Genomic DNA, 55,967 nt, shown 5'->3' with positions numbered 1-55,967 from the left:
AATCGGCGGCCGGGACCAACGCCCCGGGGACGGCGATCGCCGTGGACCGCCCGGTGCAGGTCTTCGCCGCCGAGCACTTCCTCCGGCCGGTCCAGCGGTGGACCTGTGCGGCGGCGCCGTTGCACGACCCGCACACCGGACGGGTCCTGGGGGCGGTGGACATCACCGGCGGGGACCGGCTCGCGCATCCGCACAGCCTGGCGTTCGTGCAGGCGGTGGCACGCGCCGCCGAGACGCAGCTCGCGCTGCTCGCCCCGGCAGCGCCCTGCGGGACGATGCGGCTCAGCGCACTCGGCCGGGACGAGGCGCTGCTGGTGGCGGGGGGCCACAGAATACGGCTCAGCAGGCGGCACAGCGAGATCGTGGCGACACTGGCCCGCCATCCCGAGGGGCTCGGCGGCGACGAACTCCTCGTCGAACTGTACGAGGACGAGTCGGTGACCCCGGTGACCCTGCGGGCCGAACTCTCCAGGCTGCGGCGGCTGCTCGGCCCCGAGCTCCTCCTCTCCCGCCCCTACCGCCTCTCCGCCCCGGTCGACGCGGATTTCGACACGGTGGCGCGCCGGCTGGCTTCGGGCGCGGTGACGGCGGCGCTGGGTGCCTATTCGGGGCCGCTGCTCCCGGCCTCGCAGGCACCGTCCGTCAGCCGCCTCCGGCGCCGCCTCGAAGAGCAGTTGCGGGCGGCGCTCATCGCACGCGGTGACCCGGGGCTGCTGGCCGACTGGGCCTACAGCCCCTGGGGCGAGGACGACCTCCCGGTGTGGGAGGCTCTCGCGGCGGCCGTTCCCGCCGGTCAGCGCCCGGCGCTGCTCGCCAGGGTCCGGTCCCTGGACGCCGAGCAGCGGTAGCCGCGCCCTGTGCAACGGGGTTGCAACGTGCCGTCGCCTACCTTCGCGCCGAGGGCCGTCCAACGGCGGGCGGCACCGGATCCGGGAGGCCACAGAGATGACCCGTTACGCCGCGCCGGGTGCCGAGGGCGCCATCGTCTCGTACGAGTCCCGCTACGACCACTGGATCGGCGGCGCGTACGTAGCGCCCGTCCGTGGCCGCTATTTCGAGAACCCGAGCCCCGTCAACGGCCGCCCCTTCACCGAGATCGCCCGCGGTACGGCCGAGGACGTCGAACTCGCCCTGGACGCCGCGCACGCCGCCGCGCCCGCCTGGGGAGCCACGGCGGCGGGCGAACGCGCGGGGATCCTCAACCGGATCGCCGACCGGATGGAGGCCCATCTGGAGGAACTCGCGGTCGCCGAGAGCTGGGACAACGGCAAACCGGTACGCGAGACCCTGGCGGCCGACATTCCGCTGGCCATCGACCACTTCCGCTACTTCGCCGGGGCGTTGCGCGCCCAGGAGGGCTCGCTCGGCGAGATCGACGACGACACGGTCGCGTACCACTTCCATGAGCCGCTCGGTGTCGTCGCGCAGATCATCCCGTGGAACTTCCCGATCCTGATGGCGACGTGGAAGCTGGCCCCGGCGCTCGCGGCGGGCAACACGGTGGTCCTCAAACCGGCCGAACAGACCCCGGCCTCCATCCACGTGTGGCTGAAGCTGGTCGCCGATCTGCTGCCGCCGGGCGTCGTCAACGTCGTGAACGGCTTCGGGGCGGAGGCGGGCAAGCCCCTCGCCTCCAGCCCGCGGGTCGCGAAGATCGCCTTCACCGGTGAGACGACGACGGGCCGGCTGATCATGCAGTACGCCTCCGAGAACATCAAGCCGGTGACCCTGGAACTCGGCGGCAAGTCGCCCAACATCTTCTTCGACGACGTGTGGAACGCGGACGACGACTTCCGCGACAAGGCGCTAGAAGGCTTCACCATGTTCGCCCTCAACCAGGGCGAGGTCTGCACCTGCCCGTCGCGGGCACTCATCCAGCGCGGGGTGTACAACGCATTCCTGGAGGCGGGCATCGCCCGTACCGAACGGATCGTGCCGGGGCATCCGCTGGACACGGACACGATGATCGGCGCCCAGGCCTCCAACGACCAGTTGGAGAAGATCCTTTCGTACCTGGACATCGGCCGGCAGGAAGGCGCGAAGGTCCTCACGGGCGGAGAGCGGATCGAGTACGACGGAGAGCTGGCGGGCGGCTACTACGTCCAGCCCACCATCTTCGAGGGCGACAACCGGATGCGGGTCTTCCAGGAGGAGATCTTCGGACCGGTCGTGGCGGTCACGTCCTTCTCCGACTTCGACGACGCGATCAGGACCGCGAACGACACGCTGTACGGGCTCGGCGCCGGCGTATGGACGCGCGACATCAACACCGCGTACCGGGCGGGCCGCGCCATCCAGGCAGGCCGCGTCTGGACGAACTGCTACCACGCGTACCCTGCGCACGCGGCCTTCGGCGGCTACAAGCAGTCCGGGATCGGCCGGGAGAACCACAAGATGATGCTGGAGCACTACCAGCAGACCAAGAATCTTCTGGTGTCGTACTCGCCGAAGAAGCTGGGCTTCTTCTAGGCGCACGAGGAAAGGCGCCTGACCTGGGCCTTTACCCGTCAGGCGCCTTTCACTCAGCCCGCTCTCGACCGAGCCCGGCTTGCGCGCTAACTCCCATTTCCTCCCACTGCTGTACCCCTCCCGACCAGTGCTTCCGGACCAGTCACGGACCAAACCCCCGGTTCAACCCTCGGGTGCGTCGCCTTGGCTGACGCGCTGCCACTCGTTCATGGACTGCTCGATGAGGCGGTTCGCCTGCTCTCGAAGGCCGTCGAGGAACTTGGCGTAGTGGCGAAAGAGAACCTCGATGCTCTGACCGGCGCGGCGGGCGCATTCGGCCGGGTCCACTCCGGAGTAGAGCCAGAACAAGATCCCGGCGTGCCGGAGATCGTATGGTCGCTTGGCCAGGCGGGAAGTCCGCTCGGTACGAGTCAGGGCGCGCTCCCGGGCCCGCGCCCACGTGATGCCGTAGGCGGCAGCGTCGACGTAGTTGCCAGCCTGGTTCCGGAAGAGTCGACCGTCGGGTGCCACATCGAACCGTTTCACATGGGCACGCAGCATGCGTACGAATTGCGGCGGGATCGGAATAGGTCGCGTCGCGTTTGCCGCGCGACGCTTGAGCGAGTGCACCTCACCATCGTCGGTCCACTCCTTGCCAGACGTGACGACCCCGCCCGAGAGGTTGAGCATCCCCCATCCAGTCTTCGGCAAGTGACATTGATCGATCCGAAGATGGATGACCTCAGCTGGCCGCATTGCCGCGAAGTACTTGCAGCCGAAGAACGCCTCAAGATGTGGCCCCCGCCCCCGCTGGCGAGCAACGGACTCGAGCAGGCGAAGCACCTGGGCCGGATTGGGAACGGCGTCCGGATCCACCTCTTCATTGACTGCTGGCGCCTTCCACCGTAGACCGTTGAGGGGGTTCTCCGCGAAGTACCCTTTCTCCACAGCAGTGTTGAGAGCTTCGTTGAACGCAGCCCTCTCGCGTCGGGCTGTCTTGGCCGCGGCCGCCTTGCCGTCCAGTTTGCGGCACACCGCGTCGAGGGCCCGCCTCAGAACGTCGGCCTCCGCGAGGGCGCTGACCGGCAGCGAGTTCTGCTTCATCCAGTTCAGCGCGTGGAGCCACTCCTCGGTGGGTTCGCACTGCCAGGCTTTCTTTTTGAATGCCCACGAGTACAGGGCACGCCGTAGTACCCGCGGATCGGAAAACGTCGCGCCGGGGCGCACGAGGGCGGGCGTGACCGTGGCGAAGGCATCCGCCAGGGTGCGGCGGGTGTTTCCTGGCGTGCGCTCCCATCTTTGCTCGATGTATTCGTGAGCCAGGTCATACCACGTAGTTCGCTGCTTGATGGCCCGCAACTCAGATGCTGGCAGACCGGTGTGCTCATCAAACGGCTCACCCTCGCGCGCAGCTGTCATCAGCTTCGCGCGTCGGCTATCAGCAAGTGCGAACGTGATGAAGGACTCGGACTTCTCTCGCGCGTTAACCGTCCACCAAATCTGGAAAGACTAGCGCCGGTCTGGGCGCAAGCGCATCTCCCAGAAGCGGACGTTATAACTCATCGCCATACGGGCGTATCCCTTTCGCACGCCTTCCACCACGCGTCCAGATCGGCGCGGCGACAGCGCAGTTCACCGTTGGGCAGCTTGATCATTCGGGGTGCCTGACCGCGAGCGCGTAGGCGGTAGAAGGCCGACGGGATCATCCGGATTTCCGCTACTAGACGAACGCACGGACGCCTGCACCGAACGCAGCCCTCAGCCCGCTACCGCGAATCCGGTCCGATCCTCCTCGCACACATAACTACCGGGTGCGCGAAGAGTGATGGGCTCCAGCAGCCGGGACGTCCTGGCCGTCCTCCGTGTCGTCAAAGGATGGCGAGCTCAAACGGTCAGCGCATCACCGCTGTTCAGAAGGCCAGCGTAGACCTCTGCCGGAGTGCGGTAGCCGTGAGACTCGGCCCTGTGCTCCCGAAGCTGCCGCGAGGTGACAAGTAGCTCTCAGTAGCTGTATCTGATGCCCACCACGTCGGACGGGCCCCGGCTAATCGACCACGCCGGGAGGCGCTGTCGCTAAGATCCGCTCATGACGTCACGATGGGCAGATGCCGCGTAGACCGCCGCGCAAGGTTCGGGTCGTAGCTCCCGGCCCTACGAGCGATGGTGCCACCACCAGCACGTTGTTCGTCGGTCGCTGCTCCGGGGCGCCGGTTTGTACAGGTGTGCACACGTACCTCTTTGTCGATGGACTCGACATGATCGCGCGAAGCCACAGCGGGGCGGCCGGCCTGCATCCCCGACGACTCCTCCGCTCCGGCGGACCGCTCTATCCGACCGATGCAGTTCGAGACGTCAGCGTGGCTTCTGTGGTGCCCTCTGAGCCCAACGCGGGTGGGCTCGTCGTCCGTGTGCGCCTCCAGGGCGAGACCGTCGTCTGGACCGATCTGATGTACCCAGACCTCCAGGGCAGGCTCGTAGATGAAGTCCGGTTCGATCTCAGGCAGTATCTCGGCGAGATTGAGAGGGCCTATCGGGAGTGGGTGACCGCTGACGGCGAGGCCGGCCTGATGGGAGATGTCTGTCGAAACGCCCGTGGTCCAGTTGAATAGGCGCATGGGAAGCGCCCGGGGTCAGAGGCCCGCATCGCGGCGATGGCGCCCACGTGGTGGTGCAGCCGATTACGCGTACTCCGGCGCAGAGGCGAGAGCCCTGTTGGGCCACCGGCTTGACTGGGCGAGCCAGGAGACCTGGTTCGAGGATGAGCATGGCCAGCTGCTGGCGGTGGTCACCAACGGCACACGCGCGACGGTGATGTTGATGCACGGAGACGGGGATCCAGGTGAGCACCTGATCGACGCCCGTGGCGAGGGACACTCTGGTGGGTTTCTGCTGGCGAATGGACAGGTCGATACGTATGCCGACCAGGACACCGTCGTCTTCAGCGTCGCCGGCCGGGCCGTGGCGCATCTCATCGAGCATGGCGTGTGGCCTGATGACGTGACCGTTGAGGATGACCGCGGGACGTGAACGACGAGCTGCGGGCTCAGACAGCGCCAGGGCTGTGATCAGTCACTGTCGTGCCGCAGTTAACCACCGAACCCCGTGCCGTCGTCGCTGGCGGTCGTCATGTAGTCGTTGGTGCGCTGTCCGTTGCTTCGGGGACGTACCCGCAAACTTGCGGCGCGCATTCGGCCTTGTGGTCCCGGCCCCAGAGGTAGGTGTCGCGCTCGGTGGACCGGGTGCGGTGAGCGAGGCGAAGTTGTTGCCGCCGGGGCAGCGTCGTAGGCAGCGCCGTGAAGGCCTCCGGGAGAACGGCGACCATGCCGCTGACCTGTTCTCCGTTGCGCATCCGCAGCAGCACGAGCTCAGACTCGCGGCGCCTCATGCCGCTCCTCCTGTACGGCCGTGACCGGCGCGTTCGAGGACGCGGTATACGGTGGCGCGGCCTACGGAGAACACCTCCATCAGTTCGGCGATCGTGTAGTCGCCGGTGGCGTGGATGCGGACGAGTTCCGCTTGCTGGCGTGCTGACAGCTTGGGCTGGCGGCCCTTGAGTTTGCCGCGGGCGCGGGCTACGGCCATGCCCTCGCGGGTGCGCATTCTGAGCAGGTCGGCTTCGAATTCGGCGAAGACGGCCAGCATGTTGAAGAACATCTTGGACATCGGGTCGGCCGGGTCGTAGACGCTGCCGCCCAGGGAGAGGCGGACGCCGCGGGCGACGAGGGTGTCGCCGATGTCGCGGGCGTCGGGGACGGAGCGGGCGAGCCGGTCGAGCTTGGGCACGACCAGGGTGTCGCCGACGCGGACGGCGGCCAGGGCCTGGTCGAGGCCGGGCCGCGCGCGGCTGGTGCCGGTGAGTCCCTTGTCGAGGTAGATCCGGTCGTCGGGGACGCCGAGCGCGGTGAGGGTATCGCGCTGGGCGGTGAGGTCTTGTTCGACGGTCGAGCATCTGGCGTAGCCGATGAGTTCTCCCACCGGGCGAGCGTACCGTTTGAGCCCCCTTCACCGGACGATTTCGCGGACCACCTATGTGAGACGGCATGTGCGCAGGTCGGGCGGTGCAGGAAAAGCAGTCCCGGTCGTCCCGGTGAGGGTTTCTTAAACGGACACGACCAAGAGGCCGCGAAAGGACGGTTGGATCTTGCCCGGGGGGTTCCCTTGCATAGGATGTCGGCGAACGCGGCTTCCCACAAGGTGACGCCGCCCCTTGGAAGAAGCATCCATGGACGACATCGTCGCCCGCATCCGATCCAAACTGGCCGCTGCCTGTACGGAACCCGTCCCTCGCCCGCGGACCTTCGTGCGGGCGCCCGGCGGTCAACGCTTGGGCGCCCCCCTCAGCGAAGAACGAGTGGTCGCCTACGAGGCAACTCACGGCGTCCGTCTTCCCCGTAGCTATCGCACGTTCCTGCGCGAGATCGGCAACGGAGGCGTTGGACCCGACTACGGACTACTCCCTCTGACGCGTTGGTCCGCCCACGACATCCCCACCGCCAGTCAGCAACTTGGGCGCGTCTTCGCGCTGGAGCCGGCTGACTCCGTCGCCGCTGATTGGGCGCGGCTCCGCGACCTGCAGGACTACTCGTACGCCGGCACCCACACCGTCGTCGCACAAAACCCCTCCTCGAAGGTGTTCACCGCCGAGGCGACCAGCCGCGTCACCTTCGCAGGCGCCGGCGGCTCCAGACGGTCCTTGCGACACCGCGCGACCACCGCCTCAGCCAACCGTTCCCGGTTCAGCTCCACCGGGCACAGCTCAGCCGCCAACCACTGCGCGAGCTGGACCTGGTCCTCCTGCGTGCACTCGCGGAACCCGAACGCCGACCGGACCTCCATCCGGTGCCGCTTGATCGCCCGCCCGGACCAGTCGTAGGCGCCCCACTCCTCGGCCGGCACCCTCACCTGCTGGGCCACGTACAGCACCGCAGCCGCCGGGACCTCCGCCGCATCCTCCGGAAAACGCGTCCACCTCGAAGAACTTCAACAGCAGCGCGAAGCCCAGCCGGTTCGCCCCCGACTTGTTCCGAAGCCGCTCCTGGTCCTCCTCCAGCAGCGTCCAGACCTCGATCAAGTCTTCCGGTTCCCACTCCCGACGCACGCCCCACTCCTCTCCTCGATCACCACAACGCGACCAAGGTGACGCGAGCACAACAGAGCAGGGCCAGAACGCCGGAAACCGGGACAACAGGCTGTCAGATCGGCTACAGAGAGCTGCCTTTCACTTCGCGGCAGCTTCGGGAGTACAGGGCCACCATGCCCAGTTCGCTCTCGACACCGGGACGAAGGTGTTCTTCGCCGATCCGCACTCGCCCTGGCAGCGACCGACGAACGAGAACACGAACGGACTGCTGCGTCAGTACTTCCCGAAGGGCACCGATCTCTCCCGGTGGTCGTCCACGGACCTGGAAGCCGTCGCCATGGCGATCGACAACCGGCCCCGCAAGAAATTCGGTTGGCGGACGCCGGCCGAGGTCTTCGAGGAGCAGCTACGCTCACTACAACAGCCCGGTGTTGCAACGACCCATTGAACTCGCCCAGTACACCAGCCGAGCCTTCGCTGACGCCTGCCGCCTCGCCGACGTCCGCCAGAGCAGGAGCAGGGTTGGCAGCAGCGCGGACAACGCCGCCGCCGAACCGTTCAACGCGACCTTCAAAAGAGAGACGCTGAAGGGGCGAAGGGGCTGGCCAAGCGAACGTGAGGCCCGACTCGACGCCTTCCGATGGCTGTCCCGCTACAACACCCGACACAGGCATTCCCAGCTCGGCCAGCGCTCCCCGATCGCTGACGAAAACACCTTCCGCCCAACAGCAACCACCCTGACCAAAGCCGCATAGACGTGTTCAAGCTCCGGGGTCGAGGCCCGTGCGTAGAAGTACGCGATGTCGTTCCCGGTGTTTGTCTGCCCTGCGAGACTGGGTCCGCCAGGCTGAGGCCGACCAGGGCAGCCGGTCCGACTCGTTGCCTGCTGGAGACCGGCGCCGCTTCGGTCGGCGCTGTCGCCGATAGCTACGACCACGCCATGGCCGAGGCCCTCAACGGCACTTTCAAAGCCGAGTCGATCGAGCTCCACGGCCCCTGGCGCGACGCTGACCAGGTCGAACGGGCAGCCGCCCAGTGGGTCTGCTGGCACAACACCGAGCGACTGCACTCCGCCCTCGGCTACCTCCCACCCGAGGAATTCGAGGTCCGACACCACCGTTCCCAGGCGCCCTCGAAGACCGCCTGAAAACACGCAAACCGGCCGTCACCAAACTCGGGGCAGCTCACTGGGCTGTACGGGGCTTCGAGACCTACGGCACTACGACAGTCAGTGATGTGCCAGTCAGCTCAAAACCCAGCTTTTCGTAGACGCGGCGGGCTGGATTCGCATCGCTCACGACGAGCGAAATGTCGGCCAGCCCGTCGGCCGCAGCAGCGCTGAGCACCCGGCGCAGCAGATTGGCGCCAAGGCCCGCGTAGCGGGCTTCGGGCCAGCGGAACACGTCCGCGATCCACGGTAGTCCGTCACGGTCAGTGATAATCGCCCCAGCGACAACACGGTCCGTCTCGTCCACCACCAAGGCGCTGCACGGAAGGACCGGCCCGAGAACGGAGCCCGCCAGCATGGGTGCCAGGAGCTTGTTGAGCGCTTCTTCGTCGCTGCCGGAGTGGTGGTCGGGATGGTCGGCAGGAAAGGCGGCTCGCCATGCCGGGAACACCGCGTCGGCAGCGAGGTCACAAGGGACTGCCCGAAGTCCGTTTCCCAGGGCGCATGATGACCAGTCGGCCGGTGGCGGACACGCGACCAAGTCCCTCCGCATCTCATGGGCATGTCGCATCACCCGTGCGCCACGGCGCAGCAGTTGCTCACCGAGCTCCACGGCTCCCGAGACTGCCCATCCGGACATACCGGAGACGATGGTGTCCACGGGGTCGGGGCCGACCACTTCGGCCAGGTCCGCCCACGGGTGCCCCTCCCGAACACCCTGCAGATAGGTCAGGACTGGCACACCCTGCCCATTGGTCAGGGTGTGGCGCTGCTCGTCGTTCTCAGTCACTCTTCATCCTTGAAAGATCATGTGTACTCTGCGTGCGCATTCTGCGGTTCCGCATCCGGTGTCGCAACGGAATTTCTCCAATTTGTGAGGTGAACGATTCACCGGGCCCCATGAAGGTCGAGTGGGCCGTCCCGATCGTCGTGTCGGCGAGCTCGACCAGGAATCCGCCGTGCACCGTGCCCTGTTGGTTGCCGTGCAAGGCCGCGTCCACCTCGGCACGAACCGGGGTGGTTTCCTCGCCGGGCACTGTCACGTTGGCTGATCGGGTGAAATGACCTTCTGGTTGATCATGGTGGAGGGGGTTGTCCGTGGGCAATACGCCGCCGTTGTACAAGGGCACCGGTACCCGGTGGAGATCATCGCGCACTGTGTGTGGCTGTACTTCCGCTTCCCGTTCAGCTTCGGTGAGGTCGAGGAGCTTATGCTCGAGCGCGGTGTCATCGTGTCCCACGAGACCGTCCGCCGCTGGTGTGCGAAGTCCGGGCAGTCCTATGCCAACGCGCTGCGCCGCCGGCGTGTGCAGCTGGGTGACAAGTGGTACCTGGACGAGGTCTTCATCAAGATCGACGGAAAGCGGAAGTACCTGTGGCGGGTCGTCGACGCCGACGGCACCGTGCTCGACGTCCTGGTCCAGAACCGGCGGGACAAAGCCGCAGCCCGGCGTTTCTTCCGCCGCCTGCTGAAGACGACCTGCTCGGTGCCGCGGGTGATCGTCACCGACAAGCTCCGCTCCTACGCGCGGCCCACCGCGAGGTGATGCCCTCGGTCGAGCACCGCTCCCACAGGGGCCTCAACAACCGGGCCGAGAACAGCCATCAGCCAACCGGCAGCGCGAACGCGCCATGAAAGGCTTCCGCGGCGTCGGCGGAGCCCAGCGGTTCCCGGCCGCGTTCAGCGGCATCCCACCTCACTTCCGGCCCCTGCCGCCACCTGATGACCGCCCCCGGCTACCGCACCGAGACGACCACTCGCCTCGCCGTCTGGGACCAGATCACCGGCGTCGTCGGCCTGCCTGCCGCGGCCTGAGCACGGAGCCGAAACCCGCCCGCTCCACACCCGACACACCATCAGGCACTCACTCCCTCAACAACGTGACAGCACCCACGGAGTTGATGGCGTGGGAGCTGTGGTAGCGCGGGGCATGGCACCCAGCTGGTCAACGTCCTCGTCGGGTATGTCGAACATGATGGCGGGCGGCACGCTGGGTGAACGGCAGAGAGTACTCGGTGTGTAGGTCGGCGCTGCCGCCGCTGGCGGCAGGCCCCGGTTCGTGGTGTCTCAGCTCCCCCCGGTGGCGCGGTGGCCGTGGCGGAAGAGCGGGGCCGCCGTGTCGAAGGGGACGTCCTCGCGGGATGCGGCAACGGCGGCGTCCGAGGCGGGGAGGTCGAACGGGAGGGCGCCGGTCATCGGGGCGCGGCCGAGCGCGGCCAGGGCGACCACAGCCGCTGCGACCAGCTCTGCGTCACCATGAGGGCGCCGCAGACGTAACCGTCCCATCAGCGGTCGGCCGCCGCGCTGGCCGTCGGCTTCGGATCCGCCGGCGGCGTCGTGGCGGTGGACTCGCTCACCCCGAACACCTGCCCCCACAGCCACACGCCCGCCAGTAAGCCGGCCATCATCCACCCGCTCATGCGCTTGGCGCTCCCGGGCTTCGGATTGCGACGAATGTACCCGCGCACCCGGTGGAACCCGTCCGGCACCTGCGACAGGTTTCCCCCTCCAGCCGGTGGGCCGCAAAGCGCGGCTCATCCCAACAGAAGGGTGTAGCAGTGGGCACTGACAGCAGCTGATGGGTCATCATTGCGCTACGCCCCGGTCGAGTCGCCATCAGGCCAGGAGGGCCCACACTATTGAGCAATCACAGGGCAGCGAGCCTGCGGCAGCTCAGCTGGGTGAACACTCTTTTCAGCTCCCAAGCGGTTCACACGCCCCTCTCCGCCAGCCCTCGCGCGGCGCGTGACCGTCCGTCTGCCACCTGCGGAAACAGCCCCCGGTTACGCCAAGCGGAGCTCTGCCGACGAATGGCGAAAAGCAGCGGAAGCGCACTCACAGCCATGGTGCGCCGGAGCCGCCCCTTTGAACCGTGGTTCTGGGGCCATGGCCGGGGAGTGTCAGGACAGTCTTTTGCGGCCCGCCGTGGCCTCGCGAGCAACACTCATCATCACGAACCACTTCGATCCAAGATCCGCACCATACCCGGACCGGCCGTCCGCATCTTGTCGCGATCGAAGCCATTTTCGCTGGTCAAACTACATCTGAGCCGTGTACCACCAGCAGACCAAGAATCTTCTGGTGTCGTACTCGCCGAAGAAGCTGGGCTTCTTCCAGACACAGAGAAAGGGCGCCTGACGAGGCAAGATGCCCGTCAGGCGCCCTCCTCGGCGCACGGCTATGCGGTCAGTCGAGATGTGGCCTTACCGCCGGCCGGGGCTGGCGGCTGGTCGGTGGCGGCGTCCCGGCCGTAACCGGAACGCTCGATGCGAGGCAGCTTCATCAGTCGCCAACTGCTCCCGGGCCTATGCGATGTCCGCCTGTTCCGCCGTGGTCCGTGGCGACAGCGGTTATCCAGGTCAGAGGCTTGCCGGGCGGGTGCCTGTCCCTCGACGCACCGGGGCTGGACGGTGGTGAAGCGGGCTTGAGCGGATGGTGCCCGTCGACGGCGCGAGAGGTGCGATCCACGCATCCCGTTCACCCCGGCCCGTAACGAAACCGGTCACAACCGGGACAACTGACCGCCCGTCATCGCCTCGCGCACGCCTGAGAGTATGGGGAGCCACCGCTGCCCCACCTCCTGGAGTACGACATGCCCCGTCGCGATCTCATGCTCCTGGTCTCCCGCGCGTCGGACCGGGCAGCGCCGGGAGAGCCGTTCACCGGGGCCGCCGACGCGTCGGCGGCGGTCGCCGCCGCGTTCGCACGGCCGGCATGCCTTCCGCGGCCGACCGGGCCGGACGCGCTGCCTCACCGGACAGGTCCGCGCCCGGACCACTGACTCGGGATGTCGGACGACCCGCAGCACGCGGCCCGTCGCGCACGCGGTCATCCGCTCGCCCGTTCCTCCCCTCCCCCGGTCGCCGAAACCCTGACGGCCCGCCACTCCCCACGATCCCGGAGACACCGCCATGCCACGCGTCCTCCTCGTCGAAGACGACCCCTCCGTGCGCGAGGGCGTCGAGATCGGGCTGTGCCAGCGCGGGCACGAGGTCCACGCCGCCGTGACCGGCGAGGCGGGCCTCGAGGCGCTGGACGCCTTTCGCCCCGACATCCTGCTGCTCGACCTGATGCTCCCCGCGATGAGCGGCGTCCAGGTGTGCTCCCGGGTACGCGAGACCAGCCAGTTACCGATCATCATGCTCACCGCGCGCGGCGACGACATCGACATCGTCGTCGGCCTGGAGGCCGGCGCGGACGACTACATCGTCAAGCCCGCCCGCACCGAGGTCATCGAGGCCCGCATACGTGCCGTGCTACGCCGCGCCGAGAGCCCGATCGACGCGAGGCCCGCCGTCGAGCACCACGGTGAACTCGACATCGACCGCGCCGGTCACACCGTCCTCAGGTCGGGCGACCCGGTCGCCCTCGCGCCCTCCGAACTGAAGCTGTTGCTGCACCTGTCCGCGGTACCGGAACAGGTCTACAGCCGGCAGAGGCTCCTGAAGGAGGTCTGGGATCACAGTTTCCACAGCGACATCCGCCTGGTGGACGCCTGTGTGCGCCGGCTGCGCGCCAAGATCGAGGATCCGTCCCGCGATCCTCGCTACATTCAGACCCTGCGGGGCTACGGCTACCGCTTCGGTCCGCTGTGAGGATGCCCGGCGCGGCCGCCGCGTTCGGGCTGCGCACCCGGCTGGTGATCGCGTTCCTGCTGGTGGCCGCTGTCAGCGCCGTCACGACCGCCGCGTTGACCTATCGGCAGGCGCGCAACGCGGTTCTCGTGCGTGCGCAGGACACGGCTGTCACCTCCTTCCGCGAGGAGGTCGAACAGTTCGTCCCCCGCCTGCCCCTGGATCCGGATACGCTGCGGTGGGACCTGTACGACATCGCGGCGCGCGCCAAACCACATCCGTGGATCGTCTTCGCCGAGTACGGTTCGCTGCGCGCCTCCTCGGGTGACCGGCCCGTCTCCGGTGTTCTCACCCCGGAACTGCGCCGCACCACGCTCACCTCGGCACACGGCAGCTTCGAGCGGGTCGTCAAGGACGGGAACGCGTATCTGGCCATCGGGATGCCGGTGATGACCCGGGTCGTCGCCGGTGGCGCCGCGGTGCCGAGCGGCCTGGTTCTCTTCGCTGTGATGCCCATGACGAACGAGGACGTGGACATCGACTCCCTGGTGACCGCTGCGCGCGACGGCGCCCTGCCGGGGCTGGCCGTGGCCCTGGTGCCCGCACTGCTCGCGGCGCGCAGCGTGCTGCGCCCCGTCCGTGAACTGCGGCGTGCCGCACACTCCATGGGCGGCGGGCAGCTCGACACACGTATCACCGTACGCGGCCGGGACGAGATGGCCGACCTGGCCAGGACGTTCAACGAGTCGGCGGCCCGCCTCGAACGCTCCGTGGAGGAGTTGCGGGAAGCCGGAGCACGGGCCCGGCGCTTCGCCTCGGACGTCTCGCACGAGTTGCGCACCCCGCTCGCCGGTATGCTCGCCGTCACGGACGTGGTGGACGAGGAGGCAGGGACGCTCGCCCCGAACACCGCTCGGGCGGTGCGCCTGATCAGCGCCGAGACCGGCAAACTCGCTGTGCTGGTGGAGGATCTGATGGAGATCTCCCGTTTCGACGCCCGCGTGGCGGAACTCAACACCGATGAGGTGGACGCGGCGGAGGCCGTGCGCAACACCCTGTCCGGCAGGCAGTGGCTCGGCCGGGTCCGCGCCGAGGTCCCCGACGGCCTGCGTATCCGCCTCGACACGCGCCGCTTCGACGTCATCGTGGCCAACCTGGTCGGCAACGCCCTGCGCCATGGTGCCGAACCGGTCACCGTGCGGCTTTCGGCACGCGGGGACACGTTGATCACCGAGGTGCACGACAGCGGCCCCGGGATCCCACCGGACGCTCTGCCGCACATCTTCGACCGCTTCTACAAGGCGGACGCCGCGCGTTCCCGCTCGTCGGGCAGCGGCCTCGGGCTCGCGATCACCAAGGAGAACGTGCACCTGCACGGCGGCACGATCCACGCGCGGAACGCGGCCGGCGGCGGCGCCCTGTTCACCGTGGAGCTGCCCTTCGACGGGCCCACGTCCGGGAGCGGCGCACCGGACGGCCCGTCACACGCGCACGGTGGCACGGGGCCGGCGGAGAGCCGCGACCGGGCGGAGACCATCGCGTGAAGAAGTCGCCGTTCCGTGGGCGCCGGACGGTCCGACTCGCCGCGTTGCTGATGCTCGCCGGGGGCCCGCTCGTGGGCTGCGGTATCCAGGAGACCGGCGTGATCGAGGCCGGCAGGCCGGTTGTCGCCGATCTGCTTCCTCCGCGCGAGGAACGGATGCTGTTGTTCTTCCTCTCCCCCGACGACGAACTGCTGCCCGTGCCACGAAACGTCGAAGCACCGTGGCAGAACGGAACCGCGGGCTCCGCCAGGTCGGATGACGCGTCGTCCCGTCCGGACAAGTCGCCCGGACGGGACGCCCTCGGCGGTTCGTCTCCGCCGGGCGCGGGGATGGGCGAGTCCCCCTCGCCACTCGCGGCCGTCACCGCCCTGCTCGCCGGACCGGAGAAGGCCGAACGGCGGGCCGGGCTGCACAATGCCGCTTCGCTGACTCGCGCGGCGTCCGCCGCGAACCGGATCGTCATGGGTGACCGCACCGTCGAGGTCATGCTGCGTCTGCGGGTGAAAGGGCTGACCGCCGCCGCCCGCGGCCAGATCGTCTGCACGGCCGCGTTCGCGGCGCAGGCGCAGGGGGCTGTGTCCGTGACCCTGGTCGGGCAGGACGGGCGCCTCGCCTCGGCCGACTGCCCGGTTCGACCGGTCCGGGTGCCGACACGCTGAGCCGTGGCGGCGGGCGGGCGCCTGGCCCGGCACCGGTCGAGGAGCCGGCCTCCGTATCGTGCGGACGAATCGACGTCGTTCCCCGCACCGGCCCCGGGTGGCGGCGGGCACGGGAAGGAGCGGCCCGCCGGAACATCGGTTCCGGCGGGCCGCTCGTCCGGGCTCACCCGGGGCCGTGCTCCGCCCGTCGGACTCCCATCCGGTTGCACGGCACCCCTGGTCGTCGGCCCGGTCTCACCTCACCTGCCGAAGAAGGCGTTGTGGATGGTGACCGTCGACTCGTTGTCGTCCTTGTCGGTGACGACGGCCTTCAGCGAGATCGCCTTGCCCTTCGCCGGAGCCGTCACCGTGACCTTGCCCACCGTGACCGGGACGGGCAGCCACGTGGTGTCGTCGTAGGACACCAGGACCCGCAGGGTCTTCAGATTGGCGCCGGCCGCCGCACCTTGCACCTCGACGGGGACGGTCTGCTTGCCGCCTGCCGGAACGGTGGAGTCCAGCGCGAGCCGCGGCAGGAAGCGGACCGTGGAGACCGGGAGCATGGTCGGGCTCTCGGTGCGGGCCGAGTCGAAGGTCCACGAGGCGTCGATCCGGGTCCCGGTACGGTTGATCTCCGGGTCCCGGTGGATCGTGGTCGACACCGTGTACCTGGCGGGTTCCGACGGCAGCGCGAAGGGCTCCTGGTCGATGGCGACGTCCTTCTTCGCCAACAGCTCACCGTTGCGGTGGACGGTGGTGCTCGCGCCCGAGTACCGGGCGATCCCGAAATGGCCCGCCCCGTCACTGACCAGCGGCAGCGAACCGAAGATGGTGTCGCCGTCGCGCACGATCCCCTCGTTCGCGTTCATCCGCGGCCCCGGTGCACCGACGTTGTAGGTCTCGGTGTACGTCTTCCCCGCCTCGTACCGCCGCGGCTCGTCGAGGCCGTAGAGCGCGTCGAAGTCCCGCTGGCCCGAGGGATCCGCCCCGCCCAGTACTCCCGCGACGATGTTCCAGGCGGCCCCGCCGGCCGTGGACAGGTACACGTTGCGCGTTCCCGGTGCCGGCTGCACGGTGTAGGGGGCGTCGACGCCGCCTCCGTAGTCCAGTATGCCGTGCGCCGCGAGGGCGCCGTCGAGGCCCGGTACGGACGATCCGACCTTCGCCTTCACCAGGGCCATGTCCCCGGGCTTGTAGGTCTTGCTGTATCCGGTGGCCAGTTCCTTGACCGGGCCGCCGGTGAGGACGTTGTACTCGTTGCTGCCCCGCTGCCAGTGCGCGGACCACTGCTGGGCGAGGACGCCGTCGTCCATCTCGGGTCCCTGGTACGCGGTGCGCAGATGGTCGAAGCTGCCGAACTCGCCCCCCTCGATGATGAAGGTCTCGGGTGTGCTCACGGTGTACATCATTCCGGCGCGCGTATAGCGTGCGGCCGCGTCCGGCACCTTGATGTCGACGGGCCGGGTGGTCCGGGCGTCGAGGGTGACCGTGGTGGGACCGGTCACCGAGAACCGCGGGTTGTTGATCAGGTCGATGCCCTTGCCCGGGGCAGCGGGGTCGACCAGCATGTCGGCAGCGAGACTGTAGGTACCTCGCGGCAGTCGGACCGTGGTGGAGCCGGACGAGAGGTCCGGGAAGAACCGACGGCCCGTGGCGGACCCGTCGTAGCCCTTCAGGTCGGCCTGCCAGTTGGTACTGGCCGCACCGTCCCGTCCGACGGTGTTGAACGTGACGTCGTACGACTCGGCCTCACGCTCCACCGATGCCGCGGTGCGCACGCTCCGGCCGCCTCCGGACGCGACGACCGTGACCGAGTACGAGCCGTCGACCGTACCGCCGAGCCGGGTGTCGGCCGTCAGGTCCACGGTGGCGGTACCGCCGGCCGGGACCGTGATCCGCTGTGCCCCGAGGGTGAAGAACCCACCCGGGGCGGGCTTCTCGTCCCCGCCGGTGGGCGCCTCCAGCGACAGGTCCAGCGTCACGTCGGTGGTGCCGCTGTTGCGGTACCTCACCTGCTTGGCGACGGGTGTGTCGTCGGTGTGGGGCCACTGCTGGCTACCCAGGGCGACCGAGGCCGGTTCGGAGACGACCGTCTGGTCGATCGCCTTGTCGACGGCGAGCCGGCCCGCCCCCTGCTGGAAGACCGAGTGGGTGCCGCCCTTGGCCGAGCCCGTCAGGGCCGCCTTGATCTGTGCGCCCGTCCAGGTGGGGTTCTCCTGCTTGAGGATCGCCGCGGCGCCCGCGACGTGCGGGGTCGCCATCGACGTGCCGCTCTTGCTGACGTATCCGGGAGGGTTCTGGTCCGGGGTGCCGCTCGCCGCCGCCGCCGTGATGTTTACGCCGGGTGCGGTGATGTCGGGCTTGACGGCGCCGTCCCCGATGCGGGGCCCGACGCTGGAGAAGTCGGCGATCAGGTCGTCGTCATCGACGGCACCGACCGTCAGCGCCGCGTCGGCGCTGCCGGGGGATGCGACCGTGCCCCGGCCCGGCCCGTTGTTGCCCGCGGCCACCGCGAACAGGACGCCCTTCTCGGCGGAGAGCTTGTCGACCTGGGCTTCCAGCGGGTCGATCCCCGGGGTGTCGGGGCTGCCCAGACTCATATTGATGATGTCGGCCCCCTGGGCGACGGCCCAGTCGACCCCCGCCAGGACGCTGGAGTCGTCACCGTTGCCCTGATCGTCCAGCACCTTGGCGTTGATCAGTCGGGCCCCGGGCGCCACGCCCTTGAACCGGGCGTCCTTGGCCCCCGTACCGGCGGCGATGGAGGCCACGTGCGTGCCGTGTCCAACCCGGTCCCGGGCGTCCGGGGAACCGCTGAAGTTCCGTTCCGCCACCACCCGGCCCGTCAGGTCCGGGTGGGTGGCGTCGATTCCGGTGTCCACGACGGCGATCTTCACACCGGTGCCGTCGTAGGAGCGGGCCCAGGCCGCCGGAGCACCGATCTGGCCGGTGCTGCGGTCGAGCGACGCCTTCCGTACGCCGTCCAGCCAGATTCGCCCGATGCCGGAGGTCGTGGCCGCCGAACCGTCGCCCCGCCGACGAGTCAGCGCGTCCCACAGGGAACCCGCGCTGTCGGCGGTGCTGGTGACGGCGTCGGCATCGAGGGCCGACAGGGTCCGGCGGACGGTGGTGCCGTCGGAGGAACGCACCTCGGCGCGGGCGGACCCGGCCGCCGACCCCCGGTAGCCGACGATCACCTTGAGGCCGGCCCGGTTGGCCTTGAGGCTCGCGGGTTCGGCGAGTCCGGTGATGTCGAACAGCCGCTGGTCCAGCGTGCCGTCGGCGATCAGCCGCCGGGCGTCACGCGGCATCACATAGGTACGGCCGTCGTAGGTACGGGTGAAGAAGGGAATGTCCTGTCTGCCCTTCGCCCGCTGGATACCGCCGACCCTGCCACGGGAGTCCACGAGGACCCGGTCACCGGTGATCAGAGTGACGGTGCGCACGGCCTTGCCGACCGTCCCCGTGCCCTTGGCGACGGCCGGGGATGCCGGGTCCGGGCCGCTGGTCCTCGCCGATGCCGGGCCGGTCATGCCCGCCGTCAGGACGACGGCGGCCGCGGCCACGACGGCATACGCCTGTTTTGATCTTTTACGCAAGATTGCCCCTGCTCAGGAGTGAATCGGGCGGGCGAGGGCCCGTCCCGCATGGGGCGCTCTCGAATACTCGTGCGGCCCCGTGGACTTGAAGTATTCCGGGGGCGCTCGGAGGCACTCAATGATCGTTGTGTAACAACGCCTCACTGGGTGGGGCCCGGCCGGGCCCCATGTGGTGACGACCCGTCACATCCTTCGCGGGCAGCATTCCCTGCGCGGACACATGGGTCGTCCGCGGCCCCGGCGGCGCCCGCTGCGGGCTGTCGGCGTCGGCTTTCACCACGTCATGCGCCGACGCGAGCGGTAGTGCGGTGGTCGGGGCCGTGATGGTGCGTGCCATGGCGTGGCGCGGGGCTTCCTGCCGGTCGGCGGACGCGGCCCGGCCCTGCGCGGCGGTGCGATGGCTGCGCGACGCGTGGTCCGGGAGGTGGTTCTTCGCTGGTCGGGGTGGGCGCCGACAGGCTCGGCGAGTGATCAATATGGCGGTACGTGGTGACAGCGGGGACATCGTGGCTCGCGCCAAAGCCGGAGTGGAGTGGACCGCCGCCTTCGCGGACCTGGACCCGGCGGACTTCCCGATGCTGCGGGCCCTGACTCCGTATGGGGACGCAATGTTCAACCAGCGACAGCTGCCGCTGCTGCTGGTTGAACTCGACCGGCTTCCCGCCACCCGTGGTGGCGCCTGGGTCGTACAGGCCCGCGAGTTGTGCCAGGTCGTCGAGCACGGGTCGCACCTGCACCTGTGGTTCATCGGTGACTGACCCCGATCGGCCGGTCTTCAACTGCCCTGGGACTGCGGCCTACTGACCCACGGCCTGATCGACGCTGTCGGAGCCCATGACCGTGGCGAGCTCGACGGCACGGGCCGTCTTGGCGCGGATACGGACCGCGCCGGCAGGTCCGGCCTTCTTGAGCCAACGCCCGGCTCCCGGACCGATACCCACGAACGCGATCTCCGCTTCCGAGCGCGGCTGCGGTCTCGGCCGGTGAACGCCGCGGCCGCCGGGGTGGTCGGGGCTCTCCAGCCGCGGACGCCGCCGACAATCACAGCGTCCAGACCATCGACCGGGCGTACACGCTGAAGCAGGGCGCACGCCGAAGGTCCCCGGAACCGGGGCCGTCGCCTCCCGCTCACCGCGGGGGATGGCGGCCCCGCTGTCCCGCACAGAAGACAACCGCACATTAGCTCGCATACAGAGCTAAAATGGGCAGATGGCGGCGGGTGATCTACCTGATGAACTCGCCGGACTTCTGCCCCGTATCCAGAGGCTCGCCCGGCGAAGGCTGTGGAGCGGCCAGCCGGCGCCCCGGCTGCGCGGAGCACACGCCGAACTCCTGCGGCTGGTGGCCGCCGAACCCGGCATCCGCGTCTCCACAGCCGCGCACAGCCTCTGTCTCGCACCCAACTCGGTCAGCACCCTGGTGAACCACCTCGTCGCCGAAGGACTGCTGCGACGGGAGAAGGACCCCGGAGACAGGAGGGCCGCGCTGCTGTATCCGACCCCAGCGGGGGTCGGGAAGTTGGGCGACTGGCGCGCCCGTCGCGAGGCGCTGTTCCGGGAACACCTGGCCGGACTCGACGCGGCCGACCGGGCGGCACTCACCGCCGCACTCCCGGCCCTGCACGGACTCGCCGCCTCACTGCGAAGCCAAGGGGATGAGACCGCGTGACCACGGAAACCGCCCCCGCCCTCAACTGCACCGGACTGAGCTACAGCTTCGGCGACTCGAAGGCCGTCGACGGCCTGGACCTGCTGGTCGACGAGGGAGAGGTGTTCGGCCTCCTGGGGCCCAACGGCGCGGGCAAGACCACCACGATGCGCGCGATCACCACGCTCCTGCCCGTGCCGCCCGGCGTCATCGAGGTGTTCGGCCATGACGCGGCCCGGCACAAGATGGCGGTGCGGCGCCTGCTCGGCTACGTACCGCAGCAGCTGTCGGCCGACGCGAGCCTCACCGGCCGGGAGAACGTCCAGCTCTTCGCCCGCGTGTTCGACGTCCCCCGCCGAGAGCGCGCCGCACGGGTCTCCCAGGCGCTGGACGCGGTCGGACTCGGCGATGTCGCGCACCGGCTCACCGCCACGTACTCCGGCGGCATGGTCCGCCGCCTCGAACTCGCGCAGGCACTGGTCAGCGCGCCCCGGCTGATGATCCTGGACGAACCGACCATCGGCCTGGACCCGATCGCGCGCGACAGCGTCTGGGACCGCATCACCGAGATACGGGTCGGCACCGGCATGACCGTGCTGGTCACCACCCACTCCATGGACGAGGCCGACCAGCGCTGCGACCGGCTCGCGCTGATGCACCTCGGCCGACTCCGCGCGCTCGGCACCCCCGCCCAGCTCAAGAGCGAACTCGTCGCCCACCGACGGGAATCGGGTGAGACGGGCCTTCCGCCACCGTCCCTGGAGGACGTCTTCCGCTACCACTCCGGAAGCGGACTGACGGACCCCGGTTCCGCCGCGGAGAACGAGGAGAGAGGAGCGTTCCAAGATGTCCGCCGTACCCGTCGCACCGCGTCCCGCCTCGGCTGAGTCCGGCCCGCCGGATCAGCGCTTCGCGCTGCTGCTGACCCCGCCACCGCCCCGCACCGGCTGGCGCGTCGTACCCGCGCGCGTCACCGCGATGTGTGTGGTCGAAATGCAGAAGCTGCGCCACGACCGCACCGAGATCTACACCCGCGCCGTACAGCCCGCGCTCTGGCTGCTGATCTTCGGCGTGACGTTCTCCCGTATCCACGCCATCCCCACCGGCGGCGTTCCCTATCTCGACTTCCTCGCGCCCGGCATCATCGCCCAGTCCGCCATGTTCATCGCGATCTTCTACGGAATCATGATCATCTGGGAGCGGGACTCCGGCGTCCTCACCAAACTCATGGTCACACCGACACCCCGGGCCGCCCTGGTGACCGGCAAGGCCTTCGCCGCCGGGGTGAAAGCAGTGATCCAGGCCGCGGTCGTCATCGTGATCGCCGCGCTGATCGGTGTCGGCATGACATGGAACCCGTTGCGGCTGCTCGGCGTCGTCGTGGTCGTCGTACTCGCCTCGGCGTTCTTCTCCTGCCTGTCGATGTCGATCGCCGGGATCGTCCTCACCCGCGACCGGCTGATGGGCATCGGCCAGGCCATCACGATGCCGCTCTTCTTCGCCTCCAACGCGCTCTACCCGGTCGCCCTGATGCCCGGCTGGCTCCAGACCGTCAGCAGGGTGAACCCGCTGAGCTACGAGGTCGACGCCCTGCGCGGGCTGCTCATCGGCACCCAGGCCCACCTCGGCCTCGACCTCGCGGTCCTCGCTTTCGCGGCACTGGTCGGCATCGTCGCCGCCGGTTCGCTGCTGGGCCGCCTGGCCCGCTGATCACTACGGTGAGTGCCCCGAAGGCACCGCAGGGCCCGATCAGGCGAGCGGCTGCTGGAGAGCTTCGACGAAGCTCTCGGGCTGATCACGGCGGCGCCGGACAGGGCAAACCTCGAAGGCCGCGCGTCTGCACGGTTTGTTCGGTTCCTGTAGGTCGCGCTTCATGGCCGTGCCGTACGGGCCCCGCAGCGACCGCGCAAGCCTCCGCAGGACCCCGATTGCCGGCCACCGGGGTCCTGCGGACACAGGCAGCCGCCCGGAGCAGGGCACGCTCACGGTACGGCCCGGCCGGGCCGTCGAGGACGAGATCGCCGCAGCCTCCCTGCATCCGAAGGCTGTCGCGCGCCTCAGAACCCCGGGGCGGGGAGGAGGCCCGGCCACCACGGGGGTACACCGCCGGGGCAGTCGTAGGTGGTGCCGCCCCAGAAGAGTGAGAGGGCGCACCAGGAAACGGCGAGGAGCGTCACCGCGAGGGCGAGGGCGTGGAGAAGGGGACGGTTCCCGAGGAGGGCGCCCATCGCCACCCAGTCCAGAAGCAGGACTGCCCAGAGGCCGGGGATGAAGAGCAGGAGCAGGAAGTTGCTGTTGGCCGCGTTGTTCACTCCCGTGTCGCAGGCGTTCCACGCCCTGCCCAGAAGCATGGCCGTGAGCACCGCGAGAGCCAGCCCCACCACCATGCCGAGACATCCATGCAGCCGTCGGTTTCCCATACCTCCCTCCGTTCGTCGTCCGCTCCGGAAAGCACCGGAGCCGCACCGCTCGTCACCGTATCCACCCGCTCCGCGAGCCCTGACCAGTGGAGACTGGCCCGTCCCTTGACGGATGGACCGGTCCCCGGCGGGAGGGTCCGTCGACGGCGGAACGCTGCCATTGTGCCCGGAGACCCTGAACAGCACCTTCTGCGTGGCAGCGTCGCTGCAGGCGGCCGCAAGCACGTCCTGTCAGGTGTTGTCCGTGGGGCTCAGGCACTCGTTCGCCCCCAGGTTCTGCAGGGTGGCGCCCGCCCAGCTCGAACCGGCCCTCCCGAGCCTGGCCGCCCACTGGACCGGCAAGGCCACGCCGACCGCCTGGCGTTGGGTCGACCCTGGTCACGCGCCCCGAGGAGTCGTGGCGCGCTTCTCGACGGTCGAGATCAGGGCCTCGACCGTGGCGTCGAAGATCTGCTCGTCCGTCACCTCGGCGAGTTCGCCACTGAGGCCGGTGATGTGGGGGAAGCGCTGCGGGTCGACCAGCCGGTACTCGCGGTTCCACGCGGAGTCGTCGGCCGCGCGGGCGTCCGCGTCGAACAGCAGGAAGGCGGCCTGCTGACCCACGTACGCGAGGAGCGTGTCCCCGATCATGCGGTAGTGGACGGCGGCCTCGGCCCCCTCCAGGCCGGCTTCCCGGACGGCACCGAGGATGAGTTCGACGACCCGGAACTCGTTGGAGCGGCGCGTGGTCCGGCTCGCCATGGCGGAGCCCACCACCGGGTACTTGAGGGCGACCGCGAGGGAGGCGCCGGCGAGTGCCCGGATGCGGGCCTTCCAGTCGAGGCCCTCGGGGATGGCGTCGAGCGCCTCACCGAGCATGTGGTCGGCGACCGACAGCAACAGCTCGTCCTTGTCGCGGAAGTGCCGGTAGATCGCGGTCGGATCCGCGCCGAGTTCCTCGCCCAGGCGCCGGACGGTGAAGGCGTCCTCGCTTCCGCGGGCGGCGATGCGCAGGCTCGCGTCGATGATCGCGCCGGGCGTGAGCTGACTGCCGGCGCGCTTGCTCCGAGCCTTGGCGGCGGGTGACTTCGGCATGGTACGGCCAGTGTATCGGTTCGGGATCCAGTGTGCGCAACGCTGTTGACAGCACTGTTGCGCTGTCGTTCACTCCTCCTCAACGAACACGTCGGGCGGCTCATTCCGCCCCGCTGGAGGTTGAATCGATGGCGCACAGCAGCGAACGGGCCGACACCGTCTTCGTCGGGGGCCGGGTCTTCACCGGAGCGGGCCCCGTCCCGGTGGACGCCGCCGTCGCCGTCGCGGGCGGCCGGATCATCGCCGTCGCCGACGTGGGTACGGTGCGCGCGCTGACCGGTGCCGGTACGGAGGTCGTCGACCTGGAAGGCGGCCTGCTCGTCCCCGGATTCCAGGACGCGCACATCCACCCCGTGATGGGTGGCACCCAGATGCTCGGCTGCGACCAGAGCGAGCAGACCACCGCCGAGGGCTGTCTCGACGTGGTGGCCCAGTACGCCGAGGACCACCCGGACGTGGCCTGGATCCGTGGCGGCGGCTGGTCGATGGACTGCTTCCCGGGCGGCACGCCCACGCGCTCCATGCTCGACGCGGTGGTACCCGACCGGCCCGTGCTGCTCGTGAACTGCGACGGCCACGGCGCCTGGGTCAACACCCGCGCGCTGGAGATCGCCGGTGTCGACCGGCACACCTCCGACCCGGCCGACGGCCGTATCGAGCGGGAGGCGGACGGCAGCCCGGCCGGCACCCTGCACGAGGGCGCGGTGGAACTGGTGGCCCGTCATGTTCCGGTCGCGACCGAGGACGAGACGTACGCCGGGCTGCTCGCCGCTCAGGAGTACCTGTTCTCACTCGGGGTGACCGGCTGGCAGGACGCCATGATCGGCTCCTTCCACGGCTACCCGGACAATTTGCCCGTCTACCTGCGTGCGGCCCGCGAAGGTTCGCTGCTCGCCCGGGTCGTCGGCGCCCTGTGGTGGGACCGGAACCGCGGAATGGAGCAGCTTCCGGAGCTGGAGGAGCGCCGCCGCATCGGGCGGGCAGGCCGTTTCGCGGCCACCAGCATCAAGATCATGCAGGACGGCGTCGCGGAGAACTTCACCGCAGGGATGCTGGAGCCCTATCTGGACGGCTGCGGCTGCTCGACCGGCAACTCCGGCCTGAGCTTCGTCGAGCCCGGCCTCCTGAAGGAAGCGGTGTGCGCGCTCGACCGCTCCGGCTTCCAGGTCCACTTCCACGCGCTCGGCGACCGTGCCGTGCGCGAGGCGCTCGACGCGCTCGGCGAGGCCCGTGCCGCCAACGGTGCCAACGACCACCGGCACCACCTGGCCCACCTCCAGGTCGTCCACCCCGATGACATCGCACGTTTCGCGGAACTGGGCGTCGCCGGGAACATCCAGCCGCTGTGGGCCGCCCACGAACCCCAGATGGACGAGCTGACCATCCCGTTCCTCGGGGCCGAACGCGCCGCCCAGCAGTACCCCTTCGGGGATCTGCGCCGTGCCGGCGCCCACCTCGCCGCCGGCAGCGACTGGTCGGTGAGCAGCCCCGACCCGCTGTGGGGCATCCATGTCGCGGTCAACCGTGCCGCCCCCGCCCAGGAACTCCCCGAGGGCGAGACGTATCCGCCGTTCTACCCCGAACAGGCACTGACCCTGGCCGAGGCGCTCACCGCGTACACCGCGGGCACCGCCTGGGTGAACCACCTCGACGACGTGACCGGCACGGTCGAGGTGGGCAAGTACGCGGACCTCGTCGTCCTCGACCGTGACCCGTTCACGCGCCCCGCCGACGAGATAGGCGACGCCCGGGTGCGCCGGACGTACGTGGAAGGCCGCCTCGTGTTCGACGCGGACACGACCACGCCCACCGCGTCGACCGACTGACGCCCCCCACGCACTTCATCGAGCCCACCCCGGACGGAGACAGACAGTGCCAACGCAGAGTGCAGGATCCAGACGGCCGACACGGATGCGGGCGGTGCGCCGCGTGGCGGGGACCCTCCTCGCGGCGAGCGCCGTGCTCATCACCAGTGCGTGCAGCGGCACGGCGAACCCGGACAAGGACGCCGACGCCGGCACGTCGTACAAACTGACCAAGCAGACGCCCGCCGCCGCGGGCGACATCGACTCCTTCACCTGGTCGATCTACGCCGAGCCCTCATCGCTCGACTACGCCTATGCCTACGACTACCCGCCGAACCAGATCCTCGCCAACGTCTGCGAGAGCCTGCTGCGCTGGAACCCGGACCTGACGACGTCGCCGAACCTGGCGTCCTCGTTCACCAATCCGACCCCCACCACCTGGGTCTACAAGATCCGTCCCGGCGTGCGCTTCCACGACGGGACCGTCCTCACCGCGAAGGACGTCGTCGCCTCGCTGCGCCGCCACATGGACCCCGCCGTGGGCAGCGCGTGGGAGAACACGTTCCGCAACGTGAAGTCGATCGACATGACCGGGCCGCTGGAAGTCACCGTCAAGCTGACGAAGCCGGACGCGGTCTTCAACCAGGAGATGGCCACCAGCTCGGGAACCATCGAGTCGGCCGCGACGCTCGCCAAGGCGGGCAAGGACTACGGCAGTCCCAAGGGCGGGGTGAACTGCACGGGCCCGTTCTCGTTCGGGTCCTGGGCCTCGGGCCAGTCGCTCACCCTGAAGAAGTTCGACGGCTACTGGAACACCGAGCTGAAGCCCAGGGCGGGCCAGGTGAAGTTCGTGTTCCTGAGCGATGCGACGACCCGCGTCAACGCCTTCCAGAGCGGTGAGGTGGACGGGGGCTGGATGGTCCCGGCCGATGCCTACGACCAGCTCGGCTCGTCCACGGCCGGCAAGCTCTACTACGGCGTCAACAGCACCGTCGCCGAGGAGATCGTAGGCGACCTCAAGGGCCCGCTCGGTGACACCGAGGTGCGCAAGGCCCTGCTCATGGCCATCGACCGCAAGGGCATCGTCAAGGCCGGCGTCGGCGGGATGGGCGAGGTCGCCGACTCCCTCGTCACCGACAACATGTGGAACCAGGCGCCCCCCGCGGACCGCAAGGCCATCATCGAGGACACGCCGCACTACCCGTACGACCCGGCGAAGGCCAAGAAGATCGCGGAGAAGGCCGGGGTGAAGGGGGAGCGGATCGTCATCGCGACCAGCCCCCTCGACTCGCAGACCACGATCGTCGCGCAGGCCGTCGAGCAGGCCGCCAAGGCCATCGGCCTCGACCCCAGGATCGAGACGCTGTCGCCGGAAAAGTACTCGACGCTCTTCACCGACGCCGCCGCCCGCAAGGGAATCGACCTCTTCCTGACCTTCTGGTACACGTCGATCACCGACCCGCTGGATGTGTACGGCTCCCTGGAGACCGGCATGTTCACCAACTACGGCGGCTGGTCGAACAAGGAGTTCGACCGGGCGGTAGAGGACGCCGCAGGCACCTACGACCCGGCCGCGCGGGCCGCGGCGAGCGCGAAGGCGCAGAAGATCGCCCTGCGGGAACTGCCCTGGCTGCCCCTGTACACGCAGCCCACGAGCGTCTTCCTCGGCAACCGGATCACCGGCGTCCAGCCGTCGGTCGCCTACCTCTACTACCCGTGGGCCGCCGAGATCGGGGCCAAGAAGTGAGCCGTACTACCACCCGGGCGCTCGGGGTCCTGAGCCGCCTGGCCGGGATGGCGGCGACCTTGCTGGTCACCTCCTTCCTGGTGTTCTCCTCGCTGTACCTGGCGCCCGGCGACCCGGCGAGCTTCCTGGTGCGCGGGCGCAGCGCCGGCCCCGACGAACTCGCCCAGATCCGCCACCGGTACGGCTTCGACGAGCCGTTCTTCGTCCGGTACTGGGACTGGCTGGGCGGCGTACTGCACGGCGACTTCGGCCGCTCCTACGTCTTCCACCAGGACGTCGGCTCGGTCATCTGGTCGCGGCTGCCGTCCACCCTGCTGCTGATCGCCGCCTCCGCCCTGCTGATCGCGGTGGTCGGTGTCGCGGCCGGCATCGTCGGCGCGCTGCGCCGCGGCACCCGCACCGACTCGATGCTGATGCTGCTGGTGACGGTGGGGGCGGCGGCCCCCGCCTTCGTCGCCGCACTGCTGCTGCGGTCCCTGTTCGGCGTGAAGCTGGGCTGGTTCCCGACCATCGGCAACGGCACCGGCGTTCTCGACCGGCTCCACCACGTCGTACTGCCGGCGATCGCCCTGTCCGTCACGTTCATGGCGATGGTCACCCGGGTGACCCGCTCGTCGATGCTGGAGGAACTGGGCCGTGAGCACGTCGAGGTCGCGGTGAGCCGCGGCACCCCGCGATGGACCGTGATCCGGCGGCACGTACTGCGCAACGCCCTCGGACCGATCGTCACCGTCTCCGCGCTCCTCATCTCCGGAATGCTGGTGAGCACCTCGATCGTGGAGACCGCGTTCGGCATGTCGGGCGTGGGATCCCTGCTGGTGACCTCGGTCAACCAGATGGACTTCCAGGTGGTGCAGGCGATCGTGCTGCTCGTGGTTGCCGCGTTCGTCGTGGTCAACTTCCTGGTGGACCTGGTGCATCCGCTGATCGATCCGCGGGTGGCGGCAGCGGGGAGTGCACGATGAGCGCCCCGATGGCGGGACTGACCCGCGGACCGGCCGCCAGGCTGCGCTCCCTGGGGGGCAGCCGGCTGGAGAACCTGTGCCTGGGCCTTCTCGTCCTGTTCGTGCTGGTCGCGGTGTTCGCACCGTGGCTGTCACCGCAGGACCCGACGTACGGAGAGCTGGGCACGGGGCTCGTCGGCCCGAGCGCCGACCACTGGCTGGGCACCGACCAGGGCGGGCACGACACCTTCTCGGCCCTGGTCGAAGGAAGCCGTACGAGTCTGGTCGGACCGCTGCTGGTGGTACTGGTATCGACCGTCGCCGGCATCGCCATCGGCCTGTTCTCCGCGTGGCGGGGCGGCTGGGCCGACACCGTGATCGGGCGACTGCTCGATGTCGTCTTCGCCTTCCCGGCGCTGCTCGTCGCGATTCTCGCGGTGGCGGTCTTCGGCAAGGGGATGACGGCGCCGGTGATCGCCATGTCCGTGGCCTACATGCCGTACACCGCACGCCTGGTGCGCGGCCTCGCGATGCAGGAGCAGGCCAGGCCGTACATCGCGGCCTACCGTGTGCAGGGGCACTCCGCCCTGTACGTCGCCGTCCGCAGGCTGCTGCCGAACATCGGCCCGACCGTGCTCGCCCAGTCCACCGTCAACTTCGGCTACGCACTGCTCGACCTCGCCGCCCTGTCCTTCCTGGGCCTGGGCGTGCAGGCGCCGACACCGGACTGGGGCGCCATGATCAACCAGTCCCAGGCCGCCGTCCTGCGCGGCCAGCCGCTGTCCGCGGTCGTGCCCGCCGTCGCCGTCGTGGTGGTCGTCGTCGCCTTCAACATCGTCGGGGAGAACGTCGGCGACCGGCTCGCAGGGAGGAAGACCTGATGGCGCTGCTGGAGTACGAGAACCTGAGCATCGCCCTGCCCGGCACGGCCCGGCCGGTACTCGACGGCATCGACCTGACCGTGTCGGCGGGTGAGATCGTCGCGCTGGTGGGCGAATCCGGTTCCGGGAAGTCGGTCACCGCACGGTCGGCCCTCGGGCTGTTCCCCACCGGGGCCGACCTCGACGGCCAGGTGCGCGTCGACGGAACGGAGGTGGTGGGCGCCGACCCGGCGGCCCTGCGGTCGATCCGTACCGGCACGGCGTCGATGATCTTCCAGGACCCACGGGCAGGCATCAACCCGGTCCGCCGCATCGGCGACTTCCTCACCGAGTCGCTGCGCGTCAGCAACGGCTGGGACAAGGGCCGCGCCAACGCCCGCGCCGCCGAACTGCTCGCCGCGGTCGGACTCCCGGCCCCGGAACGGCACTTGCGCCAGTACCCGTACGAGCTCTCCGGCGGCATGCTGCAACGCGTCATGATCGCCGGAGCGCTCACCGCCGGGCCCCGGCTGCTGCTCTGCGACGAGCCGACCACCGCGCTCGACGTCTCCACCCAGGCCGAGATCATGGCCATCCTCGGGCGGCTGCAGCGCGAACGCGACCTGGGCATGCTCCTCATCACGCACGACATCGAACTCGCGGCCGCGGCCTGCGACCGCATCTACGTGATGTACGCCGGCCGGATCGTCGAGACCGCTCCCACCGCACAGCTCTTCGAGACACCCCGCCACCCCTACACCGCGGGCCTGCTCGGCTCGTCGCCGCCCCTCCAGGCCCCGGACGGACCGCCCGTCCGGCTCACCCCGATCCCGGGTTCCCCGATGGGGCTGCTCGACTCGGCGCCCGGCTGCTCCTTCGCGGCGCGCTGCCGCCTGGCCCGGCCCGGGGTCTGCGACCGGACAGCGCCGCGGCTGGAGCGGCACGGCGAGGCACTGGTCGCCTGCCACCTCGCGGAGGAGTCACTCACCTCCGTGGACAACACTGCTACAAGGGAGGGCAGTTGACCGTCGAGAACAGCGCCCGCACACTGCTCCGGGTCAGTGGGCTGCGCAAGACCTACCGGACCGGCAAGACGGAGGTCGTCGCCGTCGACGGTCTGTCGTTCTCACTGCAGGCCGGCGGTGCCCTGGGCATCGTGGGGGAATCGGGCTCCGGCAAGACGACCACGGCCCGGATGCTGATCGGCCTCGAACGCCCCGACGCCGGACAGATCCTCGTCCAGGGTGAACCACTGGCCCCGACCGTACGCGGCAGGGCGGCCCGGCTCGCCCGTGCCAAGGCGGTGCAGATCGTCTTCCAGGACCCGTACCTCTCGCTGGACGCAAGGATCACCATCGGCGCCACCATCGACGGAACGCTGCGCCTGCACGGTCTCGCCGACCCCGCCACCCGGGCCGCCCGGATGCGGGAACTCCTCGCCCAGGTGGGCCTCGGGGAACGGGAGGCGGCGGCCCTGCCGCGCGAACTCTCCGGCGGTCAGCGTCAACGCGCCGCCATCGCACGTGCGCTGGCGGTCGAACCCGCGGTGCTCGTACTGGACGAGGCGGTGTCCGCGCTCGATGTCTCGGTCCAGGCGCAGGTGCTCAACCTCCTGTCGGACATCCGCCGCGACACCGGCATCGGCCTGGTCTTCGTCAGCCACGACCTGGCCGTCGTGCGGTACGTGTGCGACGAGGCGCTCGTCCTGTACCGGGGCCGCACCATGGAACACCGCCCCGTCGCGGAGCTGCTCTCCGACCCCGGACACCCGTACACGCAGCTGCTGCTGGCATCCGTTCCCCGGCCGGACTGGGACCCCGACTCCATCAGCCGACGGCGCAGGGAACTGGATCCGCCGGCGGCAGAAGGCGCCGGCTGACGGGGCCGCCACGGCCCGCCCGCCCGGCTCCACCCGTCCGGCACCGGCCCGGCAGCCCACCCTCAGGCCGCCGGGCGGGGCCGACGAAAGGGTTCAGCGCAGTCCGGCGAAGAGATCGTTCTCGGGTACGGGCGCGCCGGTGGCGTCCTTGACACGTACGAAGGTCTCCATGCCCATGAACTCGCCGAACCTCTCCTTGCCCATCTTGAGGAAGAAGATGTTCTCGCCCTGACTGGAGTGCGCAGCCAGCGCATCGAACTTCTGACCGCTGAACGCGGTGGTGTCCACCCACGTGGTGATCTCATCGTCGGGGAGGCCGATCTCGGCCATCGCGGCGGCCTCGGCAGGATCCGGCTCCGGCATGTCCTCATGGAACTCGCGCATGGTCTCCCCGAACCGCTGCATCATGGAACGGGGCATCGTCGTCCAGTACACCTTCGGTGTCAGCGCGGTCATCTCCAGCGCCGCCATCGTGATGCGGTTGGCCTGGATGTGGTCGGGGTGGCCGTAGAAGCCGTTCTCGTCATAGGTGACGACCACATCGGGCCGGTAGTGCCGCATGAGTTCCGCAAGTCGGGCAGCGCCTTCCTCCACGGGGGTCTGCCAGAAGGATCCGGGGGCGTCGTTGCTCGGCCAGCCCGTCATCCCTGAGTCGGCATAGTCCAGCATCTCCAGATCGCTGATCTTCAGGACGTCACAGCTCGCCTTGAGTTCGTGGCGGCGTATCAAGGCGACGGCCGCCGGATCATGCCCGGGATCGCCCGGCTTGACGCCTCCCGCTCCGTCACCGCAACCGCCATCGGTACATGTCACGAGAACGGTGCGGATGCCTTCCGCCGCGTACCGCGCGAGGACCCCGCCGGTTCCGGTGGCCTCGTCGTCGGGGTGAGCGTGCACTGTCATGAGCGTCAACGGCCGGTCAGTCATGGAACAGTCCTCCTGCAGAAATACGTCTAGGTCCGAGTGCTCGGCGGGCGCGCCGCGATCTCGGAGTCCGGGACCCTGATGGGGCGGCCGGCCCTGTGGTCTCCGTGTTCTCCGGCCGTGCGGCGCCGGTTCCTCGGTCGGTGCAACCGTACCGGCCCGGCCGGCTGTTCCCGGCGCAGCCCATTGGTCTTCCGGGCGTCGGAGTTTCAACGCGTACGAGGTACGGGCACGGCCTGCGCGAGGTCATCTTCGGCGTCGACTCCATCGACGGCTTCTTCGACCTCTCCACCTGGTTCGCCGGTTCGCTCGTTCTCCTCGTGCTGTGCCGCGCCGTCACGGGCAGCCGCCGCCACACCTGCCCCATAGGCCCATCACCTCGACACGGCTCCGCCCTCACCACCGGGTCAGCCCAGCAGTGCGCTCAAAGAACCCGCGGTGGTGTGCTTTTCGCGGCGCATCGCGCCCCGGGCCAGATGTACCAACTCTTCTGGCGTGAGGCCGGCGAGCGTACGGCGAAAATGCGCGATGAGACCGTTCGCGGCCCCGGTCAGCGCTGCGTCATCGTTGGGCCGGGCGGGCAGTCCGTCGCCGTCCAGCAGAAGCGCCTCAAGAACGGCGTACAAGTGGACGGAGCCTGCCTCGCGGACCGTGAACGAGAGGTGAGCGGAGGCGCTCCCCCCGGTGGCTTCGGCCACATGCGCGAACCCCCTCGGTACGTAGAGGACTTCGCCCTGACGCAGGACCACGTCCAGCAGTGGGTCGCCCGGGTCGCCGTCCACGCGCTCGGGCTGCCAGTTCCCGTCGGGCGGTCCCGGATACACACGCCACCGCTTCGAGCCGTGTATCTGCACGGCCAGCACGTCGGCGTCGTCGCGGTGCACCGGACGGCCCTGCGTCCCGGGCGGGGTAAGGAAGAAGAACGCCTCCACCTGGCGTTGAAGACACTCCGCGAGCTCATCGGCCAGTTCCCGCACACCTGCGTGCCACTGGTCGACGTACCGCAGAAGGAGTGTGGCTCCCTCCTCGCCGATCAGTCGGTTCACCGCCCCGGCATCCACGTAGCGGTTGTCGATCCCGCCCAGGACGACTCGGGGGGAACAGTAGCGCTCCTCCGGCACCGGACCATCCTCGTGCACGAGCGTCGCGTACGGGGTGGTGAGGAGACCCGCACCCAGGATCCTGTCCAGCTCGGCGACCGTCAGCAGCTCCATCGGGGGTGTGCGGGGGTGCAGTACGGCGGGTGTACGGCGCCACAAAATGTGACGAAATGCCTGCTGGTCGCCCACATATCGTGCAAGCGGGTCCATCGTTGCCTCTCCACGTTCCATGCCGTCGGCGTGCTCAGACGGTCTGACGGTTGCTGTACGCACGCGGGCGTGCCCGGCCGATGACGTCGTCCGGGGTGACTGCGTCGAGTTGCGTGCCGAGATGGTCCAGGAGGTCGGCCGCGGTGCGCAGCAGGGCGTCGTCGTCCAGCGGACGGCCCGGCAGAGCCAGGCCGTCGACGATCCGTGTCAGCAGAGCGGTGCGCAGATGCTCCGTACCGGCCTCCCTCACCACCACGGTCAGATGAGCCGACGAGGCATCGCCCACGGCCGTGGCGGTGTGCGCGAAACCTCTCGGTACGTACAGCACGTCACCGGTCTCAAGGACCGTGTCCAGCAGTGGCGCTCCCGGATTCTCCTCGCGGACCGGCGCCCAGTCGCCGTCGGCCGGACCTGCGTAGACCTGCCAGTGCTTGGCACCGCTGAGCTGGATGGCCAGCAGGTCCCCGTCGTCCCGATGCACCGGACCCCGGCGACCGGGACGGCTCAGGAAGAAGAACGCCTCGACGAGCCGGCCGAGTCGCTCGGCGACATCCCTCGTGAGGTCACGTACGGGGGGATGCCATTGGTCGACGTATCGGAGCTGCAGGGTCGCCCGTTCCTCGTCGATCAGTCGTCGCACCGCCGCCGCGTCGACGTACCCCTGGGCAGGGCTCCCGGTGATGACGCGCGTCGGGCAGAATCGCTCGTCGGCGATGCTCCCCTGCGCGGTGTACAGGCCGACGTACGGAACGCGCAGCAGCCCCGCGTCGAGGAGCGCGTCCACGTCCGAGAGTGTCAGCACTTCCAACGGCGGGTCCTGCGGCCGCAGAAGCACGGGTTCCTTCCGCCAGTACGTGCCCAGGAGCTGCTCCACGTCCGGTACGCAGCGTTCCATCCAGTCCATTGTTCCGTCCCTCTCCGAGCGGACCCGCCGGTGTGAGCACCGGCGGGTCCTGGACGCGCTTGCGCGCACTGGTGTGCGCGTCGGTCAGCCGGTCACATGACGTCGGGGTAGCAGTCCCCGCACCCGGCCTCGATCTTCTGGTCCGAGGTCGGGGACGCGGCGGCGTCCCCGACGGACGGCACGAAGAACGCCCCTCCGGCAACGGCGAGCGCTGCCACGCTCAGTGCGGCACGCTTGGAGATCTCCGCACGCTTCGACGGCTCTGCGGCCTGGGCATACGACATGGCCAACTCCTTCCCCCGGCAACGGTTTCCACCGCTCCCGGGTGTTCACTCGACCCCGGTTCCGAGGCCGGGAACGATCTTGCGTCGGCCCGCGTGCGCAGGAGAAGCGGCGCTGACGCGTTCCATACGCCACTTACGGATCCCTGATACGCCCGCTCCCCCGCCCGTCGAAGCGGTGGGCCGCCCGGTTCGGCCAGTCGCACCAATGGTCGGGCCGCATGTGGTGGGAGTGGACGAAGAGGGCGGTTTCCGCAGGTCCTAAGCTCCTGCGCAGTCGAGCAGGGAGAGATGCCGTGCAGAAGCTGGACGGGTCGGAGCAGCTGAACAAGCTGGCGGAGGTCGGTGCCTGGTTGCGCCGCCGGTTGCCGGATCTGCTCGTCGAGAGCCAGGTGCCCGGGGCAGCCGTGGCGGTCCGGGCCGGTGACGAATGGGTCGAGTCCGCTGCCGGTGTGCTGAGCACTGCCACAGGTGTCGACGCCACGGTGGACTCGCTCTTCCAGATCGGGTCGATCACCAAGGTGATGACCGCGACGCTGGTCATGCAGCTGGCCGAGGAGGGACGACTCGATCTGGACGCTCCCGTACGGGATGTCCTGCCGGAGTTCCGGATCGCCGACGAGGAAGCGGCGCGAGGGATCACCACGCGGCATCTGCTGAGTCATGTCGCGGGTTTCGAGGGGGACATCTTCACCGACACCGGCAAGGGTGACGACTGCCTGGAGAAGTACGTGGGCGTCCTGCGGGACGTGCCGCAGCTCTTCGAGCCGGGCGCGATGTTCTCGTACAACAACGCCGGTTACTGCGTGCTCGGGCGGATCGTCGAGGTGCTGCGCGAGGAGCCGTTCGACGTCTGCGCCCGGCGGCATCTGTTCACTCCGCTGGGCATGAGTCACACCGCGAGCGACCCCTACGAGGCCATCGTCCATCGCACGGCAGTGGGTCACATCGAGGCGGTGCCGGGGGCGCCGCTCCAGCCGACGCCGGTGTGGGCCCTGGCACGCTCGAACGCCCCGGCCGGATCGATGCTGGCGATGCGTGCGCGCGATCTGCTGGCCTTCGCCCGGATGCACCTCGCCGGAGGCCGTGGCCCCGGCGGGGTGACCGTGCTCGGCCCGGAAACCGTCCAGGCCATGCGGCGGCCGCAGGTCACACTGCCCGACATCGACCAGGGCGCCGCCTGGGGGCTCGGCTGGGAGCTCTTCGACCTGTCGCCGGGCGGCACGGTCATCGGACACGACGGGAACACCATCGGTCAGTCGGCGTTCCTGCGCCTGGTGCCGGAGCGGGACATCGCGGTGGCGATCCTCACCAACGGCGGCCTGTCACGGCGCGTGTACACGGAGATCGCGAGCCGGGTCCTCGGTGAACTCGCCGGGGTCGGTCTGCCCGCCTCGCCGGTGCCGGAGGCGGGCGCTCCCGTCGCGGAGGCGTCCCGGTACGTCGGTACGTACACGTCGAGCACCGCCGAGACCACGGTGAGCCGGGACGCCGCCGGGCGGCTGTGGCTGGAGCGCACTCCCCGGGGAGCCGTCGCCGAACTGGACGAGGCGCCGTACCGCACGGAGCTGGTCGGCAGACGCGGTGACACCCTGATCCCGGTCGAGCCGGAGCGCGGGGTCCACGCGCCACTCGCCTTCCTCGGAGACGACGGGCAGGGACACGCGCTGTACCTGCACACCGGCCGGGCCGAGCGGCGGGCACAGCGATGAACGAGTTGCACCGACGCGCGATTGTGGCGGATCTGCACAACGACCTGCTGTGTGCGGTCGTCGCCCGGCCGGTGGACCGCTGGGCGGAGTTCTTCCGGGAGCGCTGGCTTCCGCAATTGCGGGCCGGCGGGGTGAACCTTCAGGCGCTGCCGGTGTTCGTCGAAGACCCGTACCGGCCGGAGGGGGCGCTTCGCCGCACGCTGCGCATGATCGAGGCGGCGCACCGGCTCGCGGCCGGCAACGCCGATGCCGTCACGCTGTGCACGGACGGTGCCCAGATCGACCGGACGATGGCCGAGGGCCGGATCGCCCTGGTGCTGGCGCTGGAGAGCGCACCGGGCGTGGGCGAGGACGTGGAACTGCTGGAGACCCTGTTCCGGCTGGGGGTCAGGATCGCGTCCCTGGCCCACTTCGGTCGCACCTCCCTGGCCGACGGCAGCGGCGAGGACGCGACGGGCAGCCGGCTGACCCGTTCCGGGGTCGCGGCGCTGGCCGAGATGGAGCGCCTCGGCATGCTCTACGACATCAGTCATCTCGGCGCGTCCGGGGTCGAGCACGTCCTGGAGCTGTCCTCACGGCCGTTGATCGCCACGCACTCCGGCGCACGGGCGCTCTTCGACCACCACCGCAACCTTGACGACGAGCAGATCCGGGGCGTCGCCGCGGGCGGCGGAGTGGTGTGCGTGAACTTCTTCGCTCCGTACCTGCACGAGAGCGACTACTCGATCGGCCGGCTGATCGACCACATCGAGCACATCGCCGGGGTGGCCGGCGTCGAGCACGTCGGGCTGGGGCCCGACTTCATCAAGGAAGTGCTGGCCGACACCACTCCCCCGTGCTGCGAGACGGCCCTCGTCGAGGGAGTGCCGGCCGACGCCTATCTGCCCGGACTCGAGGGTCCGGCCGGGCTGCCGCTGGTCACCGAAGCGCTGCAACAGCGGGGGTGGCCGGAGCACGACATCGTCGCGGTCCTGGGGGAGAACGTACGGCGCCTGCTGCGGAACGGACTGGGCCGGTCCACGTCCGCCGACTGAGCGCCCTGCACGGCACGGGCGTCCCTTCGTGCGATCGGAACGACGCACACCTGAATGTTCAGTGAACCCGACGAACGACGCCTGCCGTACGTGGCTCAAAATCGTCGGATGGTCGAGGAGATGGAGAGCCATATCGTGCGCGCGAGCGATGGTTTTGAGAACGCACGTGAGCCCGTGGACGGCAGCCGAGTGCTGACGATCCGCGATCTGTCGGTCGAGATCCGCCGGGGCGACCGGATCGTCCACCCGGTCTCGGGCGTCGGTCTGGCGCTCGATCGCGGGGAGACCCTGGGGATCGTCGGGGAGACCGGATCCGGCAAGTCCATGACCGGCCTGGCCGTGATGGGCATGCTGCCGGACGGCGGCCGGGTGACCGGCGGCTCGATCGACTTCGGCGGTACGGAGCTCGTCGGACTCCCCCCGGACCGGTACCGGGCCCTGCGCGGCAACGACATCGCGATGGTGTTCCAGGATTCGATGACGGCCTTGAACCCGACCCGCCGCGTCGGCGAACAGGTCGCCGAACCGGTGCGGTTGCACCAGGGCGCGTCGAAGCGGGCCGCGCGCGCACGTGCCGCGGAGCTGCTCGACCTGGTCGGGATACCGAAACCCCTCGAACGGCTGGACGACCATCCGCACCAGCTCTCGGGCGGCATGCGGCAACGCGTGATGATCGCGATGGCCCTGGCGTGCGAACCGCGGGTCGTCATCGCGGACGAGCCGACCACCGCGCTCGACGTATCCATCCAGGCGGAGATCCTCGATCTCCTGGACGACCTCAGGTCCCGGCTGGGCATGTCGATGATCCTCATCACCCACGACATGGGAGTGATCGCCCGGCACGCCGACCGGGTGGGCGTGATGTACGCGGGACGCGTGGCCGAGACCGGGCCGACACCAGCTCTTTTCAGCCATACCAGGCACCGCTACACCCATGCGCTGCTGTCCTCGATCCCCTCGCTCACCCAGGACCGGCGCGAGCAGCTCTTCAGCATCCCCGGCACACCGCCGGATCTGTCCGCCTCCCCCGCGGGCTGTCCTTTCGCGCCGCGCTGCGCGGCCGCGACGGACCGCTGTCACGAGGAGCGGCCGCCGCTCTCGGTGGAGGAGGACGGGCACACCCACACGTGCTGGCACCCGGTCGCCACGGCAGCGGGCCGTACCTGCTCGGGGGCATCGGCCGTCGCACGGCCCGCCGTCTCCCCCGAGACCCCCGCCGTACGCGGGACGACACCGCGGCTGCGGGTCGTCGATCTCAGGCTTGAGTACCCGGTGGGCGGGCGGGGCCTCCTCGGGCGGCGCCGCACGGTCAAGGCGGTCTCCGGAGTGAGCTTCGACGTGGCGCCCGGTGAGACGTTCGGCCTGGTCGGGGAGTCGGGGTGCGGCAAGTCCTCGCTGGGCCGCATGCTCGTTGCCCTGAACCGGCCCACGTCGGGCGAGGTGGTCTTCGACGGCGCTTCGGTGACCGGGATGAGTGCCCGCGAACTCGCTCCGCGCCGTTCCCAGTTGCAGATGATGTTCCAGGACTCGAACTCCTCTCTCGACCCCCGCATGCGCGTCGGCGCGATCCTGCGCGAGCCGCTGGCGATCCAGGGCATCGGCACGCGCTCCGCCCGGACCGCGCGGGCCCGCGAGCTCCTCGGGGACGTGGGACTGCCGTCGGGCGTCCTGGAGCGCTACCCCCACGAACTCTCCGGGGGACAGCGCCAACGGGTGGGGCTGGCCCGCGCGCTGGCCCTGGACCCGAAGGTGCTGGTCGCCGACGAGCCGGTCAGCGCGCTCGACGTCTCGATACGTTCCCAGATCCTCAATCTGATGCTCCGCGTACAGCGTGAACGCGAGCTGAGCAGTGTGGTGATCTCCCACGATCTCGCGGTCGTGCGGTACCTGGCCGACCGCGTCGGGGTCATGTACCTGGGCAGGTTGATGGAGACCGGCACCACCGAGGAGGTGTACGGGTCCACCGCGCACCCGTACACCGCGGGGCTGCTCGCGGCGGTTCCCGAGGCGGACCCCGCAGCGCCGCGACCCCGGTCGGGTACGCGCGTGCGCGGCGAACTGCCCAGTCCCATCGATCCGCCCAGCGGCTGCCGCTTCCGCACCCGATGTCCGCTGGCCACCGAGGTGTGCGCGGCGACGGAGCCCGCCCTCGTGACCCTCACCGGCACGCACAAGGCCGCCTGTCACCACCCCCTGCGCCTGCCGGCCGCACAGCCCGAGGAGCTCTCCGCACGATGACCCGTCACTCACCGCTCCCCCGCATATCAGGGACCCCACGGATCTCCCGGAGAGGAGATGGTCAGGCATGAGCTGGTACGTGGTCCGACGGCTGGCGATCTCCTTCCTCGTCCTGCTGGGCATCTCCGCGCTGGTGTTCTTCCTGCTGCACGTGGTCTCGGACGACCCGGGCCGCGTGGTCCTGGGACAGCGCGCGTCCCCCCAGGCCGTGGCCGACTTCAACCGGGAGCACGGGTTCGACCGGCCGCTCGTCGTGCAGTACCTCGGCTATCTGGACCAGCTCGCCCACGGTGACCTGGGCAGGTCCTACAAGCTCAACGAGAACGTGGGGACGGTACTGCGGCAGAACGCCGGCCGCAGCGCGATGCTGTCGCTCGCCGGTCTGATCCTCGCGCTGCTGATCGCCGTACCGCTCGGCATCCTCCAGGCGGTCCGCCGCAACAGTCTCGTCGACCGCGCCGCCACGGCGGCCTCCTATGTGCTCTACGCGACTCCGTCGTTCCTGCTGGGCCTGATCCTGATCGCCGTGTTCAGCCAGTCCCTGCCGTTCTTCCCTGCCGAGGCGTCCCAGTCGCACTCCGCGTGGGTGGTCCTCACCGATCCCCGCGCCATGGCCCTGCCCGTCATCACGCTCGCTGTCACCAGCGTCGCGATCTTCTCCCAGTACCAGCGCTCGTCGGCTCTCGACCAGCTCGGCCAGGACTACATCCGGGTCGCTCGGGCCAAAGGGCTTCCGGAGCGGAGCGTCCTGACCCGCCATCTGCTGCGCAACGCCTGCCTGCCGCTGATCACGCTGGTCGGCACGCTCATCCCCAGCCTCCTGGCAGGCAACCTGATCGTCGAGTCGCTCTTCAACTACCCCGGCCTCGGCCTGCTGTTCCTCAACAGCCTGCAGCACGAGGACTACCCGGTGCTCCTCGCCTACACCCTGATCGGCGGCGCCCTCACCGTGGCCGGCAACTTCGTCGCCGATATCGCGGTCGCCGCCGCCGACAGCCGAATCGAGTTGAACAAATGACCTCACGACACACGGACACGGCGAGGGCCCTGGAGGCGGGCGCCACGGTGCCGTCAGCAGCCGACCCGGCCGAACCGACCGACGTGCGCGAGCGGTTCACTCCGAAAACGGTGCTGCGCGCACTGCGCCGGCATCCGCTGGGCCTCGTCGGCGGGCTGCTTCTGATACTCGTCGTCGCGTTCTGTTTCCTCGGCCCCCTCCTCTACCGGACCAACCAGACCGACGTGGATCTGGTGAACGCGGCCCTGCCGCCCAGCACCGAGCATCCGCTCGGGACGGACCTCAACGGGTTCGACGTGCTCGGCCGCCTCATGGCGGGCGGCAGGGTGTCCTTGCAGATCGGGCTGCTCGCCGCGGTGTTCGCCACCACGATCGGCACGGTCTACGGCGCCGTCGCCGGACTGGCCGGCGGGATCGTCGACGGCTTCCTGATGCGGGTGGTCGACACCCTGCTGTCGGTCCCCTTCCTCTTCTTCGTCCTGATCCTCTCGGTGCGCTTCCACGCGAACGCCGTGTCGCTGAGCCTGGTCATCGGCGGGTTCTCCTGGCTGGTCTCCGCCCGGCTCGTCCGCGGCGAGGTCCTGACCCTGCGGGTACGGGAGTTCGTACTGGCGGCCCGGGTGATGGGGGCCTCCCGCCCACGGCTCATCCTCACCCACCTGATTCCGAACGCGCTCAGCGTGATCATCGTCGTCATCACCTTCCAGGTGGCCGACGCGATCCTCGTCGTCGCCGCTCTGGGCTTCCTGGGCTTCGGCCTGACGTACCCGACCGCGGACTGGGGCAGCCAGCTCGCCAACGGCGCGACGTTCATCTCCGCCGACTACTGGTGGCTGGTGTATCCCGTCGGCATCTGCGTCATCGTCACGGTGCTGGGGCTCAACCTGCTGGCGGACGCGTTCCGCGATGCGCTCGGTCACCGGGCCGGCTGAGGCCGCTCGCCACGACAGTCACCTCCCCACCCTCTCTTCCACCACACCTCGCAGGGAGCCATCCATGACACATGTGCCCGGCAAGGCGCGAGGACGCCGCTTCGCGGTGCTCGCCGCCGTGCTCGCCGTACTGGCCACGGCGTGCACCGGCGGCGACCTGGCCAAGGACCTCCAGGGCGGATACCAGACCCTGCCGAAGGAGTCCGGGAAGCCCAAGAACGGCGGCACGGTCACGATCGCGCTGACTCCAGGGCTCAGCCCCAACTACATCTATCCGTATCCCCCGGCGTCCGCCAACGGCTCCGTCATCGCCCGCGGGCTCCTGTGGCGCTCCCTCTACCGCCCCAGTGGTGAGGGCGACCGAATCGCGGACGCCGCACTGAGCCTGGCCGAGGCGCCCCGCTACAGCACCGACCGCAAGACCGTGAGCATCAGGATGAAGCACTACTCATGGTCCAACGGCAGGCCGGTCACCGCCGACGACGTCGTCTTCTCCCTGGCCCTGCTGAAGGCCGCGCTCAAGGAGAGCCCGGCCAACTGGAGCTTCTACACCCCGGGGCAGTTTCCCGACGGCATCACCGCGAAGGCCACCGCGCCGGACGAGCTCACCCTCACGTCCACGACCGCGTACAACCCGTCCTATCTGATGTCGATGCTGACCCTGCTGTACGTGATGCCCTCCAAGGAGTGGAACATCGCCCGCACCTCGGGGCCGCACCTGGACTACACGCAGCCGAGGAACGCCAAGGCCATCTACACCTACCTCACCGAGCAGTCGGAGTCCCAGGCCACCTTCGCCGACAACCCGCTCTGGCAGGTGGTCAACGGTCCGTACCGTCTCAAGAGCTTCGACCCCACGACCGGCTCGTTCTCCCTGGTCCCCAACACGTCCTACAGCGGCCCGGGGGGCTCACGGCTCGACCGGGTCGACTTCAAGTCGTTCACCTCCGCCCCGGCGGTCCTCAACCAGTTCAAGGCAGGCAACCTGACCGTCGGAACGCTGGACTCCAGCTTCATCATGCAGATCAGCGCGCTGAAGAAGAAGGGCTACCACGTCTACGGCGCCCCGGCGCCCGCCCGGTTCGACCCGCTGGTCCTGAACTTCGAGAACTCCGCCCACCACTTCGACAAGGTGATCGCGCAGCCGTACTTCCGCCAGGCCCTGCAACACCTGATCGACCAGCAGGGCTACATCAGGAGCCGGGGCGTGTACAACGGTGCCGCCTCCCCCAACTACACCACCGCGGGCAACGACTCCCCCTATCCGCCCGCGTTCGGTGACCGGGCGCCCTACCCGTACGACCCGGCCGCCGCCAAGAACCTGCTCACCGGCCACGGCTGGAAGGTCGAGCCGGGCGGCGCCACCAGCTGCCGGCACCCGGGCACCGGGGCCGGCGAGTGCGGGGCGGGCATCCCGCGCGGGCAGACGGTCGACTTCACCCTCGCCTCCGCGAACACCCCGGCGTACGTCGCCGCCCGGGACACCGCCTTCGCGTCGGAGGCCAAGAAGCTGGGCCTCAAGGTCACGCTCGTGAGCAAGTCGCTCAACTACCTGTACACCAACTACGGCAACTCCTTCGCGCCCGCCAACAAGAACAAGTGGGCGGCACAGGACTACGGACCGCTGTACCTGGCGGCCGGATACCCGAGCAGCAACACCGTGTTCAACACGGGAGGCAGCTTCAATCTCGGCGGGTACCGCGACGCCGAGGCGGACAAGCTGATCGACGCGTCGACCTTCGGAGCGGATTCCAGGGCCCTGTCGGCCGAGGTGAGCCGTCTCGGCAAGGACCTGCCGGTGCTCTACTTCCCGACTCCGCACACCCTTGTCGTGTGGAAGAAGAACCTCTCCGGGCCGCCGTCGTCGTTCAGCTCACTGCTCAGCTTCCTGTACACACCGGAACTCTGGTACTTCCACAGCTGAATGCCGCGCGCGGGAAGGTGGTGAACCGTCATGGACACGTTCCACGACACGTCTGCGGACATGGCCGCGCTGCGTCGACTGATCGGCGGAGCACGGGTGGTGGCGCTCGGCGAGGGCGCGCACAACATCACGGAGTTCTACGGGCTCAGGGACCTGCTGTTCCGGTTCCTGGTCCGGGAGTGCGGGTTCACCGGGCTGGTCCTGGAGTCCGGATTCGCCGAGGGGCTGGCCGTCGACGAGTGGATCGACGGCGGGCCGGGACGGGTCGAGACCGTCGCCCGGGACGGGATCACCTACCGCTTCGGCGAGTGCGAGCCGATGCGGAGACAACTGCGCTGGATGCGTCGGCGCAACTCCGGCGGGTCGCCGAAGGTCTCCTTCTACGGAATGGACCTGCCCGGCTCGTCCACCTCGCCGGGCCCGGCGGTCCGCGCCTGCCTCGACCGGCTGCCCGCACGTCCGGGCGACGAGGAGTTGCGGCGGCTGAGCGATCTGGGCGACCGGTCGCAGGCGGCGGTCCGTTACGCGGCGATGTCCCCCTCGGACCGTGCCCGGCTGCTCGAAGGCCTTCGCGGACTGGGCGAGCGCGCGCTGTGCGCCCACCGGCACGGCGGCCAGGACGACGAGGACTCCGAGATCGCCCTGTGGTGCGCGGCCTCGCTCCGGGCCTTCGTCGCCGAGGCCGACGAGGACGGGACCTCTCCGGAGGGTCCCCATCCGCGGGAGGCGTTCATGGCGCGCAGTGTGGAGTGGATCCTGCGCCGGGAGCGGCGCGTCGTGGTGAGCGCCCACAACGCACACGTCCGCCGTACACCGCTGCACGGCCGGCCGACCCTGGGCGGTCTGCTCTCCGCCGAGCTGGGAGCGGACCTCGTCGTCATCGGGACGACGTACGGCTCCGGGCCCGAAGTCACCTTCACCCAGCGGTCGTCGCGTCCGTTCGACTGCGACGTCACGCTCGGGGCGCGGACCCCGACGCCGGAGTCCGTCGAATCGCGGCTCGACCGTCTCGGCCAGGAGGTGGCCCTCCTCGATCCGCGCCGCGCGCCCGCCGGCTTCTTCGACGGTGTCGAGGGGACGCTTGCCGGCGGGGAGCTGGACCCCGTCGACGACTTCCCGGCCGCCTACGACGCGCTGCTCCACTTCCGGCGGGTGAACAGGATCCCCGGGGCGTTCGAACGGCTGCGTGCCGAGTTCACCGCGGCCGCGCGAGCGGGCTTCGAGGCGGACCCGGACGCAGATGCATCAGCAGATCAGTCCATGCGTCCCGGAGGCATCGATGGTCTCCAGGACACCGAGGAGTCGGAGCCACAGTGAACATCAGCCCTCCGCCGTATCCGCCCGCGCGGACCGTCGACGCCTTCGAGGACGTCGCGGGCGTCCGGGTGCCGGACCCGTACCGGTGGCTGGAGCCGGAGACCGACGAGGTACGGCGGTGGCAGCGCCGACAGGCCGAGCTCGCCACTTCGATCGCCTACGACGGACAGGACCCCGCGGCCGTACGGAAGCTGATCGAGACCTACGACGCCGGGTCCCGCCCGGCACTGCCGAAGTTCGCGGCGGGCCGCTGGTTCCGCGCCGTGCACACACCCGGTGCGGCGGCGCCCAGTGTGGTCGTCGCCGACCGGCCGTTCGGCGCGGGCCGGGCGGTGGTCGACCTGACCGCGTTCGGCGACGGGCGGAACCCCGCGTTCCTGTCGTGGCTCGCGCCGTCGCCGAACGGCCGCGTCCTGGCCCTGGGCGTCTGCACCGACGGCAGCGAGCACAACACGGTCCGGCTCATCGAGGTGGACTCGGGGCAGGTACTGGACGGGGCGCCGCGGCAGGTCCTGCACAGCGCGTGGGCCGGTGGCGTGTCGTGGCTGCCCGACAGCAGCGGCTTCCTCTTCCTCGCCCTGACCGGTTCGCCGCACGAGTTCCGGCAGGCCGTGTACCGTCACCGGCTCGCCACACCGGACAGCGCGGGCAGCACCGTGGTGGAGCCGGTCCCGGTCGGGGAGGGCTCCCAGGAGTACACACTCGTGCAGTTCTCGGCCGACGGCCGCTGGGCCGTCGCGAGTCACCGGGTGGGCAGTCCCGTCCCGGTCGCCGTACGCGATCTGTCCCGGCCCGCCGCCCCCTGGCGCCCCTTCGTCACCGACTGCGCCGGGACCGTGGCCGGACACATCGTCGGCGACCGCTACCTCGCGGTGACCGACGTGGCGGCACCACGCGGGCGCGTCGTCGCACTCCCGCTGGACGCCGCCGAGCCCAACGACCCTTCCTCGTGGACGGAGTTGGTGCCAGAGGGCGAGACGGTGCTGCGGTCCTTGTCCCCGGTCGGTGACCATCTGTACCTCAGTGAGTTCGACCGGACGTGTGCCCGGGTACGGGTCCTCGACCGCTCCGGCGCCGTCACCGGGGAGGTTCCGCTCCCCGGGCAGGGGGCACTCTCCGCACCGTTCTTCGCCCTGACCGGCCTGGCCGTGGGCTCTCCTCCGGACGACTTCGTCTTCGCCTTCTCCACCCCGACCAGCTCCTGGGGCGTCTATCGGCACCGTCCGGGAGAGGCGGACATCGAGACGCTGTCCGCCCCGGCGGTCACCCTCGACGCCGACGTGGCGTTCGAGCGGGCCGTCGCACCCGACGGCGTGGAGATCCCTTACCACGTGGTGCGACCGGCGGGGAGCGACCCGACGCGGCCCGCGCCCACGCTGATCTCCGCGTACGGAGCGGCGAACGTGCCTCTGCTGCCGCAGTACCGGCCGGAGATGGCCGCCTTCGTCGCGGCCGGTGGCGTGCTCGTACAGGCGCATCTGCGCGGGGGCGGCGAGTTCGGCCGCGACTGGTACCTGGCCGCGCACCGGGAACGCAAACACGTGCGCGACCGCGACCTCGTCGCCGTCGCCGAGCACCTCGTCACCACCGGGCTCACCACACCCGGGCGGCTCGCGCTGACCGGTGGCTCCGACGGTGGTCTCATGTGCGGGATCGCCCTCACGACGCGCCCCGAGCTGTGGTGTGCCGTGCTGCCGATGGCGCCGCTCCTCGACCTCATCGGGGGCACCCGCGATCCCTATCTGGACTTCGTCATCCGCAAGGCGTGGGCGGATCCGGACGATCCTGCGGAAGTACGGCGGCTGCTGCGGCTCTCGCCCTACCAGTTGATCGGGCCCGGCGTCTTCCCGGCGGTCTATCTTCAGGCCGGGGCGACCGATCCGCGGTGTCCTCCCTGGCATGCGCGCAAGTTCGCCGCCCGCCTCCAGGCGGCACAGGAGGGGGACGCGCCGATCCTCCTGCACGTCTTCGACAACGCCGGGCACGGCGCGGCGACGTCGTACGAGGTCGCGACCGCACAGGACGCCGAGTGGCTGGCCTTTCTGATCAGGACACTCGGTCTGGGCCCTCAGGAGGCTTCCGGTTGAGCGGGCGGGACGGCCTGTCCGCTCAACCGCCGTCCGGGGCGGACCTCAGCGACATCAGGTGCAGCTGCAGCATGGCCGAGAGCCGTGCGGACGGATCATCGAGGTCGATCCGGCCGACCTCCGCCGCGCGCCGGAGCCGGTAGCGGAACGTGTTGGGGTGCACGAACATCGAGGCGGCGGCCGTGGCGACATCGCCGAAGGCGTCGAGCCAACTCCGCAGCGTCTCGGCCAGGTTGGTCGCGTGGGTCTCGTCGTAGGCGATGACGCGTGCGACGACGCCGCTGGGCAGGTCCCCGCGCGGGACGAGGTCGGCGAGCTCCAGCAGCAGCGCCTCGATGTGGACGTCGTCCAGGCGGGCGACCGGCTGACCGGCGGTTCCCGACCGCAGGACGCGCGACGCCCGTTCGGCTCCGGTACGCGACCGGGCCAGCGCCGCGTTGTCCTCGGCGTACGGCCCCACGCCGATCACGGGGCGCAGCCGGGAGCCCACGCGGGCCAGGAACTCGGTGGCGATGCGGGCCGCCCGTTCCTCGGCGTCGTGCCGGTCCTGCGGAAGCAGGGGCAGGATGCCGTACGCGATGTCGCCGATCAGCGCGGCGGTGGCGCGTGGGTGCACCGCGGCCAGATGCATGGCGAACGCGTCGGTGAGGCGTTTGCGTTCGGTGGCGGTACGGGCGGGCAGCCGGTGTTCGTTCGCCGCGTCGACGACGGTGAGTGCGAGAACGACGGCGGGCTCGTCCTTCAGACCGAGGCGGCGGATCGCCTCGGGTGAGCCGGAGCCGCTCTCCAGCGCGGTGGCCAGCAGCTCCGCGCGCTGCCGCCGTTCCATGTCCGCGTCCGCGCGCTGCCACACCATGTGCATCGCGACCAGCTTGGACGCTTCGTAGAGCACGTCGCTGCGGTCCTCGCTCAGCGGCTCGGCGACGACCACCCAGATCGCGCCGAGGATCTCGTCCCCGGCGCGCACGGCGATCGCCGCGCGCGGCAGTTCGGGCGGCTGTGTCCTGTCGGCCGACTCCGGGAGGGACGCGACGAAGACGGGGCGGTCGCTGCGGTAGATCGCCTGGAACACCCCGCGTTCCTCAAGGATGCGCGTGTAGTGCTCGGGGACCTGTCGGCCCAGGATCGTCTGGACCCGCGAGGTGTCGATGTCCTCCTGCCGGCTGGAGAAGGCCAGCAGGCGCGAGTTGCGGTCCTCGATGGTGACGGGCGCGTCCAACAGCGCGGCAATCGCGTTGGCGACCGCGAAGAGATCCCCGGACTCGATCCGGTCGGTCGTGTGACCGTCCATGTCATGTCGGTTGTTGTCGGTCGTCAGTGTCCGGAGCATCCCGGCCAGGTGCGTCCAGGAGGCGCCGCGGGCGAAGGAGAGCACGGCCACGCCCGACGCCTCGGCCGCATCGATCAGCGCCTCGTCGGCGGTGACGGGCGCGCGGACCACCAGGGCGGCGGCGGCGCGCTGCCCCAGGCGGGTGACGACTCGGGCGATGTCGGAGAGGTCGTGCAGGGCCACGCCCAGTACGAGTGCGTTGTCCGGGAGTTCAGGCTCGTCGAGCGGGTCGTGGATGACGACGCCGCCGATGCCGTCGGCGCGTTCCACGTCACCGCAGACCACGTCGAGCAGGGTGGAGCCGAGTTCCTCCAGGACACGCGCGAGGCTTGCTCGCGGAAGGCTGGTCACGGGAATGAGCACGGGGCCGAAACTAGCCCGGCCCACCGGCATCGGAGTTGGTCGCGCATGACGTAATGATGCCAGCCCGTTCGTCCACACGGACGAACGGGCCGGTGCGGTGAGGGCCTCAGGGGACGGGCACCCAGGTCGTCGAGTCCGTCACCTCGTCCAGAATCTCCGGGACGGGGGTGACGCCGAGGCCCGGCCCGGTCGGGACAGCGAGATGTCCGTCCACGAGGTGGAACGGTGCGGTGATGTCGGTCCGGTAGTAGCGGTCGGAGGCCGAGGTGTCGCCCGGCAGCACGAACCCGGGCAGTGCGGCGAGCGCCACGTTGGCGGCGCGGCCCAGTCCCGTCTCCAGCATGCCGCCGCACCAGACGGGGACGCCGTGCGCCACGCAGACGTCGTGGATCCGCCGCGCCTCCAGATAGCCGCCGACGCGGCCCGGCTTGATGTTGACCACGTGGCAGGCACCGAGCACGAGCGCATCGGCGGCGGCGCGGGCGGAGACGATCGACTCGTCGAGGCAGATCGGGGTGGTGACGCGCTTCGCGAGTTCCGCGTGACCGAGGAGGTCGTCCTCCGCCAGAGGCTGCTCCAGCATCAACAGGGCGAACGGGTCGAGCCGGGCCAGGTGGCGGGCGTCGCCGCGGCGATAGGCGGCGTTGGCGTCCACCTGCAGCGGTATGTCGCCGAACCGTTCGCGGACGGCGCGCACCGGCTCGATGTCCCAGCCGGGCTCGATCTTCAGCTTGATCCGCAGATAGCCGGCGTCCAGATAGCCGGCGACGGCGTCGAGGAGCGCGGGGATCGATTCCGTGATCCCCACCGACACCCCGCACGGAACTCTGTCGCGGACCGCGCCGAGGGCGTGTGCGAGGGGCACTCCCCGGGCCCGGAGGTCCGCGTCCAGCACCGCCGTCTCCAGGGCGGCCTTGGCCATGCGGTGCCCCTTGAACGCGGCCAGAGCCGGGGCGACCCGGTGGGCGTCGAGGTCGGCCACCCCGGCGAGCGCCGGGATCAGGAAGCGGCCGAGCACGTCCGCGGCGGCGTGCGTGTACTGCGAGGAGTACTGAGGAGCGGTGCCCGCGCCGCACTCGCCCCAGCCCTCGGCCTCGTCGGTGACGACGCGCACCAGGAGGGCCTCCCGCACGGTCTCGGTGCCGAACGAGGTACGGAACGGGGATACGAGGGGTGCCTTGATGGTGCGCAGTTCGACTCCGGTGACCTTCACGCTGTCTCCTGTGGCGCTTCGTCGTGGTGTGTTCCGTGCCGGTGCGTGCCGCCGGTGACCTGCGTCGGGCTTCCGCGGTCCACGACGTACCAGCCCGCCGGGTCGAAGCCGCGTACCCGCGCGCCGTCGGCGAGCAGCCCGCCCAGCACGTCCCGTACCGCCGTGCGCCAGCTCACGGCGCACGCCGGGTCGCTCTCGCGCAGTGCCTCGATGTCCTCGGGTACGGCCACCAGTACGGTGCGTGCGTTGCCGCCCGTGCGTCCGAGCGACGGCGCGCCCGTGGCGGAGACTCCGAGGGCGACGGTCGCTCCGCGCGACCGGGCGACGTCCGCGTCGGCCCGTCTGGGCCGCCCGGCGCAGACCCACTCGGTGTCCGGGGACTCCAGACGCCACCGCACCAGAATGCGGTCGCTGTCGTCGCTGCGGTTGATCCCGTCGTCGATGGGGCCGTAGAAGTCCGGCAGGTACTCGGCAGGCTCGGCAGCGAGCTTGGCGATGTTGAAGTACGCGTTGCGGCGTACCAAGGGGTCGTACGTCCAGCAGATCTCGTCCACACCCCGCGCCAGCGTCCAGGCCCGCTGGTGCAGTTTCAGGGCGAAGCCGACGTTGCGCCGGCGCACGTGGGGCAGGACCCCCGCGATGTGGCTGTGCAGGGCCGCGCGCGCCGGCGGGGAGAAGAACCCGAAGCAGGAGCCGACCAGTTCGTCCCCCGCGAAGGCGCCGCTGACGTAACTGCCCGCCTTCGCCAGCGCACGCAGCAGGTCGGCGGTCACCACCGGACTGTTCTCGCCGGTGCGCCAGATCTGCTCGTACAGGCGCCGAACGGCTTCGAGCTCACTGACGCTGTCCAGGGAACGGATGTCGATGCCCGCGACGCGCGCGGCGGTCTCGGCCGCGGCGTACGCCGCGTCGACGGGCGGGGATTCGGTGCGGTCGCGCAGGAGATCGGTCACGCAGGTCATGGTTTCAACCCCGATCTTCGCGCAGCTGGTTCGAGGGCACAGGATGCGGGCTCCCGCTTCGTCCGGACGGACAGCCTTCCCGCGGTGCCAGGAGGTCGGCCACCAACGCGGTGAGCAGACGGGTCCGCCGTGGCAGCTCCGCGACGAGCAGATGTTCGTCGTCGGCATGCGCGCCGCCGCCCACCGCTCCCAGGCCGTCGAGGGTCGGAGTGCCGACTCCCGCGGCGAGATTTCCGTCGGAGGCGCCGCCGACGGCCACCTGTGTGAGCGGGCCGAGCCCGAGGTCCGTCGCGAGCCGGCACGCCCGCGCAAAGAGATCCTTCGATGCGGTGGCCTGCAAGGGCGGCCGGTTCGGACCACCTGTGACCTCCACGGCTGCGCCGGCGGACCGGGCCCGCAGGTCACGCATCGCTCGGTCCATACGGTGCTGCTCCGCCGCGTCCCGCATGCGGACGTCGACGTCGAAGCGTGCCGATGCGGGGACGGTGTTGCTGGTGGTGCCCGCCTCCAGGCGGGTCGGCGTGACAGTCGTCCCGTGTGCCGCGTCGCCCAGTGCGGCCACGGCCAGGATCTGGTGGGCGGCCTCGATCGTCGCGTTCACGCCACGCTCCGGCTCAAGGCCGGAGTGGGCGGCACGCCCTCGGACCAGTACCTCGTAGCGCGACACCCCCTTGCGTTGCGTCTTCAGGGCCCCACCCGGTCCGGCGGCCTCCAGTACGAGGGCGGCGCCGTGGGAGCGGGCCTCGTCCTCGATGAGCTCCCGGGACGAGGGCGAACCCGGCTCCTCGTCACCGGTGATGAGGAGGGTGACACCGTCCAGCGGATGTGCGGCCCCGGGTCCGGACACACTCGTCCGTGCCCCCGTGCCGATCAGGTCCGCCAAGGCGTGGAACGCCATCACCAGACCGGCCTTCATGTCGAAGCAACCGGGGCCGCGCAGCACTCCGTCGCGGACCTCGAACGGATGGCTCCTCAACGAACCGACCGGCCACACCGTGTCGTGATGCCCGATGAGCAGCACGCGCGGGGTCCGGCCGAAGCGCCACCGCACATGTGTGCATCCGTCGATGACCACCCGCTCCGCCTCGGCCCCGAGGTGACCGGCGCCGATCCGGGCCACCAGCTCGGCGCTGCGGGCGACCGCGGCCAGGTCGTCCGAGGGGGACTCGCAGCACACCAGCCGCTCGATCTCTGCGATCATCTCGGCCGCACGCTCCCGTTCCCGGCTCTCCGGCCGGGCACCGTCCTCCTGCCCAGTGGTCCGCTTCATCACGGCGCGGTGTTCTGTCACGGTGGAAACCTCCAGTCGACGCATCTGCCCAGCATCGTGAGCTGCGCCGCGGTGAGATCTGTCCGGTCGGCCAATATCGATGTGCTCGATTGGGGTGGGGCGATGAACCGGGCCTCCGATGCAGTGACCCGGCTCAGGCCGCACCGCCCATTGCCGCGGGGACGGCAACCCATCTGGCCTGCGATCCACCAATCCTGACGATGCATCAGTACGAGCGTCGAGATGCCTCGGGGGCGTCTCGGCCGAGGCCCCGCTGAGGCGGCGTATCCCGCAACCTTCAGGGCTCCGGCAGTCACCGGCGACGATGGCACTTTCCGCGACCACGGCTGTGCTCCGTAGCGCGGACCCGCCTCCTGGCCTCAGGCTGTCGGGTCCCAGAGCCCGCCGGCCTTGCCGCGGGCGAGATGCTCGGCGTAGACGCCGACTTTCCAGGCGATGACGGATCGGCACTCCTCCAGCGCCTGGATCTGTGCGTCGACGCGCTGTCGATGGGCATCGAGCAGTCGCAGGCGTTCCGCCTCGTTGCCCGGACCTTGCCTCACCAGTTCGGCGAAGTGCTTGAGGTCGGCGAGCGGCATACCGGACGCGCGGAGCTTGACGCAGATCAGCAGCCAGTCGACATCGAAGGATGTGTAGCGCCGCCCGCCACCCGACGTGCGTTGGACCGGCCCGACCAGCAGGCCCTCGCGCTCGTAGAAGCGCAGGGCGTGCACGCTCAGTCCAGTTCGTCCGGCCACCTCGCCGATGCTCAGCAACTGCGAGGCGGCTTCGGTGGTCGTCATGCCGCTCACTCCTGGACTTGATCTAGACCTTGCTCCAGATCGTAGCGTCAGGGGCATGACCTTCACTGATCAGCAGCCGCTCGGCTCACCCTTCTCCGCTGCCACCCCCGCCGAGGACATCGTGGCCGACCTCCACCTTTCCGGCGCGACCGCCGTGGTGACCGGGGGCTACTCCGGGCTCGGCCTGGAGACCACCCGGGCTCTGACGGCCGCCGGGGCCCGGGTCATCGTTCCGGCCCGCCGCCCCGACATCGCCCGTGCCGCTCTCCAGGAGGTGAGTAACTGCGAGGTCGTCCCCATGGACCTGGCGGACCTCGGGAGCGTCCGCTCGGCCGCCGCGCGCATCAGCGACTGTCTCGACCGGCTCGACCTCCTGATGGCCGTCGCGGGCGTCATGGCCACCCCGGAGCGGCGCGTAGGGCCCGGCTGGGAAGGCCAGCTCACCACCAACCACTTCGGACACTTCACGCTCGCCTGCGAGCTCTACCCGCTCCTGGCCGCCGCGGGAGGTGCGCGCGTCATCGTCAACAGCTCCGCCGGACACACCCTGACCGCCATCCGCCGGCACGACCCGCACTTCCTCACCGGCTATGACAAGTGGCTGGCCTACGGTCAGTCCAAGACCGCGAACGCTCTCTTCGCCGTGCACCTCGACGCCCTCGGGCACAACGACGGCGTCCGCGCGTTCGCACTCCACCCGGGCAGGATCATCACCGGTCTCCAGCGCGAGATGCCCCTGCAGGAGCACATCGATCGCGGCTGGGTGGACGGACACGGCAACGTGATCGGAGCCGGCTTCAAGACCCCCTCCCAGGGCGCCGCCACCGGTCTGTGGGCCGCCACGTCCCTGCTCCTCGACGGCCGCGGCGGGCTCTATCTGGAGGACTGCGACATCGCCCGCGTCTCCGCCCCCGACCAGCCCATGGACGACGGCGGCGTCCGCGCGTACGCCATCGACCCCGACGAGGCCGCTCGGCTCCGGGACCTGTCCGCCGCCGCGACCGGCGCCACACCGATCCCCCGATGAACGGGCGCTCCGCACATGCCGCCCTGCCCTCCGCCGTGGTTCGGGAGGTTGCGGACGGAGATGCCGCACTCCACTCCCGTGAGTACGGACAGCGGTTCATCACGTCACGTGCGCCGTCACTCGTCGCGTGACACCCGGTGTCCGCCTCTGGGATCGACTCGGTCGTATCGTTCCCCCTCCCCCGGTCAGTCGCCCTGTCAGTTCTGGAGCCCCCCGAGCCAGCGCAGGGCGCTCCGGCTCGGCAGGAAGCAGTATTCACCGCCGCGGGTGACGACGAAACGCGGCAGTGGGGTGAGACGCCGTCGCAGCGGCCGCCGGGGAATGGTGATGCCGGTGACTCCGTCGTGGGATCCGGTGATGGGATCCTTGGTGTTGCCCGCGCCGAAGAAGACGCCGTCGTTCATCCACTCCGACTGGACGAACTCGAACTGCCGCCCGAGGTGGGCCCCGATGAACGCGAACATCAGGCCGCGGTCTGCTCCGTCGTCCTCCAGGACTCCCTCGGGCAGCGGCGGGCCGTAGGCGGCGCCGCGTCTGATCATGCGGTGCAGCCGCACCTCGCCCGCCACCGAGGCGTCGCGGGGATTGGCCCGGCGGATGTGGCAGCCGCCGGGCGTGATGAATCCCGCCGGATCGTCCCGCTCGTACAGGAAGGTGTTGCGGCGGTCCCCGTCGGCACCGAGAGTGGCGTCGTCGTGGTGCGGACTGAGCGCGAGAGGGGCTCCGCTGCGCCAGCGCCCCATGATCTTGGCGGCGAGCAGTTCCTCGTCCTCGGGAGAAGTGGCGTTGTCCCGCAGATAGCGGCGGAACGCGGCGACATCCTGGTAGAGCTTTCGGAAGACCGCGTAGCTGCCGTTGCGACCCAGCACTTCCGGCTGCGGGGTCTGGAGGCCGCCGATCTCGTCCCGGTAGCCGAGCACGAACTCCCCCGCCTTCAACGGAACTTCCATCCGATTCGATCCGGCGATGCCGCTTCCTTCGACGGCTGGATGGCTGATGCCGTCGCGATAGCCGAAGTGCTCGGCCTCGGTGGGCAGTGCGTAACAGTCCTGCCGCCAGATCGCGGTCACTCCGGAAAGGCGGTCGTACGCGGGGCGGGCCCGGTCGAGGGCCGCCTCCAACCGTCGAGGGTCGGGCGCCACCGCTGTGAGCACCACATGGATGTCCGGCGTGCCCAGCGGCGCTTCCCAGTTCTCGGGGCTGCTCGCGTCCACATCACCCAGCGTCCTGGCCCTCGCGGCCATGCCCTGCCGGAACTCCCAGGCGAACGTGTCCAGTGATGCGCGCGGCACACCCAGGGCCTCCAGACCGCGGCAGGAGATCGCGACACTGACCCAGGTGTCCCCCCGAGGGCTGACCGTGTCGGCGGCGGAGGTCACCACCGCGCTCGCGCGCCGCATCAGCTCTCGCCCGTCCGCCCGGTCATCGACGCGGAACACAAGATAGGTCGCGGCGTAGGGAGTCGGCCGAGGGCTGAGAACCCCACGCTGAATATCGTCGAGTTCCAACGCGACGTGCACAGGCCTGCTCACGGTTCGCCTCCCTCCGGCGCTACCTCGAAACGAGGTTCCGCCAGAATCTCCGCAGACTCTCGTCGCCGCCGAACAATGAACTGAAGATGGTGGAGTCCGCCAGCAGCACATCACCGGCCCGCTCACCGCTCGGAGGCATCCACAGGAACATGTTGAACTCGGTGTCGCCGGCCTCGGTGAACGGATGCGGCCTGGAGATGTCGATCGGCTGCCTGGCCAGCACATGGATGACATCCGGCTCGTCGGTCGTCACGGCGTAATGCGGCAGGTGCATGTGGAAGTTGAAGTTCGTCACCCCTTCCAGCCACCCTTTCGCGTCCAGGTCCCTCACCGTGGAGAGCGGGGCGATCCTGTTCTT

Annotated in this window: 51 protein-coding genes and 5 pseudogenes (2 of these 56 cut by a window edge); 32 read left to right on the top strand and 24 right to left on the bottom strand. The window is 69.8% G+C overall.

The annotated features are described in order from the left end of the window. Nucleotides 1–848: the 3' portion of a GAF domain-containing protein gene (locus tag GA0115234_RS22350; protein ID WP_093544411.1), read on the top strand. 439 nt of this gene lie to the left of the window's left edge; 848 of the gene's 1,287 nt are visible here — the last part of the coding sequence; its start codon lies beyond the left edge, outside the window; it ends in the stop codon at nucleotides 846–848. Nucleotides 849–945: 97 nt separating this feature from the next. Next, nucleotides 946–2,469, top strand: a complete 1,524-nt coding sequence (gene adh / locus GA0115234_RS22345; RefSeq protein WP_093544408.1) for an aldehyde dehydrogenase — start codon at nucleotides 946–948, stop codon at nucleotides 2,467–2,469. A 162-nt stretch (nucleotides 2,470–2,631) separates the two neighbouring features. On the opposite strand, the gene GA0115234_RS22340 is transcribed toward adh, so the two are convergent. After that, complete coding sequence (locus tag GA0115234_RS22340) at nucleotides 2,632–3,867, bottom strand: integrase (RefSeq protein WP_343335949.1); 1,236 nt, start codon at nucleotides 3,865–3,867, stop codon at nucleotides 2,632–2,634. A 140-nt stretch (nucleotides 3,868–4,007) separates the two neighbouring features. Then, nucleotides 4,008–4,154 (bottom strand): excisionase, encoded by a 147-nt coding sequence (locus GA0115234_RS43510; RefSeq protein WP_093544405.1) that lies wholly within the window; start codon nucleotides 4,152–4,154, stop codon nucleotides 4,008–4,010. Between the two features lie 516 nt (nucleotides 4,155–4,670). Here GA0115234_RS43510 and GA0115234_RS22330 point away from each other — a divergent pair. After that, nucleotides 4,671–5,057 carry a hypothetical protein gene (locus GA0115234_RS22330; protein ID WP_093544402.1) on the top strand — a complete coding sequence of 129 codons (387 nt, stop codon included), beginning with the start codon at nucleotides 4,671–4,673 and terminating at the stop codon, nucleotides 5,055–5,057. A gap of 103 nt (nucleotides 5,058–5,160) precedes the next feature. Continuing rightward, nucleotides 5,161–5,475 (top strand): hypothetical protein, encoded by a 315-nt coding sequence (locus tag GA0115234_RS22325; protein WP_093544399.1) that lies wholly within the window; start codon nucleotides 5,161–5,163, stop codon nucleotides 5,473–5,475. Between the two features lie 97 nt (nucleotides 5,476–5,572). On the opposite strand, the gene GA0115234_RS22320 is transcribed toward GA0115234_RS22325, so the two are convergent. Continuing rightward, nucleotides 5,573–5,833, bottom strand: a complete 261-nt coding sequence (locus GA0115234_RS22320; protein WP_093544396.1) for a hypothetical protein — start codon at nucleotides 5,831–5,833, stop codon at nucleotides 5,573–5,575. Further along, entirely contained in the window at nucleotides 5,830–6,423 is a 594-nt protein-coding gene (locus tag GA0115234_RS22315) for a recombinase family protein (RefSeq protein ID WP_093544393.1), read from the bottom strand. Before GA0115234_RS22315 ends, GA0115234_RS22320 begins: the two co-directional genes overlap by 4 nt. 247 nt (nucleotides 6,424–6,670) lie before the next feature. Here GA0115234_RS22315 and GA0115234_RS44380 point away from each other — a divergent pair. Next, nucleotides 6,671–6,919 (top strand): annotated as a pseudogene (locus GA0115234_RS44380) (SMI1/KNR4 family protein); the annotation flags it as partial. Between the two features lie 107 nt (nucleotides 6,920–7,026). Here GA0115234_RS44380 and GA0115234_RS22310 read toward each other — a convergent pair. After that, nucleotides 7,027–7,398, bottom strand: a pseudogene (locus tag GA0115234_RS22310) (DUF4158 domain-containing protein); the annotation flags it as partial. Between the two features lie 302 nt (nucleotides 7,399–7,700). Here GA0115234_RS22310 and GA0115234_RS22305 point away from each other — a divergent pair. The 3 genes and pseudogenes from GA0115234_RS22305 to GA0115234_RS43505 form a co-directional block, all read left to right on the top strand. Next, nucleotides 7,701–7,976 (top strand): annotated as a pseudogene (locus GA0115234_RS22305) (IS30 family transposase); the annotation flags it as partial. Beyond that, entirely contained in the window at nucleotides 7,957–8,283 is a 327-nt protein-coding gene (locus tag GA0115234_RS22300; protein WP_093544386.1) for an integrase core domain-containing protein, read from the top strand. The pseudogene GA0115234_RS22305 and the gene GA0115234_RS22300, both read left to right, overlap by 20 nt. Nucleotides 8,284–8,285: 2 nt before the next feature. Then, nucleotides 8,286–8,675, top strand: a complete 390-nt coding sequence (locus GA0115234_RS43505) for an integrase core domain-containing protein (protein ID WP_256088769.1) — start codon at nucleotides 8,286–8,288, stop codon at nucleotides 8,673–8,675. Between the two features lie 64 nt (nucleotides 8,676–8,739). Here the strand turns inward: GA0115234_RS43505 and GA0115234_RS22290 are convergent, their stop codons facing one another. Continuing rightward, nucleotides 8,740–9,486: a GNAT family N-acetyltransferase gene (locus tag GA0115234_RS22290; RefSeq protein ID WP_093544380.1), complete on the bottom strand. Its 747-nt coding sequence runs from the start codon at nucleotides 9,484–9,486 to the stop codon at nucleotides 8,740–8,742. After that, nucleotides 9,479–9,937, bottom strand: a complete 459-nt coding sequence (locus tag GA0115234_RS43500) for a hypothetical protein (protein WP_256088779.1) — start codon at nucleotides 9,935–9,937, stop codon at nucleotides 9,479–9,481. The genes GA0115234_RS22290 and GA0115234_RS43500 overlap by 8 nt, the downstream gene beginning before the upstream one ends. Here GA0115234_RS43500 and GA0115234_RS22280 point away from each other — a divergent pair. After that, a pseudogene (locus GA0115234_RS22280) lies at nucleotides 9,830–10,397 on the top strand (IS6 family transposase); the annotation flags it as partial. The gene GA0115234_RS43500 and the pseudogene GA0115234_RS22280 overlap by 108 nt on opposite strands. A gap of 367 nt (nucleotides 10,398–10,764) precedes the next feature. Here the strand turns inward: GA0115234_RS22280 and GA0115234_RS43495 are convergent. Together GA0115234_RS43495 and GA0115234_RS43490 are read right to left on the bottom strand one after the other, a co-directional pair. Continuing rightward, nucleotides 10,765–10,983 carry a hypothetical protein gene (locus GA0115234_RS43495; protein ID WP_107405796.1) on the bottom strand — a complete coding sequence of 73 codons (219 nt, stop codon included), beginning with the start codon at nucleotides 10,981–10,983 and terminating at the stop codon, nucleotides 10,765–10,767. Then, nucleotides 10,983–11,117: a hypothetical protein gene (locus tag GA0115234_RS43490; protein ID WP_256088768.1), complete on the bottom strand. Its 135-nt coding sequence runs from the start codon at nucleotides 11,115–11,117 to the stop codon at nucleotides 10,983–10,985. Before GA0115234_RS43490 ends, GA0115234_RS43495 begins: the two co-directional genes overlap by 1 nt. A gap of 1,491 nt (nucleotides 11,118–12,608) precedes the next feature. On the opposite strand from GA0115234_RS43490, the gene GA0115234_RS22265 reads away from it, so the two are divergent. The 3 genes from GA0115234_RS22265 to GA0115234_RS22255 are packed head-to-tail and all read left to right on the top strand — an operon-like array spanning nucleotide 12,609 to nucleotide 15,474. Beyond that, nucleotides 12,609–13,292: a response regulator transcription factor gene (locus tag GA0115234_RS22265; RefSeq protein WP_093544372.1), complete on the top strand. Its 684-nt coding sequence runs from the start codon at nucleotides 12,609–12,611 to the stop codon at nucleotides 13,290–13,292. Between the two features lie 2 nt (nucleotides 13,293–13,294). After that, a complete protein-coding gene (locus tag GA0115234_RS22260) occupies nucleotides 13,295–14,815 on the top strand; it encodes a sensor histidine kinase (protein ID WP_093544370.1) in 1,521 nt (506 codons plus the stop codon). Next, nucleotides 14,812–15,474 (top strand): hypothetical protein, encoded by a 663-nt coding sequence (locus GA0115234_RS22255; protein ID WP_093544367.1) that lies wholly within the window; start codon nucleotides 14,812–14,814, stop codon nucleotides 15,472–15,474. Before GA0115234_RS22260 ends, GA0115234_RS22255 begins: the two co-directional genes overlap by 4 nt. Before the next feature lie 239 nt (nucleotides 15,475–15,713). On the opposite strand, the gene GA0115234_RS22250 is transcribed toward GA0115234_RS22255, so the two are convergent. Then, the gene (locus GA0115234_RS22250; protein ID WP_093544364.1) at nucleotides 15,714–19,052 is read right to left on the bottom strand and encodes a S8 family peptidase; all 3,339 of its coding nucleotides are present in this window, start codon (nucleotides 19,050–19,052) and stop codon (nucleotides 15,714–15,716) included. Between the two features lie 476 nt (nucleotides 19,053–19,528). Between GA0115234_RS22250 and GA0115234_RS22245 the strand changes: the two genes are divergently transcribed. Then, complete coding sequence (locus GA0115234_RS22245; protein WP_202554054.1) at nucleotides 19,529–19,810, top strand: hypothetical protein; 282 nt, start codon at nucleotides 19,529–19,531, stop codon at nucleotides 19,808–19,810. A gap of 39 nt (nucleotides 19,811–19,849) precedes the next feature. Here the strand turns inward: GA0115234_RS22245 and GA0115234_RS42385 are convergent, their stop codons facing one another. Next, entirely contained in the window at nucleotides 19,850–19,993 is a 144-nt protein-coding gene (locus GA0115234_RS42385; protein ID WP_161275637.1) for a hypothetical protein, read from the bottom strand. 268 nt (nucleotides 19,994–20,261) lie between these two features. Between GA0115234_RS42385 and GA0115234_RS22240 the strand changes: the two genes are divergently transcribed. The 3 genes from GA0115234_RS22240 to GA0115234_RS22230 are packed head-to-tail and all read left to right on the top strand — an operon-like array spanning nucleotide 20,262 to nucleotide 22,409. Further along, nucleotides 20,262–20,720 (top strand): MarR family winged helix-turn-helix transcriptional regulator, encoded by a 459-nt coding sequence (locus GA0115234_RS22240; protein WP_093544358.1) that lies wholly within the window; start codon nucleotides 20,262–20,264, stop codon nucleotides 20,718–20,720. Next, nucleotides 20,717–21,586 (top strand): ABC transporter ATP-binding protein, encoded by an 870-nt coding sequence (locus GA0115234_RS22235; RefSeq protein ID WP_093544355.1) that lies wholly within the window; start codon nucleotides 20,717–20,719, stop codon nucleotides 21,584–21,586. The genes GA0115234_RS22240 and GA0115234_RS22235 overlap by 4 nt, the downstream gene beginning before the upstream one ends. Continuing rightward, a complete protein-coding gene (locus GA0115234_RS22230; protein ID WP_093544352.1) occupies nucleotides 21,546–22,409 on the top strand; it encodes an ABC transporter permease in 864 nt (287 codons plus the stop codon). Before GA0115234_RS22235 ends, GA0115234_RS22230 begins: the two co-directional genes overlap by 41 nt. Nucleotides 22,410–22,756: 347 nt before the next feature. Here the strand turns inward: GA0115234_RS22230 and GA0115234_RS22225 are convergent, their stop codons facing one another. Continuing rightward, complete coding sequence (locus tag GA0115234_RS22225) at nucleotides 22,757–23,119, bottom strand: hypothetical protein (protein WP_093544349.1); 363 nt, start codon at nucleotides 23,117–23,119, stop codon at nucleotides 22,757–22,759. Nucleotides 23,120–23,497: 378 nt separating this feature from the next. Then, the gene (locus GA0115234_RS22220) at nucleotides 23,498–24,193 is read right to left on the bottom strand and encodes a TetR/AcrR family transcriptional regulator (RefSeq protein WP_093544346.1); all 696 of its coding nucleotides are present in this window, start codon (nucleotides 24,191–24,193) and stop codon (nucleotides 23,498–23,500) included. 128 nt (nucleotides 24,194–24,321) lie between these two features. On the opposite strand from GA0115234_RS22220, the gene GA0115234_RS22215 reads away from it, so the two are divergent. The 6 genes from GA0115234_RS22215 (at nucleotide 24,322) to GA0115234_RS22190 (ending at nucleotide 31,428) form a co-directional block, all read left to right on the top strand. Next, entirely contained in the window at nucleotides 24,322–26,019 is a 1,698-nt protein-coding gene (locus GA0115234_RS22215) for an amidohydrolase (protein WP_093544343.1), read from the top strand. A gap of 103 nt (nucleotides 26,020–26,122) precedes the next feature. Further along, nucleotides 26,123–27,745 (top strand): ABC transporter substrate-binding protein, encoded by a 1,623-nt coding sequence (locus GA0115234_RS22210; protein WP_256088767.1) that lies wholly within the window; start codon nucleotides 26,123–26,125, stop codon nucleotides 27,743–27,745. Continuing rightward, nucleotides 27,742–28,710 carry an ABC transporter permease gene (locus GA0115234_RS22205; protein ID WP_256088766.1) on the top strand — a complete coding sequence of 323 codons (969 nt, stop codon included), beginning with the start codon at nucleotides 27,742–27,744 and terminating at the stop codon, nucleotides 28,708–28,710. The genes GA0115234_RS22210 and GA0115234_RS22205 overlap by 4 nt, the downstream gene beginning before the upstream one ends. Further along, nucleotides 28,707–29,570, top strand: a complete 864-nt coding sequence (locus GA0115234_RS22200) for an ABC transporter permease (protein WP_093544334.1) — start codon at nucleotides 28,707–28,709, stop codon at nucleotides 29,568–29,570. Before GA0115234_RS22205 ends, GA0115234_RS22200 begins: the two co-directional genes overlap by 4 nt. After that, entirely contained in the window at nucleotides 29,570–30,574 is a 1,005-nt protein-coding gene (locus GA0115234_RS22195; RefSeq protein WP_093544331.1) for an ABC transporter ATP-binding protein, read from the top strand. The genes GA0115234_RS22200 and GA0115234_RS22195 overlap by 1 nt, the downstream gene beginning before the upstream one ends. Beyond that, on the top strand, nucleotides 30,571–31,428 hold the full coding sequence (locus GA0115234_RS22190) for an ABC transporter ATP-binding protein (protein ID WP_093544328.1): 858 nt from the start codon (nucleotides 30,571–30,573) through the stop codon (nucleotides 31,426–31,428). Before GA0115234_RS22195 ends, GA0115234_RS22190 begins: the two co-directional genes overlap by 4 nt. 93 nt (nucleotides 31,429–31,521) lie before the next feature. Here the strand turns inward: GA0115234_RS22190 and GA0115234_RS22185 are convergent, their stop codons facing one another. After that, nucleotides 31,522–32,355 carry a PIG-L family deacetylase gene (locus GA0115234_RS22185; protein WP_093544325.1) on the bottom strand — a complete coding sequence of 278 codons (834 nt, stop codon included), beginning with the start codon at nucleotides 32,353–32,355 and terminating at the stop codon, nucleotides 31,522–31,524. A gap of 95 nt (nucleotides 32,356–32,450) precedes the next feature. Between GA0115234_RS22185 and GA0115234_RS44375 the strand changes: the two are divergent. Then, a pseudogene (locus GA0115234_RS44375) lies at nucleotides 32,451–32,708 on the top strand (hypothetical protein); the annotation flags it as partial. A 51-nt stretch (nucleotides 32,709–32,759) separates the two neighbouring features. Here the strand turns inward: GA0115234_RS44375 and GA0115234_RS22175 are convergent. The 3 genes from GA0115234_RS22175 to GA0115234_RS22165 all read right to left on the bottom strand — a co-directional run bounded on the left by GA0115234_RS22175 (nucleotide 32,760) and on the right by GA0115234_RS22165 (nucleotide 34,850). After that, entirely contained in the window at nucleotides 32,760–33,566 is an 807-nt protein-coding gene (locus GA0115234_RS22175) for a JmjC domain-containing protein (RefSeq protein WP_161275636.1), read from the bottom strand. Between the two features lie 130 nt (nucleotides 33,567–33,696). Further along, the gene (locus GA0115234_RS22170; RefSeq protein WP_161275635.1) at nucleotides 33,697–34,557 is read right to left on the bottom strand and encodes a JmjC domain-containing protein; all 861 of its coding nucleotides are present in this window, start codon (nucleotides 34,555–34,557) and stop codon (nucleotides 33,697–33,699) included. A 101-nt stretch (nucleotides 34,558–34,658) separates the two neighbouring features. After that, nucleotides 34,659–34,850 (bottom strand): hypothetical protein, encoded by a 192-nt coding sequence (locus tag GA0115234_RS22165; RefSeq protein WP_093544317.1) that lies wholly within the window; start codon nucleotides 34,848–34,850, stop codon nucleotides 34,659–34,661. Nucleotides 34,851–35,143: 293 nt separating this feature from the next. On the opposite strand from GA0115234_RS22165, the gene GA0115234_RS22160 reads away from it, so the two are divergent. The 8 genes from GA0115234_RS22160 (at nucleotide 35,144) to GA0115234_RS22125 (ending at nucleotide 47,109) form a co-directional block, all read left to right on the top strand. Next, a complete protein-coding gene (locus GA0115234_RS22160; RefSeq protein ID WP_256088765.1) occupies nucleotides 35,144–36,559 on the top strand; it encodes a serine hydrolase domain-containing protein in 1,416 nt (471 codons plus the stop codon). Continuing rightward, the gene (locus tag GA0115234_RS22155) at nucleotides 36,556–37,593 is read left to right on the top strand and encodes a dipeptidase (RefSeq protein WP_093544314.1); all 1,038 of its coding nucleotides are present in this window, start codon (nucleotides 36,556–36,558) and stop codon (nucleotides 37,591–37,593) included. Before GA0115234_RS22160 ends, GA0115234_RS22155 begins: the two co-directional genes overlap by 4 nt. Nucleotides 37,594–37,701: 108 nt before the next feature. After that, nucleotides 37,702–39,831, top strand: coding sequence for a dipeptide ABC transporter ATP-binding protein (locus tag GA0115234_RS22150; protein WP_237541601.1), 2,130 nt, complete (start codon nucleotides 37,702–37,704; stop codon nucleotides 39,829–39,831). 67 nt (nucleotides 39,832–39,898) lie between these two features. Next, complete coding sequence (locus tag GA0115234_RS22145) at nucleotides 39,899–40,849, top strand: ABC transporter permease (protein WP_093544311.1); 951 nt, start codon at nucleotides 39,899–39,901, stop codon at nucleotides 40,847–40,849. Next, entirely contained in the window at nucleotides 40,846–41,781 is a 936-nt protein-coding gene (locus GA0115234_RS22140; protein ID WP_093544308.1) for an ABC transporter permease, read from the top strand. The genes GA0115234_RS22145 and GA0115234_RS22140 overlap by 4 nt, the downstream gene beginning before the upstream one ends. Nucleotides 41,782–41,845: 64 nt before the next feature. Further along, nucleotides 41,846–43,705, top strand: a complete 1,860-nt coding sequence (locus tag GA0115234_RS22135; protein ID WP_161275634.1) for an ABC transporter substrate-binding protein — start codon at nucleotides 41,846–41,848, stop codon at nucleotides 43,703–43,705. A gap of 30 nt (nucleotides 43,706–43,735) precedes the next feature. Beyond that, nucleotides 43,736–45,022: an erythromycin esterase family protein gene (locus GA0115234_RS22130; protein ID WP_093544302.1), complete on the top strand. Its 1,287-nt coding sequence runs from the start codon at nucleotides 43,736–43,738 to the stop codon at nucleotides 45,020–45,022. After that, nucleotides 45,019–47,109 (top strand): prolyl oligopeptidase family serine peptidase, encoded by a 2,091-nt coding sequence (locus tag GA0115234_RS22125; protein ID WP_202554037.1) that lies wholly within the window; start codon nucleotides 45,019–45,021, stop codon nucleotides 47,107–47,109. The genes GA0115234_RS22130 and GA0115234_RS22125 overlap by 4 nt, the downstream gene beginning before the upstream one ends. A 22-nt stretch (nucleotides 47,110–47,131) precedes the next feature. Here GA0115234_RS22125 and GA0115234_RS22120 read toward each other — a convergent pair whose 3' ends face one another. From GA0115234_RS22120 to GA0115234_RS22100, 5 genes are all read right to left on the bottom strand, one after another. Beyond that, complete coding sequence (locus GA0115234_RS22120; protein WP_161275633.1) at nucleotides 47,132–48,802, bottom strand: PucR family transcriptional regulator; 1,671 nt, start codon at nucleotides 48,800–48,802, stop codon at nucleotides 47,132–47,134. Nucleotides 48,803–48,908: 106 nt separating this feature from the next. After that, nucleotides 48,909–50,015 carry an o-succinylbenzoate synthase gene (gene menC, locus GA0115234_RS22115; RefSeq protein WP_093544299.1) on the bottom strand — a complete coding sequence of 369 codons (1,107 nt, stop codon included), beginning with the start codon at nucleotides 50,013–50,015 and terminating at the stop codon, nucleotides 48,909–48,911. Further along, nucleotides 50,012–50,968: a GNAT family N-acetyltransferase gene (locus GA0115234_RS22110; RefSeq protein ID WP_202554036.1), complete on the bottom strand. Its 957-nt coding sequence runs from the start codon at nucleotides 50,966–50,968 to the stop codon at nucleotides 50,012–50,014. The genes menC and GA0115234_RS22110 overlap by 4 nt, the downstream gene beginning before the upstream one ends. Nucleotides 50,969–50,981: 13 nt before the next feature. Further along, nucleotides 50,982–52,178: a M20 family metallopeptidase gene (locus GA0115234_RS22105; protein WP_093544760.1), complete on the bottom strand. Its 1,197-nt coding sequence runs from the start codon at nucleotides 52,176–52,178 to the stop codon at nucleotides 50,982–50,984. Between the two features lie 449 nt (nucleotides 52,179–52,627). After that, nucleotides 52,628–53,050: a MerR family transcriptional regulator gene (locus GA0115234_RS22100; RefSeq protein ID WP_093544296.1), complete on the bottom strand. Its 423-nt coding sequence runs from the start codon at nucleotides 53,048–53,050 to the stop codon at nucleotides 52,628–52,630. A 55-nt stretch (nucleotides 53,051–53,105) separates the two neighbouring features. Between GA0115234_RS22100 and GA0115234_RS22095 the strand changes: the two genes are divergently transcribed. Continuing rightward, nucleotides 53,106–54,077, top strand: coding sequence for an SDR family NAD(P)-dependent oxidoreductase (locus tag GA0115234_RS22095; protein WP_093544293.1), 972 nt, complete (start codon nucleotides 53,106–53,108; stop codon nucleotides 54,075–54,077). A gap of 197 nt (nucleotides 54,078–54,274) precedes the next feature. Here the strand turns inward: GA0115234_RS22095 and GA0115234_RS22090 are convergent, their stop codons facing one another. Together GA0115234_RS22090 and GA0115234_RS22085 are read right to left on the bottom strand one after the other, a co-directional pair. Continuing rightward, nucleotides 54,275–55,609, bottom strand: a complete 1,335-nt coding sequence (locus tag GA0115234_RS22090; protein WP_218107186.1) for a Dyp-type peroxidase — start codon at nucleotides 55,607–55,609, stop codon at nucleotides 54,275–54,277. 19 nt (nucleotides 55,610–55,628) lie between these two features. Continuing rightward, nucleotides 55,629–55,967, bottom strand: partial view of a hypothetical protein gene (locus GA0115234_RS22085; protein ID WP_093544287.1) — the 3' end only. 675 nt of this gene lie beyond the right edge of the window; the window shows 339 of its 1,014 coding nt (coding positions 676–1,014); the start codon falls outside the window, past its right edge; it ends in the stop codon at nucleotides 55,629–55,631.

The organism is Streptomyces sp. DvalAA-43 (assembly GCF_900091725.1).
Classification (GTDB): Bacteria; Actinomycetota; Actinomycetes; order Streptomycetales; family Streptomycetaceae; genus Streptomyces; species Streptomyces pulveraceus.
The sequence above is the reverse complement of the archived record's forward strand: the minus strand, read 5'-3'. Positions and strand labels throughout refer to the sequence as shown.

What these genes read in the sequence shown, in the direction of transcription:
- GA0115234_RS43510 (WP_093544405.1), bottom strand. Translation starts at nt 4,154, where the DNA reads ATGATCCCGTCGGCCTTCTACCGCCTACGCGCTCGCGGTCAGGCACCC.
- GA0115234_RS22245 (WP_202554054.1), top strand. Translation starts at nt 19,529, where the DNA reads ATGGCGGTACGTGGTGACAGCGGGGACATCGTGGCTCGCGCCAAAGCC.
- GA0115234_RS22170 (WP_161275635.1), bottom strand. Translation starts at nt 34,557, where the DNA reads ATGGAACGCTGCGTACCGGACGTGGAGCAGCTCCTGGGCACGTACTGG.
- GA0115234_RS22175 (WP_161275636.1), bottom strand. Translation starts at nt 33,566, where the DNA reads ATGGAGCTGCTGACGGTCGCCGAGCTGGACAGGATCCTGGGTGCGGGT.
- GA0115234_RS22240 (WP_093544358.1), top strand. Translation starts at nt 20,262, where the DNA reads ATGGCGGCGGGTGATCTACCTGATGAACTCGCCGGACTTCTGCCCCGT.
- GA0115234_RS43490 (WP_256088768.1), bottom strand. Translation starts at nt 11,117, where the DNA reads ATGAGCGGGTGGATGATGGCCGGCTTACTGGCGGGCGTGTGGCTGTGG.
- GA0115234_RS22140 (WP_093544308.1), top strand. Translation starts at nt 40,846, where the DNA reads ATGACCTCACGACACACGGACACGGCGAGGGCCCTGGAGGCGGGCGCC.
- GA0115234_RS22105 (WP_093544760.1), bottom strand. Translation starts at nt 52,178, where the DNA reads ATGATCGCAGAGATCGAGCGGCTGGTGTGCTGCGAGTCCCCCTCGGAC.
- GA0115234_RS22225 (WP_093544349.1), bottom strand. Translation starts at nt 23,119, where the DNA reads ATGGGAAACCGACGGCTGCATGGATGTCTCGGCATGGTGGTGGGGCTG.
- GA0115234_RS22130 (WP_093544302.1), top strand. Translation starts at nt 43,736, where the DNA reads ATGGACACGTTCCACGACACGTCTGCGGACATGGCCGCGCTGCGTCGA.
- GA0115234_RS22320 (WP_093544396.1), bottom strand. Translation starts at nt 5,833, where the DNA reads ATGAGGCGCCGCGAGTCTGAGCTCGTGCTGCTGCGGATGCGCAACGGA.
- GA0115234_RS43495 (WP_107405796.1), bottom strand. Translation starts at nt 10,983, where the DNA reads ATGGGACGGTTACGTCTGCGGCGCCCTCATGGTGACGCAGAGCTGGTC.
- GA0115234_RS22220 (WP_093544346.1), bottom strand. Translation starts at nt 24,193, where the DNA reads ATGCCGAAGTCACCCGCCGCCAAGGCTCGGAGCAAGCGCGCCGGCAGT.
- GA0115234_RS22195 (WP_093544331.1), top strand. Translation starts at nt 29,570, where the DNA reads ATGGCGCTGCTGGAGTACGAGAACCTGAGCATCGCCCTGCCCGGCACG.
- GA0115234_RS22340 (WP_343335949.1), bottom strand. Translation starts at nt 3,867, where the DNA reads ATGACAGCTGCGCGCGAGGGTGAGCCGTTTGATGAGCACACCGGTCTG.
- GA0115234_RS22135 (WP_161275634.1), top strand. Translation starts at nt 41,846, where the DNA reads ATGACACATGTGCCCGGCAAGGCGCGAGGACGCCGCTTCGCGGTGCTC.
- GA0115234_RS22265 (WP_093544372.1), top strand. Translation starts at nt 12,609, where the DNA reads ATGCCACGCGTCCTCCTCGTCGAAGACGACCCCTCCGTGCGCGAGGGC.
- GA0115234_RS22145 (WP_093544311.1), top strand. Translation starts at nt 39,899, where the DNA reads ATGAGCTGGTACGTGGTCCGACGGCTGGCGATCTCCTTCCTCGTCCTG.
- GA0115234_RS22185 (WP_093544325.1), bottom strand. Translation starts at nt 32,355, where the DNA reads ATGACTGACCGGCCGTTGACGCTCATGACAGTGCACGCTCACCCCGAC.
- adh (WP_093544408.1), top strand. Translation starts at nt 946, where the DNA reads ATGACCCGTTACGCCGCGCCGGGTGCCGAGGGCGCCATCGTCTCGTAC.
- GA0115234_RS22150 (WP_237541601.1), top strand. Translation starts at nt 37,702, where the DNA reads ATGGTCGAGGAGATGGAGAGCCATATCGTGCGCGCGAGCGATGGTTTT.
- GA0115234_RS22215 (WP_093544343.1), top strand. Translation starts at nt 24,322, where the DNA reads ATGGCGCACAGCAGCGAACGGGCCGACACCGTCTTCGTCGGGGGCCGG.
- GA0115234_RS22155 (WP_093544314.1), top strand. Translation starts at nt 36,556, where the DNA reads ATGAACGAGTTGCACCGACGCGCGATTGTGGCGGATCTGCACAACGAC.
- GA0115234_RS22260 (WP_093544370.1), top strand. Translation starts at nt 13,295, where the DNA reads ATGCCCGGCGCGGCCGCCGCGTTCGGGCTGCGCACCCGGCTGGTGATC.
- GA0115234_RS22095 (WP_093544293.1), top strand. Translation starts at nt 53,106, where the DNA reads ATGACCTTCACTGATCAGCAGCCGCTCGGCTCACCCTTCTCCGCTGCC.
- GA0115234_RS22165 (WP_093544317.1), bottom strand. Translation starts at nt 34,850, where the DNA reads ATGTCGTATGCCCAGGCCGCAGAGCCGTCGAAGCGTGCGGAGATCTCC.
- GA0115234_RS22100 (WP_093544296.1), bottom strand. Translation starts at nt 53,050, where the DNA reads ATGACGACCACCGAAGCCGCCTCGCAGTTGCTGAGCATCGGCGAGGTG.
- GA0115234_RS22200 (WP_093544334.1), top strand. Translation starts at nt 28,707, where the DNA reads ATGAGCGCCCCGATGGCGGGACTGACCCGCGGACCGGCCGCCAGGCTG.
- GA0115234_RS22230 (WP_093544352.1), top strand. Translation starts at nt 21,546, where the DNA reads ATGTCCGCCGTACCCGTCGCACCGCGTCCCGCCTCGGCTGAGTCCGGC.